Genomic DNA, 54,671 nt, shown 5'->3' with positions numbered 1-54,671 from the left:
AGGCGGCCGCGGCACCCGACTCGCGCAACTGGTGCCGCTCGACCAGCCACCAGCTGACACGATCCTCACCGTGGACATCGTCGTCGAAGCGGGTGACCGGGAGCACGAGTGCTGCGGGGCCGCCATCGAACGCGACGACGTCGTCACCTTCGACTGCATCCACCACGTGGAGCCGGACGGCCGGGTGCGACTGATCGAGAGCCACCACGACCGCGGGACCAGCGAGCGGGTGAAGGGACGAGTCAGCGACATCCACGTCGTCCAGGACGCAGGAGCGAGCCGGCCGATCCTCCGCGTGCCCAGCGGCAGCGCCCTGCGCGGCTTCGACCCCGAGGACGACGGGCACCTGGAAGACCCCTGGACCGGCGAGGTGATCACCTCGGACAGCACCGACTTCCTCGTCACCGTTCGCACGAGCCGCTAGCTGCGCAGCGACCACCCGCACACGGCTCCCTTCCGTGTCACGGGCGGGGTCGAACGGGGGGCCTCGCGACCTCGCCGGCGGGTGGTGCCGATGAGTGCGGCGGGTCCGGGGAGCGGCTTCCCCGAAGAGCCGGTGGTGGGGTCCGAGTCGGTCGTGCCGCGTCCGCACCCTGCTCAGCTGAGCTCGGGGCGGCGCTGCTCACCGAGGAGGCCCGCAGTGGACGCCAGGAGCCCCAGGAACCAGCGCACAGCGTGGGCGTTGCTCGCCAGCGGCCTCCTGGGCACCGCCGGCTGCTCCGGCAGCGGGCAGATCGCCTACTCCAACGACGCCTCCACGACCGTCACGGTCCAGCTCGCCGAGGAGGACCTCGGCGACGTCACCTCCGGCGGCGGCGGCGTCATCCACACCGACGACTGCCTCGACGGGCCCGTCCACGTGACCTGCGAAGGCGGCGGGGTCATCGAACTGGCGGGACCGGTCTGTCCCGGACAGCAGCTGCTCATCCGGGACGAGACAGCGCGACTGGCGCAGCTGGACGGCACCGGCTGAACACCGCGCGGGGCGTTCCACCCCCGCTCGCAGCTGGTCATGCGCTGCCCGCGTCGGCGATGCGCCACGCCTCGGCACCGCCGTCGCGCACCAGGAGGTAGCCCCAGGCGGTCGGACCGTCCGGCATGCTCACGTCCGCACCGTGCAGCTCGAAGGTCACCGGCACGAAGACCGCCTGCGCGTGCTCCTGCGCGTGGCCCTCACCCGCTGCACCTTCCGCACCCGTCGTCGGCTGCGTGATCGCCTCGGACACCTCGACGTCCTCGATCGTCGGCGGGTCCGCCGCCCACTGGTCGCGCCCCGAGTACGGCTGGGTCGTCAGGGACGCCGCTGCGGCCTGGTGACCTCCCTGCAGAGCCCCCAGGTAGGTGCGCACCACGTCCTCGGGCGAGGTGGAGGCGTCGACCGTGGCGGCCCCCGGCGCCAGGGTGTCGCCCGGTGAGCCACCGCACGCCGGGAGCACGACGGCGCTCAGCGCCACGGCGACGAGGAGGGGAACCCGCTTCACCGTCTCAGTGCAGCAGCCGCGATCACGAGCAGGGAGCGGATCGCGCAGATGCACACCCGGCGTCCACACGACCCGTCGCTCCAGGACTCGGGGCGACGCACTGCCGGGACACGACGAAGGCCCCGGACCAGTCGGTCCGGGGCCTTCACCTTTCACGAGTAGCGGGGACAGGATTTGAACCTGCGACCTCTGGGTTATGAGCCCAGCGAGCTACCGAGCTGCTCCACCCCGCGTCGATGAGACGAGCTTACGTCACCGTGGACGCCGAGCCAAATCGAGGTGACACGGCGGGCCCGGACCTGCCGATCCGGGCCCGCCGGCACGTCAGGAGGCGGGCTCCTCGCCGAGCGTCGCCGGGTCCTGCGCGGCGCCGGAGGCGTTCTGCTCCAGCGCCTCCTGCGCGGCCGTGGCCGCCTCCACCGCCGCCCGCAGGCGGTCCTGCGCCTCGCCGTACGCCGCGAAGTCCTGCTGCGCCAGTGCCGCCGCCGACGCCTCGATCGCCTCGCGCGCCTGGGTCAGCGCCGCCTGCAGCTGCGCCTGCGGGTCGCCGTCCACCGGCGCCGGGGCGCCCGGCGACGGGCTGGGCGTCGGCTCCGGCGACGGGCCGCCGTCCTGCGCGGGTGTCTCGTCGACGGGCGCGACGCCCTCGTCACCGGCGGTCGCGCCGGAGTCCCCGCCGAACACGTCGTCCAGCGCCGCGTCCAGCGTGTCGGCGATGGCGATCTGGTCGCCGAACACCGCCACCACCTTGCGCAGCTGGGGGAAGGAGTTGTCGCCGGTGCTGCGCGCGTAGATCGGCTCCACGTACAGCAGCCCGCCGCCCACGGGCAGCGTCAGCAGGTTGCCGTAGATGACCTCCGAGCCCTGGCCGAGGCTCAGCAGGCGCACCTGCTCGGCGACCGCCGCGTTGGACTGGATGTCGTTCTGGATCTGCACCGGGCCGGCGATGACCGACGACTGCGGCAGCTCCAGCAGGCGGATCGTGCCGTAGCCCTCGCTCTTCTCCCCCGCCGTGGTGCCCGCGTCGGAGTCCACCGCCGCGAAGCCGGTGATGATCTGGCTGCTCGCGCCGCGGTTGTTGGACGTCGGCACGTACGTGGTGGTGAGGCTGAACGCCGGGTCGTCCTGACCGGGCATCTCCAGGGTCAGGTAGTACGGCGGCTGCGCCGGGCGCTGCTGGCCCTGCTGCACCTCGGAGGTCGGGTCGGCCGGCACCTCCCAGAAGTCCTGCCCCGTGAGGAAGGAGCGCGGGTCGGTGACGTGGTAGCGCGCCAGCACCTCGCGCTGCACCTTGAACATGTCCTGCGGGTAGCGCAGGTGGGCCATCAGGGAAGCGCTGATCTCCGACAGCGGCTCCACCGCGCCGGGGAACGCACCCATCCACGCCTGGAGCACCGGGTCGGTGTCGTCCCACTCGTACAGCGTCACCTCGCCCGAGTAGGCGTCCACGGTCGCCTTCACCGAGTTGCGCACGTAGTTCACCGTGCGGTCCTGCAGCGCCTGCACGCTCTGCGTCTGCGTCAGGGAGTCCACCGTCACCTCGCCCAGCCGGGTCGTCGAGGAGTAGGGGAAGGACGCGGACGTGGTGTAGGCGTCGAGGATCCACAGGACCCGCCCGTCCACGACGGCCGGGTAGGCGTCGCCGTCCAGGGTCAGCCAGGGCGCGACCTTCTCCACGCGCTCGCGCGGGGTGCGGTCGTACAGGATGCGCGAGTCCGGGTTGACCTGGTCGGACAGCAGGATGTTCTGGTCGGCGAACTTCAGGGCGTAGACCGCCTTGCGCAGCAGCCCGCCCACCGGCACGCCGCCCTCACCGGTGTAGGTGGTGCGGGCGTACCCCTCCGGGGAGTTGTCCGGGTAGTCGATCTCCACCGGGTCGCCGCCGCCGACGATCGAGTACGTGTCCGTCTGCTCGCCGAAGTAGATGCGCGGCTCGTACTCGCCCAGCTCACCCGTCGAGGGGATGTTGGCCTCGAAGTACGACGGGCGGCCGTCGGGGGCGCGCTCGTTGCCGCGGGCCGCGACGACGCCGTAGCCGTGGGTGTAGACGGTGTGCAGGTTGACCCAGGTGCGCTGCGAGTCGCTCAGGCCGTCGAGGTTCAGCTCACGGGCGGCGATCACGGTGTCCTGGGTGCTGCCGTCCTCGTCGAGCCGGTAGCGGTCCACGTCCAGCGGGTCGGGGAAGGCGTAGTAGTTGCGCTGCCCCTGGGTCTGGCGGAACGCCGTGGACACGACGTTGGGGTCCAGCAGGCGGATGCCGGGGATGGTCTCGGCGTCCCGCTGCAACTGGCCGGGCGTCACGGTCGTGTCGGGCTGGTAGTCGGTGGTCTCCGTGTCCGCGAGGTCGTAGGCGTCACGGGTGGCCTCGATGTTCCTGCCGACGAACTCGGCCTCCAGCGCCTGCCGGTTGGGGTTGACCTGGAAGCGCTGCACCGCCCACGGGTAGATGCCGCCGACCGCGATCGCACTGACCACCAGCAGGCCGGTGCCGATGGCCGGCAGCCGCCAGGAGGCGCCCGCCGCCGCCGCCACGAACAGCAGCGCCACGACCACCGCGATGATCGCCAGGATCGCCCTGGCCGGCAGGACCGCGTGCACCTCCGTGTAGGAGGGACCCACGACGTCGTCGATGCGGATGTTGCTCGACTCGCTGACCATGACCTCGTAGCGGTCCAGCCAGTAGCCCGCGCCGCGCAGCAGCAGGAACAGCGCCGCGAGCACCGCCAGGTGGATCCGGGCCTCACGGGTCGTGCGCGGCCCGCCGCCGGCCAGCCGCAGGCCGCCGTACAGGTAGTGGGTCGCCAGCGCCGCCAGGCCGGCCAGCACCACCGCCGCCGACAGGAAGCTCACGACGAAGGCCAGCCACGGCAGCGTGAAGACGTAGAAGCCCTGGTCGAGACCGAACTGCGCGTCCTGCTCACCGAAGGAGGTGCGGTTCCACCACAGCAGCAGCGACTCCCAGCGGCTCATCGCCACGGAGCCGCCGAACAGGGCCGCGGCCACCGAGAGCACCACCACGACGAGGCGCCGCAGCGGCTCCAGCGACTCGCGGTAGCGGTCCAGGCCCGCCTGCTCGGTGGAGATCGGCGCGTACACCGGCCGGGTGCGGTAGCCGATCGTCAGCGACACGGCCACGGCCGCGCCGAGCAGCAGCGCACCCACCGCGAAGAGCGCCAGCTGCAGCCACAGCTTCGTGGTGAACGTGGGCAGGAAGCCGAGCTGGCTGAACCACCACACGTCGGTGGCGATGCGGGCACCGATGACGACGGCCACGACGAGGCCGGCCAGGACGAGCACCGTGGGCAGCGCTGCACCGCGACGTCGACGTCGCAGCACCGGCCGCGGGGGGCGGCGAGAAGGAAAGCTCACGACCACGCAACGCGCGGACGGCCGACCGGGTGCCCGGACGTGCGGAACGTCACCTGACCGTCACCGTTCGCCCCGCCCGGCGGCCCCGCACGGCCCCCTCGCGCACCCCTCGGCCGCCCGTCCCCCGGTGGGGGTACGGCGTTCCCCGGACGCGCGCGCGGTGGCCGGGCGCACCGGGGGGCGTGCCACCATCGGGGCCGTGAACGAGCCCGTCCCGCCCACCACCGCACCCGCCCCGGCATCCAGCTCCCTGTGGCGCACCGTCGCCGAGATCGAGCGCTACGTGGCCACCGACGGGTGGGGTGCACCGCTGCGACTGTTCGCCCTCGTCCGCACCGCCGACGCGCTCGAGCGCGACCCGCAGCTCGCCCAGCGCCTGCCCGAGAACGTCGTGGCCGAGGCGCGCGCCGACACCGGGCACCTGACCTCCGTGGAGCAGGACGGCCTGCCCGACGTCACCGACCTCGACGAGCTCCTCGGCCAGCTCGCCTGGCCGCACGGCGTCGACGGTGCCGCGCTGGTCGTCGAGCGCATCCTCGTGCCGCCGGACGCCGAGACCGAGGTGCGCGCCGCGACCCCGGCCGACGACGAGGCCCGCGCGACCGCGCTGGCCGCGCACCCGCTGGCCGAGGACGTGCGCATCGCCGTCGGCGTGCTGCGCGACGGCAGCCACGAGTGCGCCGTGCGCTCGCGCTCGAAGGACTCCGACGGCGAGGTCGCCACCGGCGCCGACCTGGTGCCCGGGCTGGTCAGCGCCCTGCAGGCGACCCTGCAGGAGTGAGGCCGGGGCGGGGGGTCAGCCGGCGGTGGCGATCTGCGCGCAGGTGGCCACCTCGGCGCCCCGGCCCTCACCGATGGCCTCCACCGCGGTGCGGGCCTCGTGCAGCGTGCGCACGCCCACCACGGTGATCCCCTCGGGCGCGACACCGGCGACCTCCCCGCACTCCTGGGCCGGCGCCAGGAACCACTCCGCCCCGGCGCGCTGCGCCCCGACCACCTTCTGGCGCAGGCCGCCGATCGGCAGGACCGTGCCGTCCGCGCGGATCGCCCCCGTCCCGGCGACGTGCTCGCCACCGGTCAGGGCACCCGGGGTGAGCAGGTCCACCACCGCCAGAGCGAACACCGTGCCCGCGCTGGGCCCGCCGATGTCCTCGATGGCGATGTCCACCTCGACCGGGGAGTCGTACTCGACGTCCGGCACGATCCCCAGCAGCGTCTCCCCCTCGGGGGCGTAGGTGCTGGTGGTGACCTCGCGCGGCTCGCCGCCGCGCGTGATCCCCAGGCGGACCTCCGCGCCCGCGGGCAGCGCGCTCACCGCCGCCTTCAGCGCCTCGAAGTCCGTCACCTCGGCACCGTCCACGGAGGTGACGACGTCGCCGGGGCGCAGCACGCCGGCGGCCGGGGCGGCCGGGGCGACCTCCTGCACGCGGCGGGTGGTCCTCGCGGTCACGTCGATGCCCAGCTCGGTGAGGGCGGCGACCTCCGCCGCCTCCTGCGAACCGGCCATCTCGGCGGCGCTGGCGGCGTCCGCCTCCTCCCGCGTCGTGCGCGGGGAGTAGTAGAGCTCCCGGGGCACCACGGACACGTCCGGGTCGCGCCAGGCCACGAGCGCCTCCCACAGCGACTGCTCCAGACCGGGCCCGCCGCGCAGCGACACCGTCGTCAGGTCCAGGCTGCCGTCGGTCGGGTACGTCGGCGCCCCGGAGACCTCGACGAGGACCTGCTCGTCCCCCTGCGCCCCGCCCTGCCCCCCGGTCTGCTCGCCTGCCGCGGGGAGCACGTCGCGCACCGGGCCGGGGCTGAGGCTGACGTACGGCACCTCGAGCACGCCCACCAGCGCCACCAGCGCCACCGCGCAGAAGGACGACACCGCCAGCAGCACCCCGCGCGGGGAGGCGCCGCGACGCTCCGCGCCCACCCCGCCCGGCTCGGGCTCGGGCTCGGGCGACGTCGCGGGTGGCACGCGAGCACCCTACGGGCCCCGCCGGCCGCGGGCCCCGCCGCGCGTTCGCCGGGGGCGATCACGGGGGTGCGGGCGGAACCACGCCGGGCGGCCGCTCGTCGCTGTCCCCGAGGGAGGGCCAGAATGGGTCCGCACCCGGCGGACGATGCGGAGGATCACCGTGGACCAGCGAGGCGACCAGGACCCCCAGGGGCCCGACGACGGCCGGGACGACGAGACCCAGGGCGAGGAGCGCGGCGCCTCCGGCGCCGAACCCGAGCAGGGCGGGGACGGCCAGCCCGGCTTCCGGCCCTCCGGGACGCCCGGCAAGGCCCCCGGGCAGGGCGGCAGCGGCAACCCCCTGGAGGACCTGCTCGGCCCGCTCCTGGGCGGCCTCGGCGGTCAGGGCGGCGCCGGTGCCGGCGGGTTCCCGGGGCTGCCCGGCGGCTTCCCCGGCGGGATCCCCGGCCTGGGCGACGGCCCGCTGGACCCGGCGCTCATGGGCCAGGTGCTCGCGCAGCTGCAGAAGTTCCTGTCCACGCCCTCCGACGCGCCCGTGAACTGGGACGTCGCCCACGACCTGGCGCGGCAGGCCGCCGCGCAGGCCGGCGACCCCACCCCCGGCGACGCGGAACGCCGCGCCGTCGAGGACGCCCTGCGGGTGGCGGACCTGTGGCTGGACGGCGTCACCGACCTCGAGCAGGCCCCCACCACGCCCGAGGCGTGGAGCCGCGCCGACTGGGTCGAGCGCACCATGCCGGTGTGGCGCCAGCTCGTGGAGCCCGTGGCCACGAACGTGGCGAACGCCATGGGCGAGGCGATGGCCGCGCAGGCCCCGCCGGAGATGGCGGCGATGCTCGGCTCGGCGGGCGCGATGCTGCGCCAGGTCGGTGGGGGCGTCTTCGGCATGCAGGTCGGGCAGGCGATCGGCACCCTCGCCGGCGAGGTCCTGAGCACCACCGACATCGGGCTGCCGCTGGCCCCCGGCGGGCGCGCCGCGCTGCTGCCGGCGGGCGTGAGCGCCTTCGCCGAGGGGCTGGAGGTGCCGCTGGACGAGGTGCGCCGCTACCTGGCGCTGCGCGAGGCCGCCCACCAGCGGCTGTTCGCGCACGTGCCGTGGCTGCGCTCGCACCTGCTGGGCAGCGTGGAGTCCTTCGCCCGCGGCATCTCCGTGGACGCCGAGCGCATCGCGGAGGCCGCCCGCTCGGTGGACCCCGCGAACCCGGAGTCGCTGCAGGAGGCCCTCGGGTCGGGCATCTTCGAACCGGAGAGCACCCCCGCGCAGAAGGTCGCCCTCGTGCGGCTGGAGACGGCGCTGGCCCTGGTGGAGGGCTGGGTGGACCACGTCACCGACGAGGCCGCCGGTCGCGTCCTGCCGCACGCGGCGGCGCTGCGCGAGACCGTGCGCCGGCGCCGCGCCACCGGTGGTCCCGCCGAGCACGCCTTCGCGGTGCTGGTCGGCCTGGAGCTGCGCCCGCGCCGCGCCCGGGAGGCGGCCGCGCTGTGGGAGCAGCTGCTGGCGCGCGGCGACCGCGCGGCCCGCGACGCGGTGTGGGACCACCCCGACCTCCTGCCGACGGCCGAGGACCTCGACGACGTCGCCGGGTTCGTCGAGCGCCGCCTCAGCGGCGGACCGCGCCGGGACGAGGACGAGATGGACGCCGCGCTGCGCGACCTGCTGGACGGCCCCAGCGGCGAGGAGCCCGGCGGCGAACCCGGCGGCGAACCCCGCGAGGGCTGATCCGGGGCCCTGCGGGGAGGGGCCGGTCCGGCCGTCAGCCGGTGCTGCGGGCGGGACCGGCCCTCCCGGCCGGGTGGTCCGCGCCCTCCCCCAGCCCGCCCGCAGCGGCGGCGTCCCCCGGGGCGCCGTCCGCGGCGGGCGCGTCGTCGGCCTCCGCGTCGGGGTCGAGACCGGCCGCGTGGTCCAGGCCGGCCAGGAAGCCCCGGGCGCGCTCGGTGCGCGGGTACTCCTCCAGCAGTCGCCAGAACGCGCGCGAGTGCGTCGGCACGATCAGGTGCGCGAGCTCGTGCAGCAGGACGTAGTCGAGGACCCAGCCGGGCACGCCCTGCAGGCGCGTGGACAGGCGGATGCTGGCGTCGGCGGGCGTGCACGAGCCCCAGCGGTGCTGCTGGTTGTCCACCCACGTCACCGACGCGGGCCGCGCCAGGGCCTCCAGGTGGCGGCGCGAGAGTTCCTGCGCCCGCTCCAGCAGGTCCTCCTCGCCGGGGTTGCGGCGGCGGTCGGCCGCGTCCAGGCGGGAGACCATCCGCTCGACCCACTCGCGTTCCTCCGCGCGCGAGAAGCGGGCCGGGATGAGGACCACCGTGCGGTCGCCGTCGCGGTAGGCGGACACGGTGCGCGAGCGGCGGCGGCTGCGGCGCACGTCGACGCCCGCGACCGGCTCGACGGCAGCCCGGGTCCCCCCGGCGACCGTGACCACGGCCCCGTCGGCTGCCCCCGGCTGGTCGGCCTCCACCCGGGCAAGGTACCGTGCGCGCCCCGTCCTGGGGAGGGGTCGCGTCCTCTCCCCGCTATCGCCCGCGCCCCGGCGTGCCCGGGCGTGTCCAGCGCCGACGCGCCGCGGGGGCTCGCTGGGGGCACCATGCCCTGGGAGCCGCCGGAGAGCCCGGTGGCCGCCCGGACACCGAGGAGGCGCACCGTGGCCGACACCTACCAGGGCGAGTTCTACTGCGTGAAGTGCAAGGAGAAGCGGCAGGCCGAGGGGCAGGTCGTGGAGACCAACGGCCGCCGCATGGCCAAGGGGCAGTGCCCCGTGTGCGGGACGAACCTCAACCGCATCCTCGGCAAGGCCTCCTGAGGCGCACCGCGCCCCGGCCTTGCCCCGGCCTCGCCCCAGCGCGGGCCGGCGGGCACCGGTCGGGCGCGGGCCGGGTGCGGGAACGCGCCGGGACGGGCGCCTGTGGACGACGTCGCAGCGCGCTGCGCGCGCTGGGGCAGGGTGAGCGCGTGGCACCGGTTCCCGTCAGCAGTCCGCACGGCCTCCCCCTCGCCCGCCGCCCCGGTGGGCGGCTGCAGGTCGGCTCCTCCCCGCGCAGCGGCAGCGTCGCCGGCCCGTTCGCGGAGGCCGACCTGGCGGCGCTGCTGGCCCCCGGGGGCACCGGCGCCGTGGTGCGGCGCACCCAGCGGGTGCTCGACGACCTCGTCGCCGTCGGCGCCGTCCCGGCGGGGCGGGTGCGCTCCGGCGCGCAGGCGGTGGCGACCGCGCCGGCGACCGCGGCCTGGGGCCCGGACGCCGCGGCGTGGGCCGCCTACGACCCGCGAGGCCCTGCCGCACCGGAGCGACTGGCGGGCCGGCGAGCGGCAGCGGTGGCGGTCGTCGGCTGCGGGCGCACGGGGGCGGCCCTGCTGTCCGCGCTGGCGGCCGCGGGTGTGGGTGGCCTGGTGGCCGAGGACCCGGCTCCCGTGGTGGCCGGGGACCGCTCCTGGACGGGTGAGCGACCCGGGGGGACGGGCGAACCGCGGGGCGCCGCGGCGCAGCGCCGCGCCCGGCGGGTGGCGCAGCAGCTCCTGCCGCAGGGCCCGGCCGGCCGGGGGGACCCCGACGGCGCGGACCTCGTGGTGCTCGTGGACCACCACGCCGCCGACGCGGTGGCCGCGGACGGCCTGGTGGCCGAGGGGGTGCCGCACCTGTCGGTGGTGCTGCGCGACACCGACGCGCTCGTGGGTCCGCTCGTCCTGCCGGGCACCACGCCGTGCCTGCGCTGCCTGGACCTGCACCGCACCGACGCCGACGCCGGCTGGCCCGGCGTGCGGGACCGGTTCACACGGGTTCCCGCGGTCGCCGAGGAGACCGCGACCGCGTCGGCGCTGGCGGGCCTGGCCGCCCTGCAGGTGCTCACGCACCTGGACGGGGGCCGGCCCGCCGCGCTCGGCGCGACGCTGGAACTGCTGCTGCCCGAGGGCGTGGTGCAGCAGCGGCGGTGGTCACCGCACCCGCAGTGCGGCTGCCTGGACCTGCCGGTCCCCGCGGCGGACCGGACGGAGGCCCGGACGGCGGGTCCGGAGCCCGTGGCCGGCTGAGGGGCGCGGAGCGCGGGCCGGGCGCGGTCCCCGGCCCGTCGCGCCCCGCGGCCCGTCAGACGCGCGCGGTGCGTTCGGCCCCGCCGGCCAGGGCCAGCAGGGCCCGGTCGGCGAGGTCGGCCGGCTGGGCCAGCTCGGCCAGGCGCGCGAGCCGCTCGGCGCGGCGGGCGGCGACCTCCGCCCGCCGGCGGGCCCGCAGCGCCCGCACGAGGCGGACGCGCTCCGCGGTGCGTTGCGCCTCGGCGACGCGTTCGCGGAACAGGGCTTCTTCGACGTACGACATCTCGTCCCTCCTGGGGATCACGGGTTCTCCTGCTGTCGCCGGTGCGTTCACGCGGCGACGGGGTGCTTGCGGGGACGGCCGCGCGGGCGCTTGCGGGCCACCACGACGCCGGCGAGGACGAGCTGGCCGCCCCACACGCCCCACGGCTCGGCCCGCTCGAGCGCCCCGGCGAGGCACGCGGCCTGCAGCGGGCAGTCGGCGCACAGCGACTTGGCCAGCTCGACGTCTGCCGGCGACTCGGCGAACCAGAGCTCGGAGTCGTAGCGGCGACAGGGCAGGGGGTCGGGTGCGTGGCGGCGCTGCACGCCGCTCACCTCCTTCTGACGGGCGGTGGTGTGACGGGCGGTGGTGCTCGCGGGCTGGGGGCGGTGGCGGGTGCCGTGGTGCTGAACGGCACGGTCCTGGGGCTGCCGGTTCGGGGTGGTGCGCACGGTCATCTCTCTGGGTTCTCTGCGAGGCGGTGGTACTGCCGGGAAGGAGAGCCCGCAGACGCAGAAAGGCCGCGGACCCGAGGTGTCGGGATCCGCGGCCTGGAGAGCGCCGGTCTGTGGCTAGACCGGTGGACTCGTGGTCGTGGTCCCCGAGGACGGGACGGTGGAACGGGTGGCGGTGGCCGCGAAGAACCCCTCGCCGCGCAGGAGGTAGGCCTCCACGCCGCCGCGCAGGCGCACGGCGGGGGCGTCCAGACGCACTCCACCCGTGGTCAGGACCGGGGTGGAGGCGTGGCTGCGCTGCCAGGTGGCGGCGGAACGACGCGGGGCAGCGGGCATCGCGCCGAACGCGGTGCGCGTGGCGTCGTTCGCGATCGTGGTGCTGTCCATCGGTGCTGCCCTCCTCCCCGCTGTCCGCGGTGTGATGCGCTTCACGCGCTGTCGTGATCCGACTCTAGGGGCACCCACCCGGGCGCCACAACGCCTTTTTCCGCCCTGAGCGGACAGTGCACCACCGGGGCGACGGAACCGTTGCGGCGCAACGGCTCTGTCGCGTCAGCCGGCGCTCAGGACCTCCAGGACGTCCTCGCCGTACTTCTCCAGCTTCGCCGGACCCACCCCCGGGATGCGCGCCAGGGCCCCGGTGTCGGCCGGCATCGCCTCGGCGATGGCGGTGAGCGTGGCGTCGGTGAACACCACGTACGCCGGCACCGACGCCGCCCGGCTGGTGCCCGCCCGCCACTCGCGCAACCGCTCGTAGACCGCCTCGTCGTAGCTGGAGGGGCAGTCCGCGCAGCGGCCCAGCTTGCGCTCCACCGCGCCCGTCAGCGACGCCCCGCACACCCGGCACAGCACCGGGCCGGAGCGCTTGGCCGACCGCGGGGACGCCGAGCGCCCGCGCGCGGTGGCACCGCCGGCGCTCTCCGGCCGCAGGTTGTCCAGGAACCGCGAGGGCTTGCGGCCGGCCCGCCCGCCCGGGGTGCGGGCGTTCGCCCACGAGATGTGCACCGCCTCGCGGGCGCGGGTGACGCCCACGTACAGCAGCCGGCGCTCCTCCTCCACCTCGTCGGGGGTCTCGGCGAAGGAGATCGGCAGCAGGCCCTCGCTGACGCCGACGAGGTGCACGACGTCCCACTCCAGGCCCTTGGCGGCGTGGAAGGAGGCCAGCGTCACCCCGTCCACCGTGGGGGCGTGCTGCGCGGAGGCGCGCTCGGACAGCTCCTCGACCAGGTCGGTCAGCTGCGCACCCGGGCGGGTCGCGGCCAGCTCGTCGGCCAGCACCACCAGCGCCTGCAGCGACTCCCAGCGCTCGCGCACCGACCCCGCCGCGCTGGGGGCGCGCTCGGCCCAGCCCGCGGACGACAGCACCGCGCGCACCTCGGCGCCCAGGTCGTGCCCGGGCAGCGCCGCCCGCGTGGCACCGCGCAGCAGCACCACCGCGTCGCGGACCTCCTTGCGCGAGAAGAACCGCTCCCCGCCGCGCACGACGTACCCCACGCCCGCGTCGGCGAGCGCCGACTCCAGCGCCTGCGACTGCCCGTTGGTGCGGAAGAGCACGGCGACGTCCTTGGCGCTGCGCCCGGCGCGCACCTCCGCGGCGATGCGGGCCGCGACCCCGGAGGCCTCGGCGACGTCGTCGTCGTAGGCGGTGAAGGTGGGCGGCGGGCCGGAGGGGCGCTGCGCGATGAGCTCCAGGCGGGCGCGGGCGTGCCGGCCGGTGGCCGTGGACAGCACCGAGTTGGCCAGGCCCACGACCTCGGGGGTGGAGCGGTAGTCGCGCACCAGCTTCACCACGGTGGCTCCGGGGTGGCGGCGCGGGAAGTCCAGCAGGTGGTCGGGGGTGGCGCCGGCGAAGGAGTAGATCGTCTGGCTCGCGTCACCCACCACGCACAGGTCCTCGCGCTCGCCGAGCCAGAGGTCCAGCAGGCGCTGCTGCAGCGGGGAGACGTCCTGGTACTCGTCGACGACGAAGTGCCGGTACTGCTGGCGCACCGTGGCGGCCACGTCCGGGCGCTCGTCGAGGATGCCCGCCGTCAGCAGCAGCACGTCCTCGAAGTCGATGACGGCACGGTCGGTCTTGACCTCCTCGTAGGTGCGCACCAGCCGCGCCACCGTCGGCAGGTCCAGGCCGCCCGGCTCGCCCCGGCCGGCGCGCGTGGCGGCCGCGACGTAGTCGTCGGGGTCCACGAGCATGACCTTCGTCCACTCCACCTCGGCGGCGAGGTCGCGCACGCGGGCGCGGTCGGACTGCAGGCGCAGGCGGTTGCAGGCGTCGGCCACCAGCGGCGCCTTGTGCTCGGCCAGGTTCGGCAGGCTCCCGCCGATGGACTGCGGCCAGAAGAACTGCAGCTGGCGCAGCGCCGCGGCGTGGAAGGTGCGCGCCTGCACACCGGCCACGCCCAGGTCCCGCAGGCGGGTGCGCATCTCGCCGGCCGCGCGCGCCGTGAAGGTCACCGCCAGCACCCGGTTGGGCACGTAGGCGCCGGAGTGCACCCCGTAGGCGATTCGGTGCGTGATGGCCCGCGTCTTGCCGGTGCCGGCACCGGCGAGCACGCACACGGGGCCGTCGAGCGTCGTCGCCACCTGGCGCTGCTCGGGGTCGAGGCCCTCGAGCACGGAGTCGGCGGACGGGGCGGCGGGGCGGAGGTCGGGCGCGGTCGTCATGGCGGGGGACATCCTGCCAAGCGCAGCGGACAACCGGGTGCAGGCGCCGCCCCGGCCCTGTGGACGCCCGGCCGGGAAGAGAGCCCGTGGACGCGCGGTTGCAGCCCCCGGAGCGGGAACCACCCGCGACGGAGGAGGAGCAGTGGCGACGATCGAGGCGCCGGCCGCGGGCAGCGTGACCATGTTCACCACCACGTGGTGCGGGTACTGCCGCCGGCTGAAGTCCCAGATGGACCGCGAGGGCATCAGCTACTCGGAGGTCAACATCGAGGACGTCCCGGACGCGGCCGAGTACGTCATGCAGGTCAACGGCGGCAACCAGACCGTGCCGACCCTGCTCTTCCCCGACGGCTCCGCCGCCACCAACCCCTCCCTCGCCGAGGTCAAGGCGCGCCTGGGCGCCTGAGCGTGACGCGCACCACCCGCGGGGGCACGCCTCCCGCCCACCGGCCCACCAGCCCCGCGGAGTTCGCGGGGCGGTGGGCCGCGTCGCTGCCGGCGGGCGCGCGCGTCGGCGTGGACGGCGCCGTGGACGCCGACACCGGCTGGTACGCGCAGCACCTCGCCGGCGCGCTGCGCGCGCTGGCCCGCCCGGTCCTCCTCGCGACCTGGAGCGGTTTCTGGCGGCCGCGCTCGCTGCGCCTCGAGCACGGACGCGACGACCCGGACGCCTTCCACGACGCCTGGCTGGACGTCGCCGGCCTGCACCGGGAGGTCCTGGAGCCGCTCGGTGAGCGCACCGGCCGCCGGTGGGTGCCGTCCCTGCACGACCCGGCGACCGACCGGGCCTCCCGCGCCCCGCGCGAAGCAGTGCCCGACGAGGCCGTGCTCGTGTTCGCCGGGCCCTTCCTGCTGCGCGAGGACCTGCGGCGGGGCTTCGACGCGGTGGTGCACCTGGTCACCTCCGACGCGGCGGTGCGCCGGCGGGTGGACGCCGCCGACGCCGAGCGGGTCCTGGGCGGCTGGCACCGCTACCTGGCGGAGTCCCGGCCCGTCGAGCGGGCCCACGCGGTGCTGCGCTGCGAGGACCCGCGCCACCCCGCCGAGCTCGTGCGCGGCTGAACCGCCTCAGGTCCAGGCGTCGTCGCCCGGCACCGGCAGGGGTCCGCCGAACCACGCCTCGATGAGCCGTCGGGCGATCGAGACCGCCGGCGGCGGCAGCACCCGGCCCGCGCGCACCTCCTCCGCGAGCTCGTCGCGGGTGAACCAGCGCGCCAGGGCGATCTCCTCGCCGTCGACCCGGATGTCCGTGGTGAGCGCGCGAGCGACGAAGCCCACCATGAGGGAGGCGGGGAACGGCCACGGCTGGCTGCCCAGGTAGCGCACGTCCTCCGGGTCCGGGCCGACGACGACGCCCGCCTCCTCCAGCACCTCCCGGCGCACGGTGTCCTCGAAGCACTCGCCGGGTTCCACGAACCCCGCCAGCACCGAGTAGCGGTTCGCCGGCCACACCGGCTGGTGGCCCAGCAGCAGCCGGTCGTCCGGGTCGACCACCGCCATGATCACGGCTGCGTCGGTGCGCGGGAAGTGCTCCTTGCCGCCCGGCTCGGTCTTCACCCAGCCCGCCGACGCCGGCGTCAGCGGCTCCCCGGTGCGGGGCGAGAAGCGCGTGACGGCGTGCCAGTTGCCCATCGAGACGGCCTCGGTGAGCAGGCCGGCGTCCCGGTCGCCGAGGACGTCGCCGACCTCCCGCAGCCCCCGCCACTCCTCGTCGCCCGCCGAGCCGTCGGCGACCTCCGGCTCCGCATCGGCGGAGACCACCGCCACGAACTCCGCCTCCCCGTCGGTGCCCAGGTACAGCACGAGGTCCTCCGGTCCCGGTGCCGGCACCTCGCCCGGCGCGCGCAGCACCAGCTCCAGCCCTCGCGCCGTGCGCACCACCGGGGCGCGGCCGGCGTGCACCCGCAGCACCCGCGTGCCCGGCGCGGACCACGCCCGCTCCAGCAGAGCGGGGTCGGCCCGGCGCGCACCGGCGCGGTCCAGGCGCTGGCGCGAGAGGGCCAGGTCGCGCAGCGGCGGGGCCGGCAGCGCCACCCGGGCGGGTCGCGCGGGCTTTCCGGGCTCGGCGCCGGGGGCGCCGACGGCGTGGGAGGTCACCGCTCCACCCTAGGGAGGTGGGTGCGCTCTACCGTTGCCCCGTGCCCACCCGCTCGCCGCAGGTCCTCGCCGCCCTCGCCACCGCCGCCGTGCCCGGTCTCGAGGTCGTGGCCGCGGGGCCCGCGGAGGACGACGGCGCCGACTTCGACGTGGCCGCCGTGGTGGACGCCGCCCAGCGCCGCTTCACGGTGCGCGCACCGCGCCGCCCGGCGGCCGCGGCCGCCCTGGACGCGGAGCTGGAGCTGCTGTCCGGCCTGCGCGAACCGCTGCCGTTCGCGGTGCCGCACGCCGCCGGCACCGTCGTGCTCCCCGAGGGCGGGCGGTGCGTCGTCTCCCCGGAGCTGCCCGGCAGCCCCGTTCACCCGGAGGAGCTGCGCCCCGGGCCCGGGCTGGCCCGCTCGATCGGCACCGGCCTGGCCGCGCTGCACCAGATCGACGTGGCCGTCTTCGCCGACGCCGGCGTGCCCGTGTACGACGCGGAGGAGTACCGGCGCCGGCGGCTGTCGGAGCTGGACCGGGCCGCCGCCACCGGCCACGTCCCGCCGCGGCTGCTGACGCGCTGGGAGGTGCTCATGGAGGACGTGGCCCGCTGGCGCTTCGCCGCGACCCCCGTGCACGGCGACCTCGTCGGCGAGCACGTGCGCACCGACGGTGCCCAGCTGACCGGCATCACCGGCTGGGTGGACGCCAAGGTCGCCGACCCCGCCGACGACTTCGCGTGGCTGGCCGTGGGCGCCGACCCGGACGCCCTGGAGTCGGTGCTGGAGGCGTACGCCCACGCCCGCCACGACCCCCTGGACCCCGACCTGCTGCTGCGAGCGCGCCTGGCCGGGGAGCTCGCCCTGGCCCGCTGGCTGCTGCTGGGGTTGCGCACCGAGGACGAGGAGGTCGTCGAGGACGCCCGCCGGATGCTCGACGACCTCGACGCGCACGCCGACGCCGTGCCGCTGGGGGGCTGAGCTGGCCGGGATCCCGGCGCGGGCCGTGCGGCTCGCGTCGGTGAACGCCGCCTCCGGGCGCGACCTGGCCACCGGCCGGGTGGACACCGACCGGCTGGCGGCGGCGGTCGCCGCCCTGGGCGCCGACGTCGTGGCCGTGCAGGAGGTGGACCACCTGCTGCCGCGCAGCGGCGGGGTGGACCAGACGGTGGTGCTGGCGCGCGCCTGCGGCGTCGTGCGCGGCGGTGCCCGCTTCGCCGCGACCGTGCACGGCACGCCCGGCTCCCCCGACACCTTCCGCGCCGCCGCGGCCACCGTGCCCGGCGAGCCGTCCTACGGGGTGGCGCTGCTGTCGCGGCTGCCGGTGCTGGAGTGGCGGGAGCTGCGCGTGGCGGGCAGCGCCGCGCGGCTGCCGCTGGTGCTGCCGCCCGGCGCGGGCCGGCGCCTGCGCCTCGTGCCCGACGAGCCGCGCGCCGTCGTGGCCGCGGTCGTCGACGCCCGCGCGCCGGGCGCGGCCGGGTCGAGGCCGGTGAGCGTGCTGGGCACCCACCTGTCGTTCTCGCCGCTGCGCGCGGTGGCCCAGCTGCGCGAGCTGCGCCGGTGGGCGGCGGACCTGCCGCGGCCCCTGGTGCTGCTGGGCGACCTGAACCTGCCGCCCGGCGTGCTGGGCCGTGCGCTGCCGTGGCGGCCGCTCGTGGCGGGGGCGACGTTCCCCTCCCCCGCACCCCGCGTGCAGCTGGACCACGCCCTCGCCGACGGCCTGCCCGCGGAGGCGGGCGCGGCGGGTCGGGTGGAGCGCGTCGGCGGAAGCGACCACCGGGCCGTCGTCGTGGACCTGCGGCTGTGAGGCCCGCGGGGGGCCGCGGACCCGGCGGGCTCACACCTCCCGGTCGGTCGCCGGCACCGAGGTCACCAGCCGCTCCAGGTCCTCGGCGCCGAACAGGTCCACCGGCCGCACCGTCTCGGCGGTGGAGGCGTAGAAGAACGCCGCGCTGACGTCCTCCAGCGGCACGCCGCGCCAGCGCGACCACGCCAGCCGGTACACCGCCAGCTGCACGTCGCGGGCGCGCGCAGCCTCCCCCGCCGGGGGGCGGCCCGTCTTCCAGTCCACGACGTCCCAGAGCTCGCGGCCGTCGGGGCCGGTCGTGCGGAAGACGGCGTCGATGCGGCCGCGCACGGCGATGCCGGCCACCGGCGTCTCCACCGAGACCTCCACCGCCACCGGGTCCCGCCCGGCCCACTCGCTCGCCAGGTAGTTGCGCTGCAGCACCTCCAGCTCGCGGTCGTCGGCGGCGTCCTCGTCGGCGGCGCCGGGCAGGTCCTCCGGGTCCAGCAGGGAGCCGGCGGTGAAGCGGTGCTCCAGCCAGGCGTGGAAGGCGGTGCCGCGGCGCGTGGCCGGGCGCGGAGCCAGCGGCACGGGGCGGCGCAGCTGCAGCGCCAGGGCGTCGCGGTCCTGCGCGAGCGCCACCAGCCGGGAGGCCGACAGGTGCACCGGCAGCAGGACGCCGCCGGCGGAGCCGGCCGCGGCGCGCTCGGACAGCAGCAGCTCGACCTGCTGCGCCCAGCTCGCCGCTTCCGCGTCGGGTGCGGGGGCGGCGGACGCACGCCCGGCCGCCTCGCGCACCGCCCGCGCGCCCGCGTCGACGTCGGCGCGCCGCGCCGCCAGCGGGTCCACCGGCCACACCACCCGCTGCGGCGTCGCCGTGCGCGGGTTCTCCTCGCCCTCGGCCGGCGCGGGCACCGGCGGCAGGCTCACCAGACCCGGCAGGCCGGGCTCCTGGAGCACCTCGAGCAGGAACCTGGAGGGCCGCCGCGGCTTGGTGGCGTCGTCCCAGTGCGCGCCGCTGAGCAGCAGCTCCTCCTTGGCGCGGGTGAACGCCACGTAGGCCAGGCGCCGCTCCTCGTCCATCTCGTGCTGCCCGCAGGCCTCGCGGAAGCGCTCGCGCTCGGCGTTCAGCTCCTTCTGCGTGCCCACGCCGTCCAGGTCGAGCACCGGCAGGTGCGCGTGGTCACCGCGCAACGGGTACGGCAGCACCCCCAGCCCGCTCAGCCAGCCGGAGGAGGTCTCCCCGCCGGTGGGGAAGACGCCCTCCACCAGGCCGGGCACCGCGACCACGTCCCACTCCAGGCCCTTGCTGGCGTGCACGGTGAGCAGCTGCACCGCGTCGGAGGAGACCTCCACCGCGCCCGGCTCCAAGCCGCGCTCGCGGGCCTCCGCCGCGTCCAGCCAGGACAGGAACCCGCCCAGGCCGGGGCGCTGCGCGCTCACGGAGAACGACGCGGCCGCGTCGGCGAGCGCGTCGAGGTTGGCCCGCTCGGAAGCGGGGGAGCTGCCGGGGCGGGCGGCGACCTCCACGTCCAGCAACAGGGCGCGCTCCACCTCGCCCACCAGCTCCGGCACGGGCAGGTGGGTTCGGGCGCGCAGGTGCCGCAGCACCGCCGCCAGCCGGCTCAGCCGGGCGTGCGCGCGCGGGGACAGCCCCCGCCCGCCGGACCCGCGCCACGACGGCGGGGGCAGCTCGTCGAGGGCCTCGACGAGGCTGGCGTCCTCCACCTCGTCGGGCAGCACCACCGCCGGGTCACCGGCCTCCCCGGTCTCCCCCGCGGCGGGGCCGTCGTCCCCGGCGCGGCCGCTGCGCAGCCGCTGCAGGTGCCGCGCCCACTCCCCCAGCGCCGCCAGGTCGCGCGGTCCCAGCCGCCAGCGCGCACCCGTCAGCAGCCGGGCGAGGTGGTCGCCGCGGCCGGGGTCGTGCAGCACGTGCAGGGTCGCGACGACGTCGACGACCTCCGGCGTGGACAGCAGCCCGCCCAGGCCGACGACCTGCACCGGCAGCCCGGCGTCGCGCAGCGCCCGCTGCAGGACGGTGAACTGGCTGCGCTTGCGGCACAGCACCGCGGCGGTGCGCCGCGGCCGCGGCGAGGCCCCCGGCACCTTCCGCTCCACGGCGAGGCGCTCGGAGTCCGCGCGCCACACCTCCGCCAGCCGCGCGGCCACCTCCGCGGCCTCCTCCTCGACGGTGGCCGCGAACGCGGTGCGCACCCGGCCGGTGCCGGCCCCCGGGCGCGGGCGCAGCCGCACGACGGACGCGCCCGCCCCGGCGGAGAGCGGGGCGGCGACGACGTTCGCGGCGGCGAGCACCGCCTCGTCGTTGCGCCAGCTCGTCGCCAGCGGCGCCACCCGCGCCGGGGTGTCGTCGGCGCGGCGGAAGTGCGCCGGGAAGCTGGCGAGGTTGCCGGCGCTGGCGCCGCGCCACCCGTAGATCGACTGGTGCGGGTCCCCCACCGCGGTCACCGGGTGCCCGTCGCCGAACAACGCCCGCAGCAGCGCCAGCTGGGCGTAGCTGGTGTCCTGGTACTCGTCGAGCAGCACCACGCGGTGCGCGGCGCGCTCGGTGGCCGCCACGGCCGGCACCTCGCGGGCCAGGCGGGCGGCCAGCAGCACCTGGTCGCCGAAGTCGAGCTGCTCGGCGTCGCGCTTGCGGCGGGCGTGCTCGCGCAGCAGCGGCACCAGCGAGCGCCGCGCCCGCTGCACCGCCAGGACCTTCCTCACCTCCGCGTACGGCTCCCCCGGCACGTGGGCGCCCAGCTTCGCGACCGCCTTGTCGTCCTTGGGCAGCGCGCGCACGCGCGCCTCGAACTCCTCGACGAAGCGCTCGAGGGCACCCGGGTCCACGAGGTGCTCGGCGCACTCCCCGGACAGCCCGACCAGCGCCTCGACGACGGTGGACGGCGCCACCTCCACGCCGGGCAGGTCACCGCGCCAGGTCTCCACGAGCTCCGCGGCCAGCTGCCAGGCGCCCGCCTCGGACAGCACCGTGGATTGCGGCTCCACGCCCAGGCGCAGGCCGTGGTCGGTCACCAGCGAGGCGGCGTAGGCGTGGTAGGTGGAGACCACCGGCTCGCCGTCGCCGAGGCCGTCGCCGGCGGCCGGGCCGCCCAGGCCCCGCGCCCGCAGCGCCCGCAGGCGCTTGCGGACCCGCTCGGCGAGCTCACCGGCGGCCTTGCGGGTGAAGGTGAGCCCCAGCACCTGCTCGGGGGCGACGAGGCCGTTGGCGACCAGCCACACCACCCGCGAGGACATCGTCTCGGTCTTGCCGGAGCCGGCGCCGGCGACGACGAGCAGCGGCTCGACGGGTGCCTCGATGACGGCGACCTGCTCGGGCGTTGGCCGGGGGCGGCCCAGTCGCTCGGCGATCTCCTCGGCGCTGAGCCGGGGCGTGGAGGCGCCCGCCGCGCCGGGTGCCGCGGTGGTGCTGGTCACTGCCCGTCCTCCTCGCACACGCTGCGGCCGGCGTCCTGGGCGGGGCAGCTGCTGCGCACCGGGCAGGACGAGCAGTGCGGCCCGACGACCGCCTCGAACACGGGCGCGGCCATCCCCTCGGCGGCGCGGGCCACCAGGTCGGCCGCCCAGCGCGGGTCCTCGTCGGCGTCCAGCGCCTCCTGGCGCTGCACCGCGACCTTCTTGTGGGTGCTGCCCAGCTGCACCAGCACCGCCCCGCCGCTGCCCGCCGCGTGCGGGGCGAAGGCGCCCTCGTCCGCCACCAGCTGGTAGACGCCCAGCTGCGGGTGGCGGGCCAGCTCCGCACCCGACGGCGGGGTGCGGCCCGTCTTCAGGTCCACCACGACCGCGCGCCCGTCGGCGTCGACCTCCAGGCGGTCGACGCGGCCGCGCACCCGAGCCCGGCCCACGGCCACGTCGACGTCCTGCTCGACCGCGACGAGCGCGCGGCCCTCGGCGCGCACGAGGCGGTGGTACTCGGCGAGCTTGAGCAGCATCTCGTCGGCGCGGGCGCGCAGCCGCGAGGTGACCCAGCCGTCGGGCAGCCCCAGCGTGGGCCACAGCGCCTCCAGGCGGCGCTGCAGCTCGGCGGCGTCGGCGTCGGGCGCCTCGGCGGCGACGCGGTGCACGAGGGTTCCCAGCGACTGCACGCCCGTGTCGCCGGGGCGGGCGCCCGAGCTGTCCAGCAGCCAGCGCAGGCCGCAGCGCTCGAACGACTCCACGCGCGAGGGTGAGACGGGCACCTCCTCACCGTCCTCGCGCAGCGCGCCGTCGTCGGTCAGCTCCTCCGCGCCGTACCAGTCGGCCGGGTCCGCACCGGGCACGCCGGCGGCGGCGAGCTGCGCCAGGTGGGCGGCGGCGGCCTCGCGGCGGGCGGGCGGCTCGGCGCCCTGCGGCGCGCACACGACCTGCCGCAGCCGGGCGACCAGCGCCGGCAGCGACACCGGCCGCGGCACCTGCGCCAGCGGGCGCTCACCCTCCTCGTCCAGCTCCTCCGGGGTCGTCCCCGTCCCGTCGTGCGCGCGGGCGGCGGCCTCGACGAGGTCCACGAACGCGGAGGGGCGCTCGTCCTCGGCCCGCACCGCGGTGACGACCAGCTCGTCGCGGGCGCGGGAGACGGCGACGTGGAACAGGCGCAGCTCGTCCTCCAGCACGGCGCGGCGCGCCCCGGGCCCGTCGGCGTCGCGGCCCTCGACGACGTCCACCAGCGCCTGCGCGCCCAGCACGGACCCGCGCAGGCGCAGGTCCGGCCACACGCCCTCCTGCACGCCGGCGACGACGACGAGGTCCCACTCGCGGCCCACCGCCCCCTGCGGGGTGGTCAGCGTGACGGCGCCGGTGTCGGGGGCGCGGTCGGCGAGGGTGTCCTCGGGGACCTCCGCCGAGCGCATCTGGTCCAGGAAGCGCCCGGCGCCGCCGGCGCCGGGGAAGCGGTCGACGAAGCGGCCGGCGGCCTCGAACAGGGCGAGCACGGCGTCCAGGTCGCGGTCGGCGCGGGCGGCGTCGGAGCGCGAGGACGTCCCGCGGGCCAGCGCGGTGCGCTGCCAGCGCGGTCCCAGGCCGGACGCCTCCCACAGCGCCCACAGCACCCGCTCGGCGTCGGCGTCCTCCTCCAGGGCGGCGGCACGGCCGGCCTGGAGCACGGCGGCCAGCCGCTCGGCCGGGCGCAGGGCGTCGTCGTCGCCGGCCAGCAGCGCCACGTCGGCCGCGGCGGGGTCGTCGGCGCCGACCGCGCCGGCGAGCACCCCCGCCAGCGCGGAGGCGAGCACGGCGTCGCTGCTGCGGCCGCCGCCGGCGGCGAGCTCGGCGCGGCGCAGGCACTGCCGCAGCCGGCGCAGGGCCACCACGTCGGCCCCGCCCAGGGGGGAGGTGACGAGCTCGCGGGCCACCTCGGCGGTGAACGTCCCCGGGCGCAGCACCGCCTCCATCGCCGTCAGCAGGGGGCGCACGGCCGGTTCGTCGCGCACCGGGACCTCCGCCTGCGGCACCGCCAGCGGCACCCCGGCGGCCACCAGGCCGCGGCGCAGGGCCGCGGTGTGCCCGGCCGAGCGCACGACCACGGCCATCGCCGACCACGGCACCCGCTCCAGCAGGTGCCGGCGGCGCAGCCGCTGGGCGATCCAGGCCGCCTCCTGGGTGGGTGAGCCCAGCACGGCCACCTCCACCCCGCCGGGCACGGGCCCGGCGCCGGGCTCGCGGCCCGCCGTCGCCGCCCGCTGGGGCGCGCGGCCCAGTGCGCCGACGCGGGCCGCGACCGCGGAGGTCACGGCACGCACCAGCGGCTGCTGCCGGTGCACGGTGCTGAGCACGACGGTGGGCGCCGGGCCGCCGTCGGCGGCGCGGAACCGGTCGGCCAGGGACGAGGCCGACCGGGCGTCAGCACCGCGGAAGCCCTGCGTCACGGAGTCGGGGTCGGTGACCAGCAGCAGGTCGCGACCGCCGCCGGCGACGGCCTCGACGAGGCGCAGGCCCGCCTCGGACAGCTCGTGGGCGTCGTCGACGGCGACCAGCTGCCAGCGGTCGCGCTCGGCGGCCAGCGAGGCGGGCGAGCTCAACAGCTGCGCGACGGCCTCGTCCACGACCCCCGCGGGGTCGTAGGCGTTGGCGCGAGCCGGGTCGAAGGTCGTCACGCCCACGTACTCGTCGAGCACGGAGGCCGCAGCCACCCACTCCGGGCGCCCGTGCCGGGCGCCGAGGTCGGCGAGGTCCTGCGGGCCCAGGCCGCGCTCGACGGCGCGCATCAGCAGGTCGCGCAGCTCGTTGCGGAAGCTGCGCAGCCCCCACGCCTCGCGCGGCACGTCCGAGGGCCATTCGGGGGCGCGCACCGCACCGCGTCCGGCGGCCAGCAGGGCGTGCTCGAACGTCTCGGCCACCTCGTCGCCGCCGGTGGCGGTGGCGTCCAGGTGCCCCTCCAGGAGCTCGGCGAGGATGGAGTCCTGCTCGGCGCCGGAGATCAGGCGCGGCGGCGGGTCCCCGCGCAGCACGTGCACCGCGCGCAGCAGCCCGAACGCGTACGACTGCGGCGTGCGGGCCGCCGGCTGGCCCAGCGTGCGCCGCAGCGCCAGGGACAGCTCGTCGCGCAGGGCGCCGGCCTCCCGTCGGCTGGGCGCCAGCACGAGCACCCGGTCGGGGGCCAGCCCGTCGCGCTCGACGCGCGCGGCGACGAGGGCGCGCAGGGTGGTGGTGCGGCCCGTGCCGGGCGCTCCGCGCAGCACCACCGGACCGCTGCCGCCGCGGGTGGCGACGACGGCGCGCTGCGTGGCGTCGAGCTCGGGGTGCAGCAGGCCCTCGCGCGGCCCGCGCCGCAGCAGCGGCACCGCCGCGGGGCGCCGCGCGCCCTGCCCGCCGGACCCCTGCCCGCCGGACCCCTGCCCGCCGGACCCGCCCCACCCGCCGGGCGAGACGCCCGCACCCTCCGTCAGCACGTCCCTCATGCCACCACACGCCTCCGACACGCTCCCCCTCGCTCGGGGCGGGCGGGCGCCGCCGTCACGGCCCGCCGGGACCGGCCACGTCCCAGCCGGCCACGTCCCAGCCGACCACGTCCCAGCTGGCCGCGTCCCAGCGGGCCGCGTCCAGGTCCACCCGCACCCGCACCGGGTCGGCGTCGTCGCGGCGCAGCGGAGTGCCCTCGGCGCGCCAGCGCTGCACCGCGCGCGGCGCCAGCGGTGGCGCGGCGCTGCCGTCGGCGCGCAGCACCCGCCACCACGGCACGTGCGAGCCGAACCGGCGCAGCACGTTGCCCGCGAAGCGCGGCCCGCGGTCGCCGACGAGCTCACCGACGTCGCCGTACGTGAGGACCCGCCCGGCCGGGATCGCCTCGACGACCTCCAGCACCTCCTCGGCGCGCTCGGGCAGGGCCAGCGGGTCCCGGCGTCCCACGGGCGGTGTCAGGGGTTCGGCCAGGGGTTCGGCAGGGCCCCGTCCAGGCCCTTGGTCTGCTGCATCATCACCGGCGCGAGTCGCCCGGGGCCGGGGTTCGGGTCGTGGCCGTGACCCAGGAGGTGCCCGACCTCGTGGTTGACGAGGTACTGGCGGTAACCGGTGCGGTCCTCGCCGTAGTCGGGGATCGCCTCCACCCACCGGTACCAGGTGAGCACCGCGGAGTCCCCCACGCGGCAGGAGAGCGTGCCCATCGTCCGCAGCGGCCGGCACAGCGCGGCGGAGGTGTCCGGGGTGGCGAGCACCAGCCGCAGCTCCGCGTCACCGTCGGTGCGCGCGAAGCTCGTCGTCCCTCCGGCGCCCCAGCCCCGCGGGTCGTTGAGCACCCCCAGGGCGAAGTCCGCGAAGCGCAACGGGTCGACCAGACCCGCGGCCGCGAGGTCGTGCTCGACCTCCACGCGCAGCGTGCGCACGCGCGCCGACGGCGGCGCCGGCACCGCGCCGGGCACCACGTCCAGCGCCCCGCCGCCGCTGCGCGGCACCTGCCGCTGCAGCACGCCGGCGGCGAGGTCCGCCCCGGTCAGTCCGGGCGGCGGCGTGGGCGTCGGCGTGGGCGTCGGCGTGGGGGTCGGGGTGGGGGTCGGGGTGGGGGGCGGAGTGGGCGTGGCCGACGAGGGGGCCGCGGCGGCGGGGGAGGTGCCGTCGGAACCGCTGCACCCGGCCGCCGCGAACGCGGCGGCCCCGGCCAGCAGCAGGCCCCGGCGGGACGGGGGACGTCGGGCAGCGGGGAGGCGTCCGGCGGTCACGTCCCCAGCCTGCCACCCGCCGGGGCGCGCCGTCCGCTGGCGGCGAACTCGGCCCACCGGCGCGGCCCCGTGCGCGCGGGCCGACTAGCCTCGCTGGACGACCGCACCCCCGAGCACGGGCGGTGCCGGCCCGATCGACGACCCGGGAGGGACAGCGGTGGAGGTTCGGATCGGCGTGCAGAACGTGGCGCGCGAGCTGGTGTTCGAGTCGGCCCAGAACGCCGAGGAGATCACGGCCGCGGTGTCCGCGGCCCTCGGCGAGGGGACCGTCCTGCAGCTGAAGGACGAGAAGGGCCGCACGGTCGTGGTGCCCGCCGCGTCGCTCGGCTACGTGGACATCGGCGCCTCGGAGGTGCGCAAGGTCGGTTTCGGCCTCTCCTGACCCACCTCGCGGGCCCGCCCGCGAGGCCCCGCACGACGTCGCGGGCGCGCACGGTCGCGCGCCCGCGATGTCGTCGTCGGTGGCCGACGGTTACCATGCTCGTGTTCAGGGTTGCCCGGTCGTCAGTCGCGATCGGCTGCCGACGACCGCGACGCGGCCGCGCACCGCACGACGAGCCCGCGACGGGACGCCGACGAACCTCTCGGCCAGTCCTCCCGCGGAGCGCCCGGTGCCCGGGCCGCCGCCCCCGCACGGGAGACGCATGACCGACGCAGCGGGGTCCACCACGACCCCCGAGACCACCCCCGAGACCACCCCCGAGACCACTTCCGCGAGCACCGCGCCCGAGACCGGCGATGTGCAGAGCGCGCCCGTCAAGGGCTTCGGCGACTTCGGCGTCGACGAGCGCATCGTCCGAGCCCTGACCGGCGCCGGCATCACCGCCCCGTTCCCCATCCAGGCGATGACGCTGCCCGTGGCGCTGTCCGGCCACGACATCATCGGCCAGGCCAAGACCGGCACGGGCAAGACCCTCGGCTTCGGCGTGCCGCTGCTGCAGCGCACCGCCGTGCCGGGCGACGAGGCGTACGACGCGCTGCCGGCCCCCGGCAAGCCGCAGGCGCTCGTCATCGTGCCCACGCGCGAGCTCGCCGGGCAGGTCGCCGGCGACCTCACCACCGCCAGCCGCATCCGCCGCGCGCGCATCCTGACCGTCTACGGCGGCCGCGCGTACGAGCCGCAGATCGAGGCCCTCACCAAGGGCGTCGACGTCGTCGTCGGCACCCCCGGCCGCCTGCTGGACCTGGCCCAGCAGAAGCACCTGGACCTCTCGCACGTGACGTGCGTGGTCCTCGACGAGGCCGACGAGATGCTCGACCTCGGCTTCCTGCCCGACGTGGAGCGCCTCATGGCGCAGACCTCCCCGGCGCGGCAGACGATGCTCTTCTCCGCGACCATGCCCGGCGCGGTGGTGGCGCTGGCGCGCTCGTACATGCGCCAGCCCACCCACATCCGTGCGGTGGACCCCACCGACGACGGCGCGACCGTCGCCGCGATCACCCAGTTCGCGTACCGCACGCACGCCATGGACAAGGTCGAGGTCCTGGCGCGGATGCTGCAGGCGGAGGGCCGCGGGCTGACCATCGTCTTCAGCCGCACCAAGCGCACGGCCGCGTCGGTGGCCGAGCAGCTGACCGAGCGGGGCTTCGCCGCCGCCAGCATCCACGGCGACCTCGGCCAGGGCGCGCGCGAGCAGGCGCTGCGCGCGTTCCGCTCCGGCAAGGTGGACGTGCTGGTCGCCACCGACGTCGCCGCGCGCGGCATCGACGTCGAGGACGTCACGCACGTCGTGAACTACCAGTGCCCCGAGGACGAGAAGACCTACCTGCACCGCATCGGCCGCACCGGGCGCGCCGGCAACACCGGCATCGCGGTGACGTTCGTCGACTGGGACGACCTGCACCGCTGGGCGCTGGTGGACAAGGCCCTCAGCCTGGGCTTCGGGGAGCCGGTGGAGACGTACTCCACCTCCCCGCACCTGTTCGAGGACCTCGGCATCCCGCAGGGCACGACGGGTCGCCTGCCGCGCACCCAGCGCACCCGGGCGGGCCTGGCGGCCGAGCAGGTCGAGGACCTCGGCGAGGTCGGCGCGGCCAAGGGCCGCCGTCCGCGTCGCGGTGGACCGGACGAGGAGGCTCGCCCGCGCCGCGGCGCGCCGGGCGAGGGGCCGGTCGAGGCGGCCGACGAGGCGCCCCGCGCCGAACGCCCCGGGCGCCAGCGCCGGCGCACCCGCCGCGGCGCGGACGCCGACAGCGGCACCCCGGTCGCGGAGGGCACCGGCGAGCAGGGCACCGGCGAGCAGGCCGGCACGTCCGGCGAGGCACCGTCGGCGTCCGCACCGCCCGCCGAGGGCGCCCCCCGCCGGCGCCGCCGCACGCGCAGCCGCTCCACCGCGCCCGCCGAGCGGACCGAGGCGCCGGCCGCCGGCACCGACTGACGCTCGAGCTGCGATCACGGCCCGCGCCCCGCAGGGTGGGGCCGTGCCCGCACGTTCCACGACGTCGCACCCCGGGGCCGACGCCCGGCCCGCGGGGGTGTCCGCGTCCCTGCACCGGGGCCCCGTCCTGGAGGTCGCACTCCTGTCCGCGGGGCTCCTGGAGGAGCTGCACCCGCTGCTGCGGCAGCTGAGCGCCCGCGACCCGCGGCCGCGCTGGCAGCGCGCCGCCGCCGGGGCGGCGCTCCTGCGGGCGACGAGCGCGGACCCGTGCCGGGCGCTGGTGCTGGCCGCGCGCGAGCGGGCGGTGGACGGCGACGTGCACGTGCGCGCGGACGGCGCGGACCCGGACACGGTCGCGCTGCGGCACGCGCTGCGGCTCGCCTCGGTGCTCGCCGCGGCCGAGGCCGCCGGCCGGGCACCCGGCCCCGGTGACGCCGAGAGGTACGTGCGCGAGCAGCTCGCCAGCGCCGTGCTGCTGGGCGCGGAGCCGGACGACCTGCCGGGCGGGCGCGACGAGGTGGACGCCGACGTGGAGCGCGTGCGCCGCGACGTCACCGGCGCACCCGGGGTGCTCTCCGTCGTCCCCGACGCGAGCCCGTCCGCGGACCGGCCGGCGCGGCGCGGGCGGGTGCCGCTGCCGGACGTGCTCGACGCGCCCGGGGCGTGGGCGCGCGCCGGCGAGCTGGCGGGTGCGCTGCTGCCCGCCTGGGCGCGCGAGCTGTTCGCCCCCTCCCCCACCGGTCCCGCCGGCGACGAGCTGCGCGAGGCGCTGCTGCGGCTGCCCCCGCTGGACCCCGCCGCGGGGGTCAGGCCTCGCCGGTGACGAAGGCGCGCACCGCGTCGGCGACCAGCTGCACGGCGATGGCGGACAGCAGCAGGCCGGCGACCCGGGTGACGAGCAGGACGCCGGAGTCGCCGAGCACGCGGTGCACCAGCCCGGCGAAGCGCATCGCCAGGTAGAGGGTGATGTGCACGGCGACCACGCCGGCGGCGATGGCGAGGTGGTCGTCCCAGCCGCGGGACTGCTGCACGTAGACCATGGTGGCGACGATGGCGCCGGGACCGGCCAGCAGCGGCGTGCCCAGCGGCACGAGGGCCACGTTGACGCCGACCGTGGAGGTCGGCTCGTCGCCCTTGCCGGTGAGCAGCTCCAGCGCGATGAGCAGCAGCAGCAGACCCCCGGCGGCCTGCAGCGCGGGCAGGCTGATGTGCAGGTAGTCGAGGATGCGCTGACCGAAGAGCGCGAAGGCGACGATGACGCCGAAGGCCACGAGCACGGCCTGGCGCGCGGCGCGGGAGCGCTCCGCGCCGGTGAACGGGGCGGTGAGACCGAGGAAGATCGGCACCGTCCCGAGCGGGTCCATGATGACGAAGAGGGTGACGAAGGTCTCCCCGAACAGCTGCCAGTTCACGCGCCGCGCACCTCGCCGCCGGTGCTCGCGGGCGCACCGCCGCCGGCGCCGGCCCGGGCGTGCAGCTGCTCGAGCACCTCCGGGTCGGTGGTGTTCTCGCCGAGGAGGTTGCGCTTCCCGGTGCCGTGGTAGTCGCTGGAGCCGGTGACCAGCAGGTCCAGGGAGCGGGCGAGGTCGCGCAGGTGGCGGCGCTCCGCGTCGCTGTGGTCGCGGTGGTCGACCTCCAGCCCGGCGAGCCCCGACTCGACCATCGCCTCGACCTCGGCGTCGCCGACGCAGCTGCCGCGCTTGGAGGCCGCCGGGTGCGCCAGGACGGGCACGCCGCCCGCGGCGCGCACGAGCGTGATCGCCTCGAGCGGGTCGGGGGCGGTGTGCGGGACGAAGTAGGGGCTGCTCCCGGACAGCAGCGTGGCGAAGGCCTCGTCGCGGTCGCCGACGATGCCGGCGGCGACGAGGGCGTCGGCGATGTGCGGGCGGCCGATGGTGGCCTGGCCGTGCACGTGCTCGAGCACGTCGTCCCAGCGCAGCCCGGTGTCGGCGGTCAGCCGCTCGACCATGCGGCGGGCGCGGGTGCGCCGGGAGGTGCGGGAGGCGTCGAGCATGCCCCCCAGGGCGGCGTCGGCGGGGTCCTGCCAGTACGAGAGCAGGTGCACGGACACCCCGCGCACGAGGCAGCTGACCTCCATGCCGGGGACGACGCGCACGCCGAGGCGCTCGCCGGCGGCCAGCGCCTCGACCCAGCCGCTGGTGGTGTCGTGGTCGGTCAGGGCCACGACGTCCAGGCCGGCCCGGGCTGCGGACTCGACGACCCCGGAGGGTGGTTCGGTGCCGTCGGAGGCGGTGGAGTGCGTGTGCAGGTCGATGCGCACCGGGCGAGCTTATCCGGCCGGGAGGCCCCCCCCCGTCCTCACGCTCAGCCACCACGGAGCGGGGGTGGCCGGCGCCGCGGCCCACCGGTCAGGCCCACTGCACCCGCGGTGACATCGCCCCGCAGGGCACGTCGGGCACGGGTTCGCGCTCGCGCAGGTCGATCAGCTCCAGGTCCTCCAGCAGGGTCGCGCCCGCGCTCGCCGGCCACAGCAGCGCCCACAACCACACCCCGCCGGCCTCCCCCACCAGCACCGCGCGGTCGCTGTCGGCGGGCACCGGCCACAGCGGGGCGGCGGCGCCACCGGCGTGCGGGCGGGCTGCGGGCGGCCCGCTCACCAGCCCCTCGCCGGGGTCGACGTCCTCCCGGCCGGCCAGGTGCGCGCCCAGGCCGGTGCCCGGCTGCTCGGCGACCAGCAGCAGCTCCGCCACCGGCGGGTCGCCGGGCGCGCCGCGGTGCGGGCCGCTGACGGCGACCACCACCGCCTGCGCGTCGCACCGGTCGTCGCGCACGCACCGGGTGCCGGTCAGCAGCCACCCGTCCGGCAGGGGCCACGGCAGCCACACGGGCACCTCGGAGTGCCGGGCGACCCACTGCAGGTGGACCGCGTCCGCCGGGCACGCCGGCTGCAGGGGGACGACCGCGCCGTGGACGGCGCAGGTCGCGGAGGAGTGCCAGATGCTGGGAGCCCGCACCGCGCCGTCGCAGCGGGGGCACCTCGCCGTGCCGCTCATGCCTCACCGTCCTACGCCCATCGCACGCCGTCAACCCGACAGTCACCCTGAGTGATCGAGTGTGCGGCCCACCGCACGAGCGGCGCGAGGCGGGGCGGGGAGGGGACAGGCGGGGCGGCGGAGGGGATGATGGGGGTGTGAGCGCCGCGACCCAGTCGACCACCACCCCGCCCACCGCCCCCGGGACGGCTCCCGACGGCGCGGAGCAGCCCGTGGAGGCGCTGCTCGACGCGCAGCACCCCGAGGGCGGCGAGCCCGCACCGGACGCCGAGGACGCGAAGTCGCACCGCACGGTGCCGCGCTCGGCCGCCTTCCGCCGGTTCATCGCCCAGGGCTGGGGCCCGCGCCCCGCCGAGGACACCGGGCTCGCACCGTCCGCACCCTTCGCCGCCCGCCGGCGCGAGGTGCTGTCCTCGCTGTTCCCGGGCGAGGTGCTCGTCGTGCCCGCCGGGCCGCTCGTGCGCCGCTCCAACGACTGCGACTACCGCTACCGGCCGCACTCGGCGTTCGCGCACCTGACCGGCCTGGGCACCGACCGGGAGGCCGACGCCGTCCTCGTGCTGCACCCGCGCGGCGACGAGGGCCACGAGGACGTGCTGTACCTGCGCCCGCAGGCCGGCCGCGACTCCGAGGAGTTCTTCGCGAACGCGCGCTACGGCGAGCTGTGGGTGGGCCCGCGCCCGAGCCTGGCCGCCCAGGCGGCCGTCACGGGGCTCGAGTGCCGCGACGTGGCACTGCTGGCCGACGAGCTGAGCGCCTCGGTCGCGGACGCGGCCACCACCGGCCTGCGCGTGGTCGCGGACGCGGACCCGGCGGTCACCGCCGTGGTGGCGCCCCTGCGCACCGGGGCGGCCGAGCAGGTGCGCGCCGCCGACGACGAGCTGGTCACCGCCCTGTCGGAGCTGCGGCTCGTCAAGGACGAGTGGGAGGTGGGCCAGCTGCGCGAGGCGGTCGCCGCCACGGTGCGCGGCTTCGAGGAGGTCGTGCGCGCCCTGCCGCGGGCCGTGGGGCACCCGCGCGGCGAGCGCGTGGTGGAGGCCGCCTTCGACGGCACCGCCCGCGTGGAGGGCAACGGCGTGGGCTACGAGACGATCTCCGCGGCCGGCGACCACGCCTGCACGCTGCACTGGATCCGCAACGACGGCCCCGTGCGCTCCGGGGACCTGCTGCTGCTGGACGCCGGGGTGGAGGCGGACTCCCTCTACACCGCCGACGTCACCCGCACCCTGCCGGTGGACGGCCGCTTCACCGACGACCAGCGGCGCGTCTACCAGGCCGTGCTGGACGCCGCCGACGCCGCCTTCGCCGTCGCGAGGCCGGGCGTGAGGTTCCGCGAGGTGCACGAGGCCGCCATGCGCGTGATCGCCGACCGGCTCTCCGCGTGGGGGGTGCTGCCGGTGGACGCGGCGACGTCGCTGGAGCCGGAGGGGCAGTACCACCGGCGCTGGATGGCGCACGGCACCAGCCACCACCTGGGCCTGGACGTGCACGACTGCGCCCAGGCGCGCCGGGAGATGTACCTGGACGCCGAGCTGCGCCCGGGCATGGTCTTCACCATCGAGCCGGGCCTGTACGTCAAGGCCGAGGACGAGCTGGCCCCGGCCGAGCTGCGCGGCATCGGCGTGCGCATCGAGGACGACGTCCTCGTCACGGAGGACGGCGTCGAGAACCTCTCGGCGGCGCTGCCGCGCACCGCCGACGAGGTGGAGGCGTGGATGGCCTCGCTGCGCGGCTGAGCGCCCGCACGGACCCCGCAGCGCGAGGGGCCCCGCCCGCGGGTGCGGGCGGGGCCCCTCGCCCCTGCACGGGTCACCGCCCCCTGCACGGCTCAGCGGCCGGAGCCGCTCACTCCCCGGAGCTGCGCTCCTCGCGGGCGCGCTGCTCGGCCTCGCGGCGCGCGCGGCGCTGCTCCTCCACCTTCTCCGCGTAGGTGGGGCCGGACAGGTCCGGCTCGGCGGGCACCTCCTGCTGCTGCTCCGGCGGCGGCGGGGGCGGCGCGGCCGGGCCGGTGCCCGGCTGCGGCGGCGGCATCCAGCCCTGCGGGGCCCCGCCCCGGACGGAGGGATCGGGGGCGCCCCACGGCGCCGGGCCGCCCGCGGCGTGCGAGCCGCGCGAGGCCGCCGGGTCCTGCGGCGCCCCCCACGACCCCGCCTGCGGGCCGGTGCCGCGGCCGAAGCCGTTGGGCAGCCGGGAGAGCACCTGGCGGGCCTGCTCGGACATCTGCGGCATGCACAGCACGAGGTACTCACCGGCGACGATCTGGCTGGCGGAGGTGAAGTCGCGCCGGCCACCGGTCAGCGCGTAGGAGATGACGGCGAAGAGCATGCCGAACCCGGCGCCGATGAGCAGGCCGGTGAGCAGGCCGGCGGTGCCGCCGTTGCCGAACACCGACAGCATCAGGCCGATGAGCAGACCGAACCAGGCCCCGGAGGCGGCGCCGGCACCGGCCGCGCGCCCGTAGGTCAGCCGGCCGGTGACGCGCTCGACCATCTGCAGGTTGTTGCCCACGATCGTGACGTTCTGCACCGGGAAGTGCTCGTCGGAGAGGAAGTCCACCGCCCGCTGCGCCTCGGCGTACGTGGCGTAGCGGCCGATCGCCTCCCCCTGCGGCGGCGTGGGGGCGCTCAGGCGCTGCTGGCCACCCATGGGCCCGAGGTTGGACATGGCGACATCCTCACCGGCTCGACTCGTGCCACCCGCACCGGGCGGGGGCGGGACCGCTCGGGCCCCTCACGGGGGGACAACGCGCCCGGCGCGGTGATCGTGCCCGCGCCGGGCGCTCGTCGCGGGACCGGTGGGGCTCAGGCGCTCTGGCGCTTGACGCCGGCGCGCTCGCCGGCCTTGCGGGTGGCCTGGACCTCGGTGTCGGCGCCCGCGGTGGACAGCTCGCCGCCGGCGGTCTCCAGGTGGGCGCGCACGAACCAGTGGTACTGCTCCAGCACGCCGCTCTGGCTGGTGAGCAGGTCCTCGGTCACCGGGTCGATCTCACCGGCCGCCTCGATGGCGGAGCGGTGGTCCTTGATGACGCCCGCGTACACGAGGTCCAGCGCACCGAGGTGCTCGATGGCACCGGCGCGGCCGATCGAGTAGTCGTCCCAGTCGCGGTCGGCGACCAGCGCGGCGGGCGTGCCCACGGGCGAGGCGCCCAGGGTGGCGATGCGCTCGGCGACGGCGTCGGCCATCTCGCGCACGGCGTCCACCTGCGGGTCGAGCATCTGGTGCACGGAGATGAAGTGCGGCCCCACCACGTTCCAGTGCACGTGCTTGAGGGTCAGGTGCAGGTCGGTGAGGGCGTTGAGGCGGTTCTGCAGGATGGCCGCGACCTCGCCGCCCTGCTCGTTCGAGAGTCCGGGGACGGTGTAGGAGGGGTTCCCGGACGCCTTCAGCTTCTTGCTCTCCTTGGCCATGGCGCCACGGTAGGAGCGGGTGGGGGGCGGCGCCCGTCGAGATCCGCGTGCGCCGGGCATCTAGCCTGAGCGCGTGACCCGATCCCCCCAGCGCGTCTTCGCCGCCCGGCTGGCGGGCACGGCCGTGTTCGACCCGCAGGGCGACCAGGTGGGCCGGGTGCGCGACGTCGTGGCCGTGCTGCGGCCGCGCGGTCCGCACCGCGTCATCGGCGTGGTCGTGGAGGTGCCCGGCCGGCGCCGCGTCTTCGTGCCCATGACGCGCGTGACGAACGTCGTCGACGGCCAGGTCCTCACCACGGGGCTGGTGAACATGCGCCGCTTCGAGCAGCGCAGCACGGAGACGCTGCTGCTGGCGGAGCTGCTGGACCGCACGGTGGAGCTGGCCGACGGCAGCGGGCCGGCCACCATCGAGGACCTCGGGCTGGAGCAGGTGCGCCCGCGCGACTGGCACCTGACGAAGCTGTTCGTGCGCCGCGGCGCCGCCCACCGGGGGCTGTCCGGCCGGCTGCGCCGGCGCGGGGAGACGATGACGGTGGGCGTGGCCGACGTGACGGGCCTGACGGTGCCCGAGGCCGACCAGGCCGCCACGAACCTGCTGGCCGCCTTCGAGGAGCTGCGCGCCACCGACCTGGCGGACGTCATCCACGAGCTGACGCCCAAGCGGCGCCGGGAGGTCGCCGCCGCCCTCGACGACGAGCGCCTGGCCGACGTGCTGGAGGAGCTGCCCGAGGACGACCAGGTGGAGATCCTCTCCGCGCTGGAGGGCGACCGCGCCGCCCACGTGCTGGAGGAGATGCAGCCGGACGACGCGGCGGACCTGCTCTCGGAGCTGCCCGCGGAGCAGGCCGAGCGGCTGCTGGCGCTGATGGAGCCGGACGACGCCGACCCGGTGCGCCGGCTGCTGGCCTACGACGAGCGCACCGCCGGCGGCCTGATGACCTCCGACCCGGTGGTGCTGGCACCGGACGCCAGCGTGGCCGAGGCGCTGGCCATCGTGCGCCGGGTGGAGCTGTCCCCGCCGCTGGCGAGCGCCGTGTACGTGTGCCGTCCGCCGCTGGAGACGCCCACCGGCCGCTACCTGGGCACGGCGCACCTGCAGCGGCTGCTGCGCGAGCCGCCGCACACCCCCCTGGGGCAGGTCATCGACAACGACGTGGTGCCGCTGGAACCGGAGGAGACGCTGCAGGGCGTCACCCGCCGGCTGGCCGCGTACAACCTCGTGTCGCTGCCGGTGGTGGACGAGGACGGGCACCTGCTGGGGGCGGTGACGGCCGACGACGTGCTGGACCACCTGCTGCCCGACGACTGGCGAGAGGCCGAGGAGGAGGTCTTCGAGGTGGGACGTGGCTGAGCGCTCCCCGCGCCGCGAGCGGCAGCGCGCCGAGGCCGCCGGGCTGGACACCCCCCGCGAGGCGCGCCGGCAGCTGCTGGTGCGCCCGCAGGTGGACCCGGACGCCTTCGGGCGGGCGAGCGAGGCGTTCGCCCGGTTCATGGGCACGGGCCGCTTCCTGGTGTACATGACGGCGTTCGTCGCCGTCTGGCTGGCGTGGAACACGTTCGCGCCGGTGAGCGCGCAGTTCGACCCGGAGGCGCTGAACTACACGCTGCTGACGCTGATCCTGTCGCTGCAGGCCTCGTACGCGGCGCCGCTGATCCTGCTGGCCCAGAACCGCCAGGACGACCGCGACCGCGTCCTCAACGAGCAGGACCGCGCGCGCGACGAGCGCGGCCTGGCGGACACGGAGTACCTCACCCGCGAGGTCGCGGCCCTGCGCATCGCGCTGCGCGAGGTGGCGACCCGCGACTTCGTGCGCTCGGAGCTGCGCAGCGTGCTGGAGGAGCTGCGCGAGGAGGACGCCGAGCGCGAGGGCCGTGAGCACCCCAAGCGCAAGGGCGGGAAGAAGCGCAAGCGCCCCGCCGAGGGCGCTGCCGGGGCGACGGCCGAGAAGCCCACCGAGAAGCCCACCGAGGAGCCCAGCGGGGAGCCCACCGGGGAGAGCGCTGAGGGGGCCGGCGCGCGGGCCACCGGTGCGGGGACCACCGGGGAGGGTGCTCCGGAGGAGGCGGTGGACACCCCCTCCAGCTGAGGCTCCGGCGTGCCGATGCACCACGCGTGACGACTCTCGACGACGCCCGCTCCGGTGCTGCTGCGCCCGCGGGGCAGACCCGCAGGCGCCTCGGCGACGTGCTCGTCGAGAAGGGCCTGCTGCTGCCGGAGGACCTCGACCACGCGCTGAACGAGCAGCGCAGCGCCGAGGGCCCGCGCCGGCGGCTGGGCCAGATCCTCGTCGACCTGGGCCTGGTCTCCGAGGCGGAGCTGGCGCTGTGCCTGGCGGACCTGCTGAGCCTGGAGCACGTCGACCTGTCACGGGTGAGCATCGCTCCCGACGTCGTGCGCCTGCTGCCGCGCGCGGTCGCCGAGCGCTGCCGCGTGCTGGTGCTCGACAAGACCCCCGACTACCTGCTGATCGCGGCGGCCGACCCCACGAACGTGCTGGCGCTGGACGACGTCAAGCTCTACACCCGCACGCCCGAGCTGCACGTGGTCGTGGCGGTGGACTCGCAGATCCGCGACCACCTGGCGCGCGCCTGGTCGCTGACCGAGGACACCTCGCAGGTGAACCGGATGGTCGAGGAGGCCTCCGACGACGACGAGGACGACTCCCTCGCCCAGCTCAGCGGCTCCGTCGACGACGACGCGCCCATCGTCAAGCTCGTCAACCGCATCCTGTCCGACGCGGTGCGGCTGCGCTGCTCCGACATCCACCTGGAGTCCCAGCGCGACCAGCTGCGGGTGCGCTTCCGCGTCGACGGCCTGCTGCGCGACGTGATGTCCGCGCCGAAGCGGGTGGCGCCCAGCGTCATCAGCCGCATCAAGATCATCTCCGGCCTGGACATCTCCGAGCGCCGCGTGCCGCAGGACGGCCGCACCCGCGTCACCGTCGACGGTGCCGCCATCGACTGCCGCGTCTCGACGCTGCCCTCCCTGCACGGGGAGAAGATCGTCATCCGTCTGCTCACCCGCGGCGACGACGTGCCGTCCCTGGAGTCGCTGGGGTTCGAGCCGGAGCAGCTCGACGTGTTCACCAAGGCGCTGAGCGTGCCGCAGGGCCTGGTGCTCATCACCGGCCCCACCGGCTCCGGCAAGACGAACACCCTCTACGCGGCCATCCACGCGACCATGACGCCGGAGAAGAACATCATCACGCTGGAGGACCCCGTCGAGGTCCAGCTGCCCGGCATCACCCAGGTGCAGGTGAACGCCAAGGTCGGCATGACGTTCTCCGCGGGTCTGCGCTCGGTGCTGCGCCAGGACCCCGACATCGTCCTGATCGGTGAGGTCCGCGACTCCGAGACCGCGGAGCTGGCGCTGAAGGCGGCGATGACCGGTCACCTCGTGCTGACCACCCTGCACACCAACTCGGCCGTCGGTGCGCTGACCCGCCTGGTCGACATGGGCGCCGCGCCGTTCCTGGTGGCCAGCTCGCTGACCGCCGCGATCGCGCAGCGCCTGGTCCGCAAGCCCTGCGACTCCTGCGCCGACGGGTACATCCCCGACGAGGACACCCTGGCGCTGCTGGGCCTGACGATCGAGGACATCCTGGACGCCACCCCGCTGCGCGGCACCGGCTGCCCCGACTGCGGCGGCACCGGCTACCGCGGGCGCACCGCCGTGTACGAGGTCCTGGAGGTCACCCCCAGCGTGCGCAAGGTGCTCATGAGCACGCCCACGGAGTCGGCGCTGAGCGAGGAGGCCGCCCGCATCGGCATGAACACGCTGCGGCAGTCGGCGCTGGTGAAGGCCATGCGCGGGGAGACCACCTTCGAGGAGGTCGTCCGCGTCACCGCCGGCTGACGCAGCGGGCCCGCGCCGGGCACGGACCCGCGGGGGGTGCCGCCGCGTGCGCGGACGTACCCTGACGGCGTGCTGCCCACCCCCGAAGACGTCCGCACCGCGCTGTCCGCGGTGAACGACCCCGAGCTGCACCGGCCCATCACCGAGCTGGGCATGGTGGAACGCGTCGACGTCGGCGCCGACGCGGTCGTGGACGTGGAGGTGCTGCTGACCATCGCCGGCTGCCCGATGCGGGAGAAGCTGACCTCCGACGTCACCGCCGCCGTGCGCGGGGTGCCGGGTGCGCGCGGGGTGCGGGTGCGGTTCGGGGTGATGAGCCCGGAGCAGCGCTCCGCGCTGACGGTGAAGCTGCGCGGCACCACGCAGGCCGCCCCCACCATCAGCTTCAACGAGCCGGGCAACCTCACCCGCGTCTACGCCGTCGCCTCCGGCAAGGGCGGCGTCGGCAAGTCCAGCGTCACCGTGAACCTGGCTGCGGCGATGGCCGCCGACGGCCTGCGGGTCGGGGTGGTGGACGCCGACGTGCACGGCTTCTCCGTGCCGCGCCTGCTGGGCGTGACCGGCCGCCCCACCAAGGTGGACTCGATGATCCTGCCGCCCACCGGGCACGGGGTGCGCGTCATCTCCATCGGCATGTTCGTGCCGGGCAACGAGCCGGTCGCCTGGCGCGGGCCCATGCTGCACCGCGCGCTGCAGCAGTTCGTCTCGGAGGTGTTCTGGGGCGACCTGGACGTGCTGCTGCTGGACCTGCCCCCGGGCACCGGTGACATCGCCATCAGCGTGGGGCAGCTGCTGCCGAGCGCGGAGGTGCTGGTGGTCACCACCCCGCAGGCCGCGGCCGCCGAGGTCGCCGAGCGGGCCGGCGCCGTGGCCGCGCAGACCTCCCAGCGGGTGGTCGGCGTGGTGGAGAACATGAGCTGGCTGGAGCTGCCGGACGGGCAGCGCCTGGAGGTGTTCGGCTCCGGCGGCGGTGAGCGGGTGGCGGCGTCCCTGACGGAGCGGCTGGGCGCACCGGTGCCGCTGCTGGGGCGGGTGCCGATGGACGTGACGCTGCGCGAGGGCGGCGACGCGGGCCTGCCGGTGGTGCTCGGTGCACCGGACTCCCCCGCCGCGCAGGCGCTGCGCGAGCTGGCCCGCACCCTCGCCGCGCGCCCGCGCGGCCTGGCGGGCCGGCGCCTCGGCGTCAGCGTCGCGTGAGCCGCCGGCCCCGGCGGCTCCGGGACGGCACCGGCTCAGGGGTGGCGGATCAGGTGGCGTCCTCGTCGTAGGGCGCTGCCGCCGGTGCGGCGGCCCCCTTCTTCTGCAGGTCCACGCCGGTCGCGGCGGAGGCCCGCGGCGGGGTGGCCCGGGGTGCGGAGGCGGCGTGGGCACCGCTGTTCTTCTTCGGGGCAGGGTCGTCGTCCCACACGTCCGACAGGGCGTCGCGCACGATGCGCCGCGGGTCGTACTGGCGCGGGTCGAGCTTCTGCCAGTCGATGTCGTCGAACTCCGGCCCGAGCTCCTCGCGCATCTGCGCTTGAGCGCCCTTGGCGAAGCGGCGGACCGACTTCACCAGCTGGGCCAGCTGCTCCGCGTAGTGCGGCAGCCGTTCGGGGCCGACGATGACCAGGGCCACGACGAGGAGGACGATCAGCTCGCCCCCGTTGATGCCGAACACGTGGCGATCCTAACCGTCGGCTTCGAGCGTCACGGGCACCTCGAGGGTCTGCTCGCCCCTGCGCACGGTGAGCGTCACCGTGTCGCCGGGCTGGCGGGCCCGGATGTCGACGATGAGCTCGGCGGGTTCGGTCACCGGGCGGCCGTCGACGCCGAGCACGACGTCGCCCGGCCGCAGCCCGGCCCGGTCCCCGGGGCCGCCGGCCTGCACGGCGCCGGGCTGGTCCAGGACGAGCACGCCCTCGCCGCGGTACTGGCCGTCCAGGGACACCCTGATCACCGGGTGGACCGCGCGGCCGGTGCGGATGAGCTGCTCGGCGGTGCGCCGGGCCTGCTCGGCGGGGATGGAGAAGCCCAGCCCGATGCTGCCGGCGCTGCCGCCGACCACCGGCACCGACGCGATGGCGGAGTTGACGCCCACCACCTCGCCGCGGGTGTTGAGCAGCGGGCCGCCGGAGTTGCCGGGGTTGATGGCGGCGTCGGTCTGGATCGCCTGGATGTACGAGGCCTCCGCCCCGTCCGCACCCGCGCTGACCGGCCGGTTCAGCGCCGAGACGATGCCCTCGGTGACAGTGCCCTGCAGCCCCAGCGGTGCGCCGACGGCGACGACCCGGTCGCCGACGACGACGCTGCCGGAGTCGCCCATGGGCAGGGCGCGCAGGTCCGGGCGCTCCACCCGCACCACCGCCAGGTCGTAGGAGGTGTCGGAGCCGACGATCTCGCCGGGCACCTGCACCCCGTCCTGGAAGACGACGGTGACGCCGTCATCGGCGGCACCGGCCACGACGTGGTCGTTGGTCAGCACGAACGCCGCCTCGCCGTCGTCCACGCCGGCGTCCAGGACGAACCCGGAACCGGTCCCGGCACCGGCGCTGCCCTCCACCTGCAGGGCCACGACGCTGGGCAGGGCGGCCGCGGCGATGGCGGCGACGCTGCCCTCGGGCCGCTCGGTGGTGCCCGCCGCGGGGACCGGAAGGGTCACCGACGGGTAGGTCCGGGAGTCGTCCCAGCGCTCCTGCAGCAGGGACCCGGCGATGCCGCCGGCGACCGACAGCAGCAGCACGGCGGACCCGGCGCCGAGCAGCCGGGCGGCGCGCCCGCGCGGCGGGGCGGCGGGGGGCGGCCACGCGTGCTCCGCCTGCGCCGCGGCCGGCCACGCCGCGGGCCAGGCGGGCTCCCCGGGCGGTGCCCCCCACGCGGAGGAGTGCGGGGAGGGGGCGGGCGGTGGAGCCGCCCACGGGTCGTGCTGGGCGTCGTGGGCGGCGTCGCGCTGGGCCCCGGGGGCGTCGTGCGGTGCCTCGCGGGGGGTCTCACCGCTGGGGTGGCCCCAGCCTCCCGGTGCGGACGGACCGCTCACGGGGCCGTGGCCCGCGGCGCTGCGCCGGCGGGGGCGGACGGGGTCGCCGATGCGCTCCCGGACGGCGCGGTCGTGGGGGTCGGCGACGGGGGCGCGGGCGTGCTGGAGGGCGTGCTGGAGGGCGTGCTGGAGGGCGTGGTGCGCAGCTCGGCCACCGGGGCGGGCGTGCTCGCGTGCGGGACGCCCAGCACGAGGAACCCCGCGATGCCCACGCCCAGCAGGGAGAAGGTGCCGGCCAGGGCGGCGGCCACGGGCCGGCGCCGCACCCGGCGAGCGCGGCGCACGGCCGGACGGGAGCCGGCGTGGCGAGCGGGCCCCGGGTGGCCGGGGGGTGCGACACCGACGGCGGGGCGCGCGGGCACGGCCATCGGGCGGTCCCGGGGCAGCAGGGGGCCGCTGGGGCCGCCGATGTCCAGCAGCCGCACGATCAGGTCCTCGGAGGGCTCCGGCTCGGCCAGGGCGCGCAGCCTGGCGCGCACGAGGCGCTCGGCCTCCACCGCCTCGGCGCACTGGCAGCAGGAACGCAGGTGCTCGTCGGCGCGCAGGGCCGCGTCGGGGGCGAGCCGCCCGTCGACGAGCGGGCTCACCCGCGCGCCGAGGTGCGGTCCGCTCACGGGCGCTCCTCGCCGAGGCTCAGGCGGGGCGCCGTGGGCGCCGGGGGCCGCGGAGCGCGGTGCGCCAGCGCGGTGCGCAGCTGGGCGCGGCCGCGGTGGATGCGCGAGCGCACCGTGCCGAGCTTGACGCCCAGGGTCGCGGCGATCTCCTCGTAGGAGAGGCCCTCGATGTCGCACAGCACCACCACGGCGCGGAAGTCCGGCGGCAGGGAGTCCAGCGCGGCCTGCACGTCGTCGTCGAGGTTGCGGTGCTCGTAGGCGCGCTCGGGGCCCACGTCGGTGCTGGGAAGCTTCTCGCCGGCGTCCTCGGCGAGCGCGTCGAAGCGGATGCGCTGCTTGCGCCGCACCTGGTCCAGGAAGAGGTTCGTGGTGATGCGGTGCAGCCAGCCCTCGAACGTGCCGGGCTGGTAGCTGGACAGCGAGCGGAAGACCCGCACGAAGACCTCCTGCGTGAGGTCCTCGGCGTCGTGGCGGTTGCCGGTGAGCCGGTACGCCAGCCGGAAGACCCGGCCGGAGTGGTTGCGCACGACGTCGTCCCAGGTCGGCGGGACCCACGTCGAGACGGCGGCCGGTCGTGCGGCCGTCCGCTCGGCTGCGGGGTCGCCGGGCACCGCGGGGGCGCCACCTGGGTCGTCGGGCACGGGGTTCCTCCTGGCACGGGCGGGGAAGGGGACCGCGAACGGCGCCGCCACTGCTGCCATCGTCCCGCACTCCTCCCGCCGAGGCCACTCCCGGGCGTGTGATCCAGCCCATCGGGTCCACCGGGTCCAACGCGGGTCGCAGGTGCGCGGTTCCCGGGGTCCTCCTCTCGGCGGTCCCCGGGCCGTGAGCGAGCCGATGCACTAGGTTGCCGGAGTGCCTCCGCCCGCGAAGCAGCCAGCCAGCTGGGCCTACGCCGAGCACTTCACCGTCGAGGACGAGGTGCTGCAGGACGCGCGCGCCCGGGCGGCCGAGCTGGGGTGCGAGCCGGTCTCCCCGGGGGTCGCCGCGGCCCTGACGGTGCTGGCGGCCACGGCCCGGGCCCGCACCGCCGTCGAGGTCGGCACCGGCACGGGGGTCTCCACGGTGAGCCTGCTGCGCGGGATGGCCGCCGACGGCGTGCTGACCACCATCGACGTCGACGGGGAGCGGCAGCGCGCCGCGCGCGAGGCGGTGGCCGACGCGGACGTCCGCGGCAACCGCGCGCGCATGATCCCCGGCCGGGCGCTGGAGGTGCTGCCGCGGCTGACCGACGCCGCCTACGACCTCGTCCTGCTCGACGGCGACGAGCGCGAGTACTCCGCCTACCTGGAGCAGGCGCAGCGGCTGCTGCGCCCCGGAGGCCTGCTGGTCGTCGACGACGCGCTGTGGCACGGGCGGGTGGCCGATCCCGCCGCGCGCGACGCCTCCACCGTCGCGCTGCGCGAGGTGGGGCGCGCGCTGGCGGAGGACGAGGGGTGGATCTCGGCGCTGCTGCCGGCGGGCGAGGGCCTGCTGCTCGCGGTCAAGCGCCCCTGACGCTCCGGCCCGCCACCCGCGCCGGGGCCGCCCTCAGCCGGCCAGCGACTCCAGCCACCGCAGCAGCAGGCGGGCGCCGAAGCCGGTGGCACCGCGGTTGACCTCGTGCTCGGCGGCGTCCGCGCGACCGGGCCCGGCGATGTCCAGGTGGGCCCAGCGCCGGCCGCCCGTGAAGGGCTGCAGGAACTGCGCGGCGAGGATCGTGCCGGCGCCCGCGCCGGGCGTGGAGGCGACCTGGCGGGCGTCGGCCACGTCCGAGCGCAGCAGCTCGGCGTACTCGGGCACCAGCGGCAGCCGCCACACCCGCTCCCCCGACGCGTCGGCGGCGGCGGTGAGCTGCGCGGCGAGCTCGTCGTCGGTGGCGAACAGGGCCGCGTGCCGCTTGCCGAGCGCCACCGGGGCGGCGCCCGTGAGGGTCGCCACGTCGACGAGCACGTCCGGGTCGAGCGCCGCGTGGGCGTGGGCGAGGGCGTCGCCGAGGACGAGGCGCCCCTCGGCGTCGGTGTTGTTGACCTCGGTGGTGCGCCCGCCGTGGTGGCGCACCACGTCACCGGGCCGGTAGGAGGCGCCGCCGAACGCGTTCTCGGCCAGCGCCAGCAGCCCGGTGACGCGCACCGGCAGCTCCAGCCGGGCGGCGGCGGCCACGACGGCCAGCACGACGGCCGCACCGGTCATGTCGGTCTTCATCGACACCATCGACTCGCGCGGCTTCAGCGCCAGGCCGCCGGTGTCGAAGGTGATGCCCTTGCCGGCGATCACCACGTGCGGAGCGCCGGCGGCGGCCCGGCCGCGCGGGCGGTGCCGCAGCTCCACCAGCGCCGGCGGGGACGGCGAGCCGGCGCCCACGGCGAGCAGGCCGCCGAAGCCCTCCCGACGCAGCCGGGCCTCCTCGCGCACCTCGACGACCACCCCGTGCCCGTCGACGGCGGCGCGGGCCTGCGCCACCACCCAGGCGGGATCCTTGAGGTTGGAGGGGGTGGCGGCGAGGTCGCGGGCCAGCGCCGTGGCCGCGGCCAGCACCTCGCCGCGCGCCACGGCGGCGGCCGGCACGTCGCCGACGAGCAGGAGGCGCCGCCCGGCGGGCTCGTCGACGGCCCGGCGGCCCGCGGCGGGCGGGGCGTACGAGGCCAGCAGGAACCCCTCGACGACGGCCCGCACCCCGTCGGCGCCGGCACCGTCGGCGAGCGTGGTGGCCACGTCACCGGTGCTGCCGGCGGCGCGGGCGAGCGCCGCGCCCGCGCGCCGCAGCGCCGACGGGGAGGAGTCCCCGACGCCGACGACGAGCAGGCGGCGGGGCGAGCCGTCGGGTGCGGGCACGGGCAGCCGGGCGGTGCGGCCGGCCTCGGCGGAGACGTCCTCGGCCGCGCACAGGGCCGCGAGGTCCACCCCGTAGCGCACCGCGGCGTCGGCCGCGCCGGGACGCGGCTCGACGGCGTCCTCGCCGGGGGCCACGGGCACGGCCAGCACCTCGCACCCGGTGAGGTCGGCGCCGGCCAGCGGGCCGGGCACCACGTGCACGGACGGCGGCGTCCAGCGCCGCAGCTCGGGCGGCGCGGAGCGCACGGTCTCGGGGCGGGTGGGAGTGCTCACGGGGCGTCCTGCCTGCTGCTCGACGACGGAACCTGGGGAGTGGCGCGGGGGCGACCCGCGAGCCGGGACGGCGCGGGGCGGGCACCGGCAGGTGCCCGCCCCGAGACCGCGGTCCTCAGCCGACGACCGAGGAGATGGCCTCCCCGAGGGCACCGGCCTCGTCGGGGGTCATCTCGACGACGAGACGGCCACCCCCCTCCAACGGCATGCGCAGGACGATGCCGCGCCCCTCCTTGGTGACCTCCAGCGGACCGTCCCCGGTCCTCGGCTTCATGGCCGCCATCGGCGTGCGTCCTCTCTCGTGGTCCTCGTGCGCCCGCCGGCCGCGACCGGGTGCCGCGGCGGCGTGTGTGCGTCCATCATCCCCCATGGGCACCTCCCGGCGTGCGACCGGGCGGGCGGGTCGCGCTCGCACGGGCGCACCCGCGCCGCACCGCGCGGGTGACGGGCCGGTCACCGGCGGGTCGCCGGCCGGTCGCCGGCCTGTCACGGCGGCCAGTCCGCCGGGGGTGAGAACCGCCACAACCACGCCGTCCACACCACCTGCAGGGCCAGCGAGGCGAGCACCCAGACCCGCAGCGCCCCGCGCCGGCGCGGGTGCAGCCCGACGAGCCCGCCGAGCGGGAAGAGGAACACCAGGTACCGGAACAGGCTGGTGAAGGGGTCCAGCACCAGCAGCAGGTACCCGGCGTACGCCAGGCACCAGGTGCGCAGCTCCGCGCCCAGCACGGCGGTGCGGCGCCCGAGCAGCCACACCGCGAACGCGACCACGACCACCACCAGCAGCACCGGCCCGGCCACCGGCCCCAGCACGTAGCGCGAGACGTCCCACCACGGCCGCAGCCACACCACGTCCCCGCCGCTGCGCCAGGCGCCCATCGTGGCGGTGTAGGCGTCGGTGCGGCCGGTGAGCAGCGCCGCGGTCACCGGCCACAGCAGCCCCGCCGCGCCCGAGGCGCCCAGCAGCACCGCGCACCGCAGCGCCTCGCGCCCGCGCAGCACCGCGCCGCGCCGGTGGCCGGCCAGCGCCCGCAGCAGCAGGTGCACCGCGACGAGCACCGACAGCGGCACCGCGACCGGCCGGGTCAGCCCCAGGGCGAGGGCGACGGCGGCCGCCGGCAGGTAGCGCTGTCGCTGCAGCAGCAGCAGGAACGCCACGAGCAGGGCCAGGGCCGGCCCCTCGGTGTACGGCACCTGCAGCACCGGCGAGGGCGGGCTGACGCTGAACAGCACCGCCGCGCTCCACGCCCCGCGTCGCGCGGCGCCGGCGGAGCAGCGCGCCGACAGCGCCCGCAGCAGCAGCGCGTGCACGCCCACGGCGGCCGCGGCGCCCGCGAGCAGCGAGACCAGCGAGCCCGCCCACGCGAACGGCAGGCCGGTGGCCATCAGCAGCCGGGCCAGCAGCGGGGCCAGCGGGTAGAAGGCCAGCTCGGACTGCACCGGCTCGCCGTCCTCGCCCAGCGGCACCGCGTCCGGGTAGCCGTCCTCGGCGATGGACCGGTACCAGGTGGCGTCCCACAGGACGAGCACGTCGGCGTAGCCGGGGTCGGCCGGGGTCCAGGCGCTGGGCTCCTGGAAGCGGGCGACCTCGGCCAGCACGAACGCGCTGAACAGGCGGGCGGCGGCGTAGACGGCCAGCACGCGGGCGGCGGCCGGCAGCCTCAGCCACCGCAGCAGCAGCCGCTGCCGCTGCCGCTGCCGCACGGTCGGCGGGACGGGCGCCCCGGCGCGGACGGACCCGCGCGCGGGGGGACCGGACGCGCTCACCGGCGCCCCTCGAGGTCCGCGCGCGCCGCCCGCAGCACCGCGCCGAAGGCCACCCGGCCCAGCAGGGCGGGCAGCGGCCCGGCCAGCGCCGCCGCGAGGGCCAGCGCCGGCGGGCGCAGCAGGACCCGCTCGGTCCACTCCACCCGTGCCCGGCCCGGGCCGCGCTCGCGGACCACGATGTCGACGGTGCCGCCGAGCAGGGTGCCGACCTTGCGCACGCGCACCCGGCCCGGGCGCCCCGGTGCCGGTCGGGTGGTGGAGACGACGACCATCGCGTCGTCCAGCACGAGCGGCCCCAGCCGGCTGACGCCCGCGAAGCGCTCCCCCGGCGCCCCCGGCGCCCCGCCGCGGCGCTCCACCACGGTCGCCGGCACCCACGGCGTCTGCCGCGGCCAGTCGGTCAGGACGTCGAAGACGCTCCCGGCGTCGGCGCGGTAGTCGGCGGCGGCGGTGAACACCACCGTCCGGTCCAGCACCCGCGGGTGCCGCCTCAGTCCTCCGCCGCGCGCCACGCCGCCAGCTCCTCGTCGCGCTCGCGGATCTCCTCGCGCAGCCGGTCCAGGACGGCGTCGACCTCGTCCATCCGGTAGCCGCGCAGCGCCACCGAGAAGCGCACCTCGTCCACGTCGGCGGCGAGCACCGGGCCGTCCGGCAGCCCGCGGTGGGGCCGGGTGGAGGTCGCCGGCCCCAACCCGCCGCCCACGCGGCCGGCGGCGACGGCGGCCGCGGCCGCCGCGACCCCGACGGCCAGCAGCACCAGGACGAGGACGGCGACGCTCACGGCCGTTCCCGCCGGTCGTCGGGGAAGTCCGCGAAGCTGCCGAGGATCTCGGAGCTGGGCAGGCTGATCCGCTCGCGCGGCGCGGACTCGAGGTGGTCCAGCGCGGTGGCGGGGTCGGCGCCCCAGTGCACGACCTCGAAGGCCAGGGGCCGGGCGAAGCCGCGCGCGACGAGGTCCTCAAGCCAGGTGCGCAGGCCCGCGTAGTGCCCGTCGAGGTCGAGGACGGCCAGGGGCTTGGTGTGCAGGCCGATGGTGCGCGCCACCCAGATCTCGAACAGCTCCTCCAGGGTGCCCAGACCGCCGGGCAGCACGATGAAGGCGTCGGCGCGCGCGTCCATCTCGGCCTTGCGCTCACGCATGTCGTCGGTGACGACCAGCTCGCCCAGGCCCTCGGGCGGCAGCTCCACCTCCATGAGGGCCCTGGGCATCACGCCGGTGGTGCGGGCGCCGGCCGCGCGCGCGGCGGCCTCGGCCGCGCCCATCACGGACGTGCCGCCGCCGCCGTAGACGAGGTCGTGGCCGCGCTCGCCGATGAGCCGGCCGACGGTGGCGGCCAGCTCCACGTGCCGGCGGTCGATGCCGCCGGAGGCGCTGCCGTACAGGCAGATCGTGCTCACCGTCAGACCCCCTCCCCCAGCAGCCACCCGCGCAGGACGTCCAGGCACCGCTCGAGCTCGTCGACCCGGCAGCGCTCGTCGTCGGCGTGCGCGGTGGCGTTGTCGCCGGGGCCGTAGTTCACGGCCGGCACCCCGAGGGCGGAGAAGCGGGCCACGTCCGTCCAGCCGAACTTCGGCAGCGGCGCGGTGCCGGTGCGGCGCACGAACGCCGCGGCGGCCGGCAGGTGCAGCCCGGGCCGGGCGCCGTCGGCGGCGTCGGTGACGCGCACGTCGAAGCCGTCGAAGACCTCCCGCACGTGCGCCTCGGCCTGCGCCGCGTCGATCGCGGGCGCGAACCGGTAGTTGACCGTCACGGTGCAGCGGTCGGGGACGACGTTGCCGGCGATGCCGCCGCTGATGCCCACCGCGTTCAGGCCCTCCCGGAACACCAGGCCCTCCACCTCCACCTCGCGCGGGCGGTACTCCGCCAGCCGCGCCAGCACGGGCGCGGCGGCGTGGACCGCGTTGCTGCCGCGCCAGGCGCGCGCGGAGTGCGCCGCCTTCCCCGTGGTGGTGACCTCCGCGCGCAGGGTGCCGTTGCAGCCGCCCTCCACCACCGCCGAGGACGGCTCCAGCAGCACGGCGAAGTCGGCGGCGAGCGCCTGCGGGGCGTTGCGCGCCAGCCGGCCCAGGCCGTTGCGGGCGGCCTCGACCTCCTCGTGGTCGTAGAACACGAAGGTGAGGTCGCGCTCGGGCGCCCGACCCGCGGCGAGGGCCGCGGCGGCCTCGCGGGCCAGCACCAGCTGCACGGCCACCCCGCCCTTCATGTCGCAGGTGCCGCGGCCGACGAGCACGTCGCCGTCGACGGGGTGCTGCTCGCGGCGCACCGGCAGGTTGGGCGGGTCGGCCAGCGGGACGGTGTCCAGGTGCCCGGCCAGCAGCACCCGCTCGGCGCGGCCCAGGCCGGTGCGGGCGACGACGGCGTCGCCGTCGCGCAGCACCTCCAGCGAGCCCCACGCGCGCAGGGCGGCCTCCACGGCGTCGGCCAGGGCGCGCTCGCCGCCGCTGACGGACTCGGTGTCGCACACCCGGCGGGTGAGCTCGACGACGTCGAGGGCGGGGTCGGCCAGGTCGTGGCCGGCCGGGACCGCGCGGGGCGCCGGCGCGGGCGTCGGGACGGGCGGAGGGGTCACGCCTGAACCCTAGACGGGACCGTCCCGCCCCGGTCGGGCGCGCGCCGACGCGGCAGCCGCGCGCCGGTAGGGTCGCGGGCGTGAGCGAGCAGACCGGTCCCACCGCCAGCACGTCCGGCAGCAGCGCCGCCTCCCGGCGCGCGTGGGGGCACGGCCTGGCCACGGTCGCCGAGGACGGCACCGTGCTGGACGTCTGGTACCCGTTCCCCGCGCTGGGCGCGGCCTCCTCGGGCGAGGCCAGCTCGTACGGGGTGCCGGCGGAGCTGGCCTCGCTCGAGGACTCCGACCCGCACCGCCGGGTGCGCCAGCGGGTGGTGACCACGCAGATCGACCTGGACGCCCCGCCGGCGGACGCTGCCGACGCGTACCTGCGCCTGCACCTGCTCTCGCACCGCCTCGTCGCCCCGCACGGGCTGGACGTCTCGGGCATCTTCGGCGTGCTGGCGAACGTGGTGTGGACCAACCACGGCCCGTGCGCGGTGACCGACTTCGAGCGCACCCGCCTGGCGCTGCGCGCCAACGTCGGCCCCGTCACCGTGCTCGGCATCGACAAGTTCCCCCGCATGACCGACTACGTCACCCCCACCGGGGTGCGCATCGCCGACGCGGACCGGGTGCGCCTGGGCGCGCACCTGGCCCCGGGCACCACCGTCATGCACGAGGGGTTCGTGAACTTCAACGCCGGCACGCTGGGCACCTCCATGGTCGAGGGGCGCATCTCCGCGGGCGTCGTGGTGGGTGACGGCTCGGACGTCGGCGGCGGGGCCTCGATCATGGGCACCCTCTCCGGCGGTGGCAAGGAGGTCGTCTCCATCGGTGAGCGCACCCTGCTGGGGGCGAACTCCGGCACCGGCATCGCGCTGGGCGACGACTGCGTCGTCGAGGCCGGCACGTACGTCACGGCCGGCACGAAGGTCACCGTGCTCGACGAGTCGGGCACGGCGCTGCGCACGGTCGCCGCGCGCGCCCTGTCCGGGGCCTCCGGGCTGCTGTTTCGCCGCAACTCCGTCAGCGGTGCCGTCGAGGCCCTGCCGCGGCGCGGGGTGCGCGTGGAGCTCAACGCCGCCCTGCACGCCAACTGACGGCGGTGCCCAGAACCCCTCGGGTCCCCCGCTCCCGGGCCGCGGCGAACCGCCGTGCCCGGCGCCTGCGGCCCCTCGTGGCCGCGGGCGCGACGGTCGTGGTCGCGGTCGCCGGGGCGGCCTGGCTGGTCGGCGACGACGACGCCCCGGTGGTGCGCGAGCGGTGCACCGCGACCGTCGACGGCACCACCACGTCGCTGTCCCCGGAGCAGGCCGGGCACGCCGCCACGGTCTCCGGGATCGCGGTGCGCCGCGGCCTCCCGGCGCGGGCGGTCACCATCGGGATCGCGACGGTGATCCAGGAGTCGGGGCTGCGCAACCTCGACCACGGCGACCGGGACTCCCTGGGCCTGTTCCAGCAGCGGCCCTCGCAGGGGTGGGGCACCCCCGAGCAGGTGCAGGACCCCGTCTTCGCCACGAACGCCTTCTACGACGCCCTGGTGGAGGTGGACGGCTACCGCGAGCTGGAGATCACCGACGCGGCGCAGCGGGTTCAGCGCAGCGCCTTCCCCCTGGCCTACGGCGACCACGAGCCCGAGGCCCGGCTGATCGCCTCCGCGCTGACCGGTTACACGCCGGCGGGGTTCACCTGCAGCCTGCGGCAGGCGGAGCCGGACGCGCGGATCGGCGACGACGAGGAGCCGTCACCGGCCGCGCAGCGCCTGCGGGAGGCGATGGCCGTGGAGGTGGTGGGCGCGCAGCCGCAGGTGGTGCCGCGCACGGTCGGCAAGGAGCTGGAGCACGTCTTCGACGGCGACGACGCCGAGCGCCTGGCGTGGGCGGCGGCGAGCTGGGCGGTGGCCTCCGCCGACGGCCTCGCCGTGGTGGAGGTCAGCGTCGCCGGCCACCGGTGGGACCGGGAGCGGTCCAGGCGCGGCTGGGTCGCCGAGGACACGGACGTGCCCGCCGGCGGTGTGCGGGTGCGCGTCGCCTGACGCGCACCCGCCGGGCGCGTCGCCGCTCAGCGGGCGGGGACGTCCACGTAGTCGCGCGCGGCCTCGCCGACGTACACCTGGCGCGGGCGGCCGATCTTCGTGGCGGGGTCGTTGATCATCTCGCGCCACTGCGCGATCCACCCGGGCAGGCGGCCCAGCGCGAACAGCACGGTGAACATCTTCGTCGGGAAGCCCATCGCCTTGTAGATGAGCCCGGTGTAGAAGTCCACGTTCGGGTAGAGCTTGCGCTCGACGAAGTAGTCGTCGGACAGCGCGATCTCCTCCAGGCGCATCGCGATGTCCAGCAGCTCGTCGCGCTTGCCGAGCTGGGACAGGACCTGGTCGGCGGTCTTCTTCACGATGGCCGCACGCGGGTCGTAGTTCTTGTACACCCGGTGGCCGAAGCCCATCAGGCGCACGCCCTGCTCCTTGTTCTTCACGCGCGCCACGAAGGTGTCCACGTCGTCGTCGGAGTCGCGGATGGACTCCAGCATGTCCAGGACCGCGGAGTTCGCACCGCCGTGCAGCGGGCCGGACAGGGCGTGGATGCCCGCCGAGACGGAGGCGAAGAGGTTCGCCTGGCCGGAGCCGACGAGGCGGACGGTGGAGGTGGAGCAGTTCTGCTCGTGGTCGGCGTGCAGGATGAGCAGCTGGTCCAGAGCCCGCACCAGGACCGGGTCGATCTCGTACGACTCGGCCGGGTTGCCGAAGGCCATGCGGGTGAAGTTCTCCACCAGGCCCAGGCGGTTGTCCGGGTACAGCAGCGGCTGGCCCAGGGACTTGCGGTGCGCGTACGCCGCGATCGTCGGCAGCTTCGCCATGAGGCGGATCGTGGACAGCTCCACCTGCTCGACGTCGAACGGGTTGAGGCTGTTGGGGTAGAAGGTCGACAGCGCGCTGACGGCGCTGGAGAGCACCGGCATGGGGTGCGCGTCGCGCGGGAAGGCGTCGAAGAACCGCTTGAGGTCCTCGTGCAGCAGGGTGTGGCGCTGGATGCGCTCGGTGAAGGCGGTGAGCTGCTCCGCCGTGGGCAGCTCACCGTAGATCAGCAGGTAGCTGGTCTCGAGGAACGAGGACTTCTCGGCCAGCTGCTCGATCGGGTAGCCGCGGTAGCGCAGGATCCCCTCGTCGCCGTCGATGTAGGTGATGGAGGAGGCGCAGGACGCGGTGTTGGTGAAGCCGGAGTCGAGGGTGACCAGCCCGGTCTCCTTCATCAGGCTGGAGATGCCGAAGCCGGAGGCGCCCTCGGTGGCCGGCGTCACCGGGAGGTCGAGGTCGCCACCTGCGTGCTTCAGCGTCACGGAGTCCACCATGCGGCTGACCGTACCCGCACGCCCGCGTCGCCCCCAACACCAGGGGCGACGCGGAGCGCGGAGTTCTTCGTCACACGGCCTCCACGAGGCCCACCCGCTTCCCGCCGGGGCGGTGGGCGCTCAGCCCGGGCCGGCCAGGCGCTCGGGCACCTGCGCGACCCGCTCGTCCGTGGCCGTCAGCGCGACCCGCACGTGCTGCGCGCCGGCCGGGCCGTAGAAGTCGCCGGGGGCCACGAGCACGCCGCGCCGGGCCAGCAGGTCCACCGTGGCCCGCGACCCCTCGCCGCGGGTGCTCCACAGGTACAGGCCCGCCCGGGAGGCGTCCACGCGGAAGCCGGCGCCCTCCAGCGCACCGCGCAGCACCTCGCGCCGGGCGCGGTAGCGCTCGCGCTGGGCGACGACGTGGGCGTCGTCGGCCAGGGCCGCTGCCAGGGCCGCCTGCACGGGCCACGGCACGATCATCCCGGCGTGCTTGCGCACCTCCAGCAGCTCGCGCACGAGGGCGACGTCACCGGCCGCGAACGCGGCGCGGTACCCGGCGAGGTTGGACTGCTTGGACGTGGAGTACACCGCCAGCAGGCCGGTGTGCTCGCCGCCGGTGACGCGCGGGTCCAGCACGGAGGGCACCAGCCCGCCGCGGGAGGCGTCGTGGCGCTCGTCCCAGCCGAGCTCGGCGTAGCACTCGTCGCTGGCGACGACGGCGCCGTGCTCGCGCGCCCACGCCACCAGTCGGGCCAGCTCGTCCGCCTCCAGCACGGCGCCGGTGGGGTTCGACGGGGAGTTCAGCCACAGCAACCGGACCCGGTGACCGGCGCGGCGGGCCTCCTCCAGCGCCGCCGCACCGCCGGCGGGGTCCACGGGCACGGGCGTCGCCCCGGCCAGGCGGGCGCCGACGTCGTACGTCGGGTAGGCCACCGCCGGGTGCGCCACCGCGTCGCCGGGCCCCAGGCCCAGCAGGAACGGCAGCCACGCCACGAGCTCCTTGGAGCCGACCGTGGGCAGCACGCCGTCGGGGTCGACACCGGGGGCGCCGCGGCGGCGGGCGAACCACGCCGCCACCGTCTCGCGCAGCGCCGGCGTGCCCCACGTCAGCGGGTAGCCGGGCGCGTCGGCCGCTGCGCGCAGCGCGTCGGCCACCACCGCGGGGGTGGGGTCGACCGGGGTGCCGACGGAGAGGTCGACGATCCCACCGGGGTGGCTCGCCGCCAGCGCCTTCGCGCCGGCCAGCGAGTCCCACGGGAAGTCCGGCAGCGCCGCCCCGCGCCCGCGGCGGGCGGGCGGCGAGGTGCTCAGTGCCCCTCGCCCTGCGGCGGGAGCGCGGCCACCACCGGGTGGTCGGCCTCGATCAGGCCCGTCTTGGCAGCCCCACCGGGAGAGCCGACGGTGTCGAAGAACTCCACGTTGGCCGCGGTGAACGCCGA

General features: G+C 76.9%; 52 protein-coding genes, 1 tRNA gene and 1 pseudogene. 21 read left to right on the top strand and 33 right to left on the bottom strand.

The features are described from left to right. Together MN205_RS12050 and MN205_RS12045 are read left to right on the top strand one after the other, a co-directional pair. The coding region (locus MN205_RS12050; protein WP_242125867.1) for a hypothetical protein at window positions 1–424 on the top strand (424 nt) is incomplete at its 5' end. A 216-nt stretch (window positions 425–640) separates the two neighbouring features. Continuing rightward, window positions 641–973: a hypothetical protein gene (locus tag MN205_RS12045; protein ID WP_242127546.1), complete on the top strand. Its 333-nt coding sequence runs from the start codon at window positions 641–643 to the stop codon at window positions 971–973. 37 nt (window positions 974–1,010) lie between these two features. Here the strand turns inward: MN205_RS12045 and MN205_RS12040 are convergent, their stop codons facing one another. The 3 genes from MN205_RS12040 to MN205_RS12030 form a co-directional block, all read right to left on the bottom strand. Next, window positions 1,011–1,481 carry a hypothetical protein gene (locus MN205_RS12040; protein ID WP_242127544.1) on the bottom strand — a complete coding sequence of 157 codons (471 nt, stop codon included), beginning with the start codon at window positions 1,479–1,481 and terminating at the stop codon, window positions 1,011–1,013. Between the two features lie 159 nt (window positions 1,482–1,640). Beyond that, window positions 1,641–1,714, bottom strand: a tRNA-Met gene (locus MN205_RS12035). A 91-nt stretch (window positions 1,715–1,805) separates the two neighbouring features. Then, window positions 1,806–4,850, bottom strand: coding sequence for a UPF0182 family protein (locus tag MN205_RS12030; protein ID WP_242127542.1), 3,045 nt, complete (start codon window positions 4,848–4,850; stop codon window positions 1,806–1,808). Window positions 4,851–5,049: 199 nt separating this feature from the next. Between MN205_RS12030 and MN205_RS12025 the strand changes: the two genes are divergently transcribed. Continuing rightward, window positions 5,050–5,631, top strand: a complete 582-nt coding sequence (locus MN205_RS12025; RefSeq protein WP_242127539.1) for a PPA1309 family protein — start codon at window positions 5,050–5,052, stop codon at window positions 5,629–5,631. 15 nt (window positions 5,632–5,646) lie between these two features. Here MN205_RS12025 and MN205_RS21890 read toward each other — a convergent pair whose 3' ends face one another. Beyond that, window positions 5,647–6,813: a PDZ domain-containing protein gene (locus MN205_RS21890; protein WP_242127537.1), complete on the bottom strand. Its 1,167-nt coding sequence runs from the start codon at window positions 6,811–6,813 to the stop codon at window positions 5,647–5,649. Between the two features lie 160 nt (window positions 6,814–6,973). Here MN205_RS21890 and MN205_RS12015 point away from each other — a divergent pair, with 160 nt between their 5' ends. Next, entirely contained in the window at window positions 6,974–8,533 is a 1,560-nt protein-coding gene (locus MN205_RS12015; RefSeq protein ID WP_242127535.1) for a zinc-dependent metalloprotease, read from the top strand. A gap of 34 nt (window positions 8,534–8,567) precedes the next feature. Here the strand turns inward: MN205_RS12015 and MN205_RS12010 are convergent, their stop codons facing one another. Continuing rightward, a complete protein-coding gene (locus MN205_RS12010) occupies window positions 8,568–9,233 on the bottom strand; it encodes a M48 family metallopeptidase (RefSeq protein ID WP_374115931.1) in 666 nt (221 codons plus the stop codon). 219 nt (window positions 9,234–9,452) lie between these two features. On the opposite strand from MN205_RS12010, the gene MN205_RS12005 reads away from it, so the two are divergent. Beyond that, the gene (locus MN205_RS12005) at window positions 9,453–9,611 is read left to right on the top strand and encodes a DUF5679 domain-containing protein (RefSeq protein ID WP_242127531.1); all 159 of its coding nucleotides are present in this window, start codon (window positions 9,453–9,455) and stop codon (window positions 9,609–9,611) included. 149 nt (window positions 9,612–9,760) lie between these two features. Continuing rightward, complete coding sequence (locus MN205_RS12000; RefSeq protein WP_242127529.1) at window positions 9,761–10,834, top strand: hypothetical protein; 1,074 nt, start codon at window positions 9,761–9,763, stop codon at window positions 10,832–10,834. 55 nt (window positions 10,835–10,889) lie between these two features. Here MN205_RS12000 and MN205_RS11995 read toward each other — a convergent pair whose 3' ends face one another. The 4 genes from MN205_RS11995 to MN205_RS11980 form a co-directional block, all read right to left on the bottom strand. Further along, on the bottom strand, window positions 10,890–11,138 hold the full coding sequence (locus MN205_RS11995) for a hypothetical protein (RefSeq protein WP_242127527.1): 249 nt from the start codon (window positions 11,136–11,138) through the stop codon (window positions 10,890–10,892). Between the two features lie 26 nt (window positions 11,139–11,164). Next, the gene (locus tag MN205_RS11990) at window positions 11,165–11,554 is read right to left on the bottom strand and encodes a WhiB family transcriptional regulator (protein ID WP_374115920.1); all 390 of its coding nucleotides are present in this window, start codon (window positions 11,552–11,554) and stop codon (window positions 11,165–11,167) included. 114 nt (window positions 11,555–11,668) lie between these two features. Further along, window positions 11,669–11,938 (bottom strand): hypothetical protein, encoded by a 270-nt coding sequence (locus MN205_RS11985; protein WP_242127524.1) that lies wholly within the window; start codon window positions 11,936–11,938, stop codon window positions 11,669–11,671. Window positions 11,939–12,103: 165 nt separating this feature from the next. Further along, window positions 12,104–14,212, bottom strand: coding sequence for an ATP-dependent DNA helicase UvrD2 (locus MN205_RS11980; protein WP_242127522.1), 2,109 nt, complete (start codon window positions 14,210–14,212; stop codon window positions 12,104–12,106). Window positions 14,213–14,393: 181 nt separating this feature from the next. Between MN205_RS11980 and MN205_RS11975 the strand changes: the two genes are divergently transcribed. Together MN205_RS11975 and MN205_RS11970 are read left to right on the top strand one after the other, a co-directional pair. Next, entirely contained in the window at window positions 14,394–14,618 is a 225-nt protein-coding gene (locus MN205_RS11975) for a mycoredoxin (RefSeq protein WP_242127912.1), read from the top strand. Between the two features lie 2 nt (window positions 14,619–14,620). Continuing rightward, window positions 14,621–15,274, top strand: a complete 654-nt coding sequence (locus MN205_RS11970) for a hypothetical protein (RefSeq protein ID WP_242127520.1) — start codon at window positions 14,621–14,623, stop codon at window positions 15,272–15,274. 6 nt (window positions 15,275–15,280) lie between these two features. Here the strand turns inward: MN205_RS11970 and nudC are convergent, their stop codons facing one another. After that, the gene (gene nudC / locus MN205_RS11965) at window positions 15,281–16,309 is read right to left on the bottom strand and encodes an NAD(+) diphosphatase (protein ID WP_242127518.1); all 1,029 of its coding nucleotides are present in this window, start codon (window positions 16,307–16,309) and stop codon (window positions 15,281–15,283) included. A gap of 41 nt (window positions 16,310–16,350) precedes the next feature. Between nudC and MN205_RS11960 the strand changes: the two genes are divergently transcribed. Further along, window positions 16,351–17,268 (top strand): phosphotransferase, encoded by a 918-nt coding sequence (locus MN205_RS11960; RefSeq protein WP_242127516.1) that lies wholly within the window; start codon window positions 16,351–16,353, stop codon window positions 17,266–17,268. A gap of 40 nt (window positions 17,269–17,308) precedes the next feature. Continuing rightward, the gene (locus MN205_RS11955; protein ID WP_242127514.1) at window positions 17,309–18,094 is read left to right on the top strand and encodes an endonuclease/exonuclease/phosphatase family protein; all 786 of its coding nucleotides are present in this window, start codon (window positions 17,309–17,311) and stop codon (window positions 18,092–18,094) included. 30 nt (window positions 18,095–18,124) lie between these two features. Here the strand turns inward: MN205_RS11955 and MN205_RS11950 are convergent, their stop codons facing one another. The 4 genes from MN205_RS11950 to MN205_RS11935 are packed head-to-tail and all read right to left on the bottom strand — an operon-like array spanning window position 18,125 to window position 26,214. Continuing rightward, a complete protein-coding gene (locus MN205_RS11950) occupies window positions 18,125–21,508 on the bottom strand; it encodes an ATP-dependent DNA helicase (RefSeq protein ID WP_242127512.1) in 3,384 nt (1,127 codons plus the stop codon). Then, on the bottom strand, window positions 21,505–24,960 hold the full coding sequence (locus MN205_RS11945; protein WP_242127511.1) for an ATP-dependent DNA helicase: 3,456 nt from the start codon (window positions 24,958–24,960) through the stop codon (window positions 21,505–21,507). The genes MN205_RS11950 and MN205_RS11945 overlap by 4 nt, the downstream gene beginning before the upstream one ends. Window positions 24,961–25,015: 55 nt before the next feature. Next, window positions 25,016–25,408 carry an MGMT family protein gene (locus MN205_RS11940; protein ID WP_242127508.1) on the bottom strand — a complete coding sequence of 131 codons (393 nt, stop codon included), beginning with the start codon at window positions 25,406–25,408 and terminating at the stop codon, window positions 25,016–25,018. Between the two features lie 8 nt (window positions 25,409–25,416). Continuing rightward, complete coding sequence (locus MN205_RS11935) at window positions 25,417–26,214, bottom strand: DUF3152 domain-containing protein (protein ID WP_242127507.1); 798 nt, start codon at window positions 26,212–26,214, stop codon at window positions 25,417–25,419. A gap of 157 nt (window positions 26,215–26,371) precedes the next feature. On the opposite strand from MN205_RS11935, the gene MN205_RS11930 reads away from it, so the two are divergent. The 3 genes from MN205_RS11930 to MN205_RS11920 all read left to right on the top strand — a co-directional run bounded on the left by MN205_RS11930 (window position 26,372) and on the right by MN205_RS11920 (window position 29,415). Beyond that, window positions 26,372–26,596, top strand: a complete 225-nt coding sequence (locus tag MN205_RS11930) for a DUF3107 domain-containing protein (protein ID WP_242127506.1) — start codon at window positions 26,372–26,374, stop codon at window positions 26,594–26,596. 262 nt (window positions 26,597–26,858) lie between these two features. Next, window positions 26,859–28,592 carry a DEAD/DEAH box helicase gene (locus MN205_RS11925; protein ID WP_242127504.1) on the top strand — a complete coding sequence of 578 codons (1,734 nt, stop codon included), beginning with the start codon at window positions 26,859–26,861 and terminating at the stop codon, window positions 28,590–28,592. Between the two features lie 43 nt (window positions 28,593–28,635). Next, a complete protein-coding gene (locus tag MN205_RS11920; RefSeq protein WP_242127502.1) occupies window positions 28,636–29,415 on the top strand; it encodes an oxygenase MpaB family protein in 780 nt (259 codons plus the stop codon). Here the strand turns inward: MN205_RS11920 and MN205_RS11915 are convergent. From MN205_RS11915 to MN205_RS11905, 3 genes are all read right to left on the bottom strand, one after another. After that, the gene (locus MN205_RS11915; RefSeq protein WP_242127500.1) at window positions 29,399–30,004 is read right to left on the bottom strand and encodes a MarC family protein; all 606 of its coding nucleotides are present in this window, start codon (window positions 30,002–30,004) and stop codon (window positions 29,399–29,401) included. The genes MN205_RS11920 and MN205_RS11915 overlap by 17 nt on opposite strands. Continuing rightward, window positions 30,001–30,873 carry a PHP domain-containing protein gene (locus tag MN205_RS11910; RefSeq protein WP_242127498.1) on the bottom strand — a complete coding sequence of 291 codons (873 nt, stop codon included), beginning with the start codon at window positions 30,871–30,873 and terminating at the stop codon, window positions 30,001–30,003. The genes MN205_RS11915 and MN205_RS11910 overlap by 4 nt, the downstream gene beginning before the upstream one ends. 88 nt (window positions 30,874–30,961) lie before the next feature. Then, complete coding sequence (locus MN205_RS11905; RefSeq protein ID WP_242127497.1) at window positions 30,962–31,606, bottom strand: DUF6758 family protein; 645 nt, start codon at window positions 31,604–31,606, stop codon at window positions 30,962–30,964. Window positions 31,607–31,818: 212 nt separating this feature from the next. Between MN205_RS11905 and MN205_RS11900 the strand changes: the two genes are divergently transcribed. After that, the gene (locus tag MN205_RS11900) at window positions 31,819–33,342 is read left to right on the top strand and encodes an aminopeptidase P family protein (protein ID WP_374115930.1); all 1,524 of its coding nucleotides are present in this window, start codon (window positions 31,819–31,821) and stop codon (window positions 33,340–33,342) included. Between the two features lie 109 nt (window positions 33,343–33,451). Here MN205_RS11900 and MN205_RS11895 read toward each other — a convergent pair whose 3' ends face one another. Beyond that, window positions 33,452–34,270 (bottom strand): general stress protein, encoded by an 819-nt coding sequence (locus MN205_RS11895; protein ID WP_242127492.1) that lies wholly within the window; start codon window positions 34,268–34,270, stop codon window positions 33,452–33,454. Between the two features lie 137 nt (window positions 34,271–34,407). After that, on the bottom strand, window positions 34,408–35,013 hold the full coding sequence (locus MN205_RS11890; protein WP_242127490.1) for a Dps family protein: 606 nt from the start codon (window positions 35,011–35,013) through the stop codon (window positions 34,408–34,410). Between the two features lie 73 nt (window positions 35,014–35,086). Between MN205_RS11890 and MN205_RS21885 the strand changes: the two genes are divergently transcribed. From MN205_RS21885 to MN205_RS11870, 4 genes are all read left to right on the top strand, one after another. Further along, a complete protein-coding gene (locus tag MN205_RS21885; protein WP_242127488.1) occupies window positions 35,087–36,364 on the top strand; it encodes a magnesium transporter MgtE N-terminal domain-containing protein in 1,278 nt (425 codons plus the stop codon). Continuing rightward, window positions 36,357–37,100 carry a DUF1003 domain-containing protein gene (locus MN205_RS11880; RefSeq protein WP_242127485.1) on the top strand — a complete coding sequence of 248 codons (744 nt, stop codon included), beginning with the start codon at window positions 36,357–36,359 and terminating at the stop codon, window positions 37,098–37,100. Before MN205_RS21885 ends, MN205_RS11880 begins: the two co-directional genes overlap by 8 nt. A gap of 26 nt (window positions 37,101–37,126) precedes the next feature. Beyond that, a complete protein-coding gene (locus MN205_RS11875; protein ID WP_242127483.1) occupies window positions 37,127–38,869 on the top strand; it encodes a GspE/PulE family protein in 1,743 nt (580 codons plus the stop codon). Between the two features lie 69 nt (window positions 38,870–38,938). Continuing rightward, window positions 38,939–40,066, top strand: a complete 1,128-nt coding sequence (locus tag MN205_RS11870) for an Mrp/NBP35 family ATP-binding protein (protein WP_242127481.1) — start codon at window positions 38,939–38,941, stop codon at window positions 40,064–40,066. A gap of 49 nt (window positions 40,067–40,115) precedes the next feature. Here MN205_RS11870 and MN205_RS11865 read toward each other — a convergent pair whose 3' ends face one another. From MN205_RS11865 to sigE, 4 genes are read right to left on the bottom strand one after another with little or no spacing between them, the layout of a single operon-like run. Beyond that, window positions 40,116–40,526: a twin-arginine translocase TatA/TatE family subunit gene (locus MN205_RS11865; protein ID WP_242127479.1), complete on the bottom strand. Its 411-nt coding sequence runs from the start codon at window positions 40,524–40,526 to the stop codon at window positions 40,116–40,118. Window positions 40,527–40,535: 9 nt separating this feature from the next. After that, the gene (locus MN205_RS11860; RefSeq protein WP_242127477.1) at window positions 40,536–41,882 is read right to left on the bottom strand and encodes a S1C family serine protease; all 1,347 of its coding nucleotides are present in this window, start codon (window positions 41,880–41,882) and stop codon (window positions 40,536–40,538) included. After that, window positions 41,879–42,496, bottom strand: a complete 618-nt coding sequence (locus MN205_RS11855; RefSeq protein ID WP_242127476.1) for an anti-sigma factor — start codon at window positions 42,494–42,496, stop codon at window positions 41,879–41,881. Before MN205_RS11855 ends, MN205_RS11860 begins: the two co-directional genes overlap by 4 nt. Then, window positions 42,493–43,197, bottom strand: coding sequence for an RNA polymerase sigma factor SigE (gene sigE, locus MN205_RS11850; protein WP_255819187.1), 705 nt, complete (start codon window positions 43,195–43,197; stop codon window positions 42,493–42,495). The genes MN205_RS11855 and sigE overlap by 4 nt, the downstream gene beginning before the upstream one ends. Before the next feature lie 154 nt (window positions 43,198–43,351). Between sigE and MN205_RS11845 the strand changes: the two genes are divergently transcribed. After that, window positions 43,352–43,993, top strand: a complete 642-nt coding sequence (locus MN205_RS11845; RefSeq protein WP_242127472.1) for an O-methyltransferase — start codon at window positions 43,352–43,354, stop codon at window positions 43,991–43,993. Window positions 43,994–44,026: 33 nt separating this feature from the next. On the opposite strand, the gene MN205_RS11840 is transcribed toward MN205_RS11845, so the two are convergent. From MN205_RS11840 to dapE, 7 genes are all read right to left on the bottom strand, one after another. Continuing rightward, window positions 44,027–45,583 (bottom strand): M17 family metallopeptidase, encoded by a 1,557-nt coding sequence (locus tag MN205_RS11840; protein WP_242127470.1) that lies wholly within the window; start codon window positions 45,581–45,583, stop codon window positions 44,027–44,029. 115 nt (window positions 45,584–45,698) lie between these two features. Then, window positions 45,699–45,866 (bottom strand): DUF3117 domain-containing protein, encoded by a 168-nt coding sequence (locus tag MN205_RS11835; protein ID WP_242127468.1) that lies wholly within the window; start codon window positions 45,864–45,866, stop codon window positions 45,699–45,701. A gap of 203 nt (window positions 45,867–46,069) precedes the next feature. Next, window positions 46,070–47,350 (bottom strand): hypothetical protein, encoded by a 1,281-nt coding sequence (locus tag MN205_RS11830; RefSeq protein ID WP_242127466.1) that lies wholly within the window; start codon window positions 47,348–47,350, stop codon window positions 46,070–46,072. Next, the gene (locus MN205_RS11825; protein WP_242127464.1) at window positions 47,347–47,826 is read right to left on the bottom strand and encodes a hypothetical protein; all 480 of its coding nucleotides are present in this window, start codon (window positions 47,824–47,826) and stop codon (window positions 47,347–47,349) included. Before MN205_RS11825 ends, MN205_RS11830 begins: the two co-directional genes overlap by 4 nt. Before the next feature lie 14 nt (window positions 47,827–47,840). Continuing rightward, window positions 47,841–48,131, bottom strand: a complete 291-nt coding sequence (locus MN205_RS11820; RefSeq protein WP_242127462.1) for a DivIVA domain-containing protein — start codon at window positions 48,129–48,131, stop codon at window positions 47,841–47,843. Further along, window positions 48,128–48,748 carry a TIGR00730 family Rossman fold protein gene (locus MN205_RS11815; RefSeq protein ID WP_242127460.1) on the bottom strand — a complete coding sequence of 207 codons (621 nt, stop codon included), beginning with the start codon at window positions 48,746–48,748 and terminating at the stop codon, window positions 48,128–48,130. Before MN205_RS11815 ends, MN205_RS11820 begins: the two co-directional genes overlap by 4 nt. Window positions 48,749–48,750: 2 nt before the next feature. Continuing rightward, window positions 48,751–49,920, bottom strand: coding sequence for a succinyl-diaminopimelate desuccinylase (gene dapE, locus MN205_RS11810; RefSeq protein ID WP_242127458.1), 1,170 nt, complete (start codon window positions 49,918–49,920; stop codon window positions 48,751–48,753). 80 nt (window positions 49,921–50,000) lie between these two features. Between dapE and dapD the strand changes: the two genes are divergently transcribed. Then, complete coding sequence (gene dapD, locus MN205_RS11805) at window positions 50,001–51,002, top strand: 2,3,4,5-tetrahydropyridine-2,6-dicarboxylate N-succinyltransferase (protein ID WP_242127456.1); 1,002 nt, start codon at window positions 50,001–50,003, stop codon at window positions 51,000–51,002. Window positions 51,003–51,007: 5 nt separating this feature from the next. Then, window positions 51,008–51,937, top strand: coding sequence for a hypothetical protein (locus MN205_RS11800; protein WP_242127454.1), 930 nt, complete (start codon window positions 51,008–51,010; stop codon window positions 51,935–51,937). 26 nt (window positions 51,938–51,963) lie between these two features. Here the strand turns inward: MN205_RS11800 and MN205_RS11795 are convergent, their stop codons facing one another. The 3 genes and pseudogenes from MN205_RS11795 to MN205_RS21880 all read right to left on the bottom strand — a co-directional run. Further along, on the bottom strand, window positions 51,964–53,250 hold the full coding sequence (locus MN205_RS11795) for a citrate synthase (RefSeq protein WP_242127451.1): 1,287 nt from the start codon (window positions 53,248–53,250) through the stop codon (window positions 51,964–51,966). 120 nt (window positions 53,251–53,370) lie between these two features. Continuing rightward, a complete protein-coding gene (dapC, locus tag MN205_RS11790) occupies window positions 53,371–54,543 on the bottom strand; it encodes a succinyldiaminopimelate transaminase (RefSeq protein ID WP_374115929.1) in 1,173 nt (390 codons plus the stop codon). Then, a pseudogene (locus tag MN205_RS21880) lies at window positions 54,540–54,671 on the bottom strand (ferredoxin); the annotation flags it as partial. The pseudogene MN205_RS21880 and the gene dapC, both read right to left, overlap by 4 nt.

Origin of the sequence: Kineococcus sp. TRM81007 (genome assembly GCF_022669155.1) — a bacterium.
Lineage (GTDB): Bacteria > Actinomycetota > Actinomycetes > Actinomycetales > Kineococcaceae > Kineococcus.
This window is presented reverse-complemented; position numbering and strand designations above follow the sequence as displayed.

Coding starts and splice junctions, on each gene's coding strand:
- MN205_RS11945 (WP_242127511.1), bottom strand. CDS start 24,960: ATGAGGGACGTGCTGACGGAGGGTGCGGGCGTCTCGCCCGGCGGGTGG.
- MN205_RS11795 (WP_242127451.1), bottom strand. CDS start 53,250: ATGGTGGACTCCGTGACGCTGAAGCACGCAGGTGGCGACCTCGACCTC.
- MN205_RS11925 (WP_242127504.1), top strand. CDS start 26,859: ATGACCGACGCAGCGGGGTCCACCACGACCCCCGAGACCACCCCCGAG.
- sigE (WP_255819187.1), bottom strand. CDS start 43,197: ATGGCAGCAGTGGCGGCGCCGTTCGCGGTCCCCTTCCCCGCCCGTGCC.
- MN205_RS11890 (WP_242127490.1), bottom strand. CDS start 35,013: ATGGCCAAGGAGAGCAAGAAGCTGAAGGCGTCCGGGAACCCCTCCTAC.
- MN205_RS11905 (WP_242127497.1), bottom strand. CDS start 31,606: ATGAGCGGCACGGCGAGGTGCCCCCGCTGCGACGGCGCGGTGCGGGCT.
- MN205_RS11980 (WP_242127522.1), bottom strand. CDS start 14,212: ATGACGACCGCGCCCGACCTCCGCCCCGCCGCCCCGTCCGCCGACTCC.
- MN205_RS11835 (WP_242127468.1), bottom strand. CDS start 45,866: ATGGCGGCCATGAAGCCGAGGACCGGGGACGGTCCGCTGGAGGTCACC.
- MN205_RS11895 (WP_242127492.1), bottom strand. CDS start 34,270: ATGTCCAACCTCGGGCCCATGGGTGGCCAGCAGCGCCTGAGCGCCCCC.
- MN205_RS11990 (WP_374115920.1), bottom strand. CDS start 11,554: ATGACCGTGCGCACCACCCCGAACCGGCAGCCCCAGGACCGTGCCGTT.
- MN205_RS11985 (WP_242127524.1), bottom strand. CDS start 11,938: ATGGACAGCACCACGATCGCGAACGACGCCACGCGCACCGCGTTCGGC.
- MN205_RS11975 (WP_242127912.1), top strand. CDS start 14,394: ATGTTCACCACCACGTGGTGCGGGTACTGCCGCCGGCTGAAGTCCCAG.